Annotated in this window: 56 protein-coding genes, 1 tRNA gene and 1 pseudogene (1 of these 58 cut by a window edge); 28 read left to right on the forward strand and 30 right to left on the reverse strand. The window is 53.1% G+C overall.

Annotated features, from left to right (window positions below):
* The first annotated feature begins 880 nt into the window (after window positions 1-880).
* Window positions 881-2,212, forward strand: coding sequence for an SLC5/6 family protein (locus tag ACERJC_RS23500; RefSeq protein WP_152406097.1), 1,332 nt, complete (start codon window positions 881-883; stop codon window positions 2,210-2,212).
* Window positions 2,213-2,233: 21 nt separating this feature from the next.
* Window positions 2,234-3,547 carry an L-cysteine desulfidase family protein gene (locus tag ACERJC_RS23505; protein WP_373672588.1) on the forward strand — a complete coding sequence of 438 codons (1,314 nt, stop codon included), beginning with the start codon at window positions 2,234-2,236 and terminating at the stop codon, window positions 3,545-3,547.
* A gap of 101 nt (window positions 3,548-3,648) precedes the next feature.
* Here the strand turns inward: ACERJC_RS23505 and ACERJC_RS23510 are convergent, their stop codons facing one another.
* Both ACERJC_RS23510 and ACERJC_RS23515 read right to left on the reverse strand, forming a co-directional pair.
* Window positions 3,649-3,810 carry a protein YhaL gene (locus tag ACERJC_RS23510; protein WP_042325225.1) on the reverse strand — a complete coding sequence of 54 codons (162 nt, stop codon included), beginning with the start codon at window positions 3,808-3,810 and terminating at the stop codon, window positions 3,649-3,651.
* An 18-nt stretch (window positions 3,811-3,828) separates the two neighbouring features.
* On the reverse strand, window positions 3,829-4,530 hold the full coding sequence (locus ACERJC_RS23515; RefSeq protein ID WP_373672589.1) for a pirin family protein: 702 nt from the start codon (window positions 4,528-4,530) through the stop codon (window positions 3,829-3,831).
* A gap of 104 nt (window positions 4,531-4,634) precedes the next feature.
* On the opposite strand from ACERJC_RS23515, the gene yhaJ reads away from it, so the two are divergent.
* Window positions 4,635-5,531 carry a DNA-binding transcriptional regulator YhaJ gene (gene yhaJ, locus ACERJC_RS23520; RefSeq protein WP_373672590.1) on the forward strand — a complete coding sequence of 299 codons (897 nt, stop codon included), beginning with the start codon at window positions 4,635-4,637 and terminating at the stop codon, window positions 5,529-5,531.
* Between the two features lie 57 nt (window positions 5,532-5,588).
* Here yhaJ and ACERJC_RS23525 read toward each other — a convergent pair whose 3' ends face one another.
* From ACERJC_RS23525 to exuT, 11 genes are all read right to left on the reverse strand, one after another.
* A complete protein-coding gene (locus ACERJC_RS23525) occupies window positions 5,589-5,960 on the reverse strand; it encodes a DUF805 domain-containing protein (protein ID WP_286631641.1) in 372 nt (123 codons plus the stop codon).
* A 123-nt stretch (window positions 5,961-6,083) separates the two neighbouring features.
* Window positions 6,084-7,073 (reverse strand): glutathione S-transferase family protein, encoded by a 990-nt coding sequence (locus tag ACERJC_RS23530; RefSeq protein WP_373672591.1) that lies wholly within the window; start codon window positions 7,071-7,073, stop codon window positions 6,084-6,086.
* Window positions 7,074-7,142: 69 nt separating this feature from the next.
* A complete protein-coding gene (locus ACERJC_RS23535) occupies window positions 7,143-7,535 on the reverse strand; it encodes a DoxX family protein (protein ID WP_040073926.1) in 393 nt (130 codons plus the stop codon).
* Between the two features lie 594 nt (window positions 7,536-8,129).
* Window positions 8,130-8,423: a YqjK-like family protein gene (locus tag ACERJC_RS23540; RefSeq protein ID WP_152406092.1), complete on the reverse strand. Its 294-nt coding sequence runs from the start codon at window positions 8,421-8,423 to the stop codon at window positions 8,130-8,132.
* Entirely contained in the window at window positions 8,413-8,817 is a 405-nt protein-coding gene (locus tag ACERJC_RS23545) for a phage holin family protein (RefSeq protein WP_042325334.1), read from the reverse strand. Before ACERJC_RS23545 ends, ACERJC_RS23540 begins: the two co-directional genes overlap by 11 nt.
* Window positions 8,818-8,819: 2 nt before the next feature.
* Window positions 8,820-9,125 (reverse strand): ElaB/YgaM/YqjD family protein, encoded by a 306-nt coding sequence (locus ACERJC_RS23550; RefSeq protein WP_042325238.1) that lies wholly within the window; start codon window positions 9,123-9,125, stop codon window positions 8,820-8,822.
* Between the two features lie 32 nt (window positions 9,126-9,157).
* Window positions 9,158-9,526: a DUF1090 domain-containing protein gene (locus ACERJC_RS23555; protein ID WP_152406091.1), complete on the reverse strand. Its 369-nt coding sequence runs from the start codon at window positions 9,524-9,526 to the stop codon at window positions 9,158-9,160.
* A 148-nt stretch (window positions 9,527-9,674) separates the two neighbouring features.
* A complete protein-coding gene (mzrA, locus tag ACERJC_RS23560) occupies window positions 9,675-10,058 on the reverse strand; it encodes an EnvZ/OmpR regulon moderator MzrA (RefSeq protein ID WP_152406090.1) in 384 nt (127 codons plus the stop codon).
* 3 nt (window positions 10,059-10,061) lie between these two features.
* On the reverse strand, window positions 10,062-10,724 hold the full coding sequence (yqjA, locus tag ACERJC_RS23565; protein ID WP_042998225.1) for a DedA family general envelope maintenance protein YqjA: 663 nt from the start codon (window positions 10,722-10,724) through the stop codon (window positions 10,062-10,064).
* A 338-nt stretch (window positions 10,725-11,062) separates the two neighbouring features.
* Window positions 11,063-11,839, reverse strand: coding sequence for a transcriptional regulator ExuR (gene exuR / locus ACERJC_RS23570; RefSeq protein ID WP_061076235.1), 777 nt, complete (start codon window positions 11,837-11,839; stop codon window positions 11,063-11,065).
* A gap of 137 nt (window positions 11,840-11,976) precedes the next feature.
* On the reverse strand, window positions 11,977-13,278 hold the full coding sequence (exuT, locus tag ACERJC_RS23575; protein WP_373672593.1) for a hexuronate transporter ExuT: 1,302 nt from the start codon (window positions 13,276-13,278) through the stop codon (window positions 11,977-11,979).
* Window positions 13,279-13,748: 470 nt separating this feature from the next.
* On the opposite strand from exuT, the gene uxaC reads away from it, so the two are divergent.
* The 3 genes from uxaC to ACERJC_RS23590 all read left to right on the forward strand — a co-directional run bounded on the left by uxaC (window position 13,749) and on the right by ACERJC_RS23590 (window position 17,380).
* Window positions 13,749-15,161, forward strand: a complete 1,413-nt coding sequence (gene uxaC / locus ACERJC_RS23580) for a glucuronate isomerase (protein WP_178827502.1) — start codon at window positions 13,749-13,751, stop codon at window positions 15,159-15,161.
* 14 nt (window positions 15,162-15,175) lie between these two features.
* Window positions 15,176-16,663, forward strand: a complete 1,488-nt coding sequence (locus tag ACERJC_RS23585; RefSeq protein WP_373672594.1) for a UxaA family hydrolase — start codon at window positions 15,176-15,178, stop codon at window positions 16,661-16,663.
* Between the two features lie 162 nt (window positions 16,664-16,825).
* A complete protein-coding gene (locus ACERJC_RS23590; protein ID WP_061076238.1) occupies window positions 16,826-17,380 on the forward strand; it encodes a YgjV family protein in 555 nt (184 codons plus the stop codon).
* 16 nt (window positions 17,381-17,396) lie between these two features.
* On the opposite strand, the gene sstT is transcribed toward ACERJC_RS23590, so the two are convergent.
* The 4 genes from sstT to ACERJC_RS23610 all read right to left on the reverse strand — a co-directional run bounded on the left by sstT (window position 17,397) and on the right by ACERJC_RS23610 (window position 21,700).
* A complete protein-coding gene (sstT, locus tag ACERJC_RS23595) occupies window positions 17,397-18,641 on the reverse strand; it encodes a serine/threonine transporter SstT (protein WP_286631638.1) in 1,245 nt (414 codons plus the stop codon).
* A gap of 252 nt (window positions 18,642-18,893) precedes the next feature.
* The gene (locus tag ACERJC_RS23600) at window positions 18,894-19,859 is read right to left on the reverse strand and encodes a TerC family protein (protein WP_152406085.1); all 966 of its coding nucleotides are present in this window, start codon (window positions 19,857-19,859) and stop codon (window positions 18,894-18,896) included.
* Window positions 19,860-20,128: 269 nt separating this feature from the next.
* A complete protein-coding gene (locus ACERJC_RS23605) occupies window positions 20,129-21,127 on the reverse strand; it encodes a Gfo/Idh/MocA family protein (protein WP_373672595.1) in 999 nt (332 codons plus the stop codon).
* Window positions 21,128-21,196: 69 nt separating this feature from the next.
* On the reverse strand, window positions 21,197-21,700 hold the full coding sequence (locus ACERJC_RS23610; protein WP_152406083.1) for a M48 metallopeptidase family protein: 504 nt from the start codon (window positions 21,698-21,700) through the stop codon (window positions 21,197-21,199).
* Window positions 21,701-21,786: 86 nt separating this feature from the next.
* Between ACERJC_RS23610 and rlmG the strand changes: the two genes are divergently transcribed.
* Window positions 21,787-22,923, forward strand: coding sequence for a 23S rRNA (guanine(1835)-N(2))-methyltransferase RlmG (gene rlmG, locus ACERJC_RS23615; RefSeq protein WP_152406082.1), 1,137 nt, complete (start codon window positions 21,787-21,789; stop codon window positions 22,921-22,923).
* Between the two features lie 87 nt (window positions 22,924-23,010).
* Here the strand turns inward: rlmG and ACERJC_RS23620 are convergent, their stop codons facing one another.
* The 4 genes and pseudogenes from ACERJC_RS23620 to ACERJC_RS23635 form a co-directional block, all read right to left on the reverse strand.
* The gene (locus ACERJC_RS23620) at window positions 23,011-25,029 is read right to left on the reverse strand and encodes an oxidoreductase (protein WP_373672596.1); all 2,019 of its coding nucleotides are present in this window, start codon (window positions 25,027-25,029) and stop codon (window positions 23,011-23,013) included.
* 138 nt (window positions 25,030-25,167) lie between these two features.
* Entirely contained in the window at window positions 25,168-26,238 is a 1,071-nt protein-coding gene (locus tag ACERJC_RS23625) for an ABC transporter ATP-binding protein (RefSeq protein ID WP_373672597.1), read from the reverse strand.
* Window positions 26,235-27,622, reverse strand: a pseudogene (locus tag ACERJC_RS23630) (phosphohexomutase domain-containing protein). Before ACERJC_RS23630 ends, ACERJC_RS23625 begins: the two are co-directional and overlap by 4 nt.
* A 29-nt stretch (window positions 27,623-27,651) precedes the next feature.
* Entirely contained in the window at window positions 27,652-28,641 is a 990-nt protein-coding gene (locus tag ACERJC_RS23635; protein WP_373672598.1) for a LacI family DNA-binding transcriptional regulator, read from the reverse strand.
* 286 nt (window positions 28,642-28,927) lie between these two features.
* On the opposite strand from ACERJC_RS23635, the gene ACERJC_RS23640 reads away from it, so the two are divergent.
* The 6 genes from ACERJC_RS23640 to ACERJC_RS23665 are packed head-to-tail and all read left to right on the forward strand — an operon-like array spanning window position 28,928 to window position 35,451.
* Window positions 28,928-30,190, forward strand: coding sequence for an ABC transporter substrate-binding protein (locus ACERJC_RS23640; protein ID WP_373672649.1), 1,263 nt, complete (start codon window positions 28,928-28,930; stop codon window positions 30,188-30,190).
* Window positions 30,191-30,199: 9 nt separating this feature from the next.
* The gene (locus tag ACERJC_RS23645) at window positions 30,200-31,066 is read left to right on the forward strand and encodes a carbohydrate ABC transporter permease (protein ID WP_178823252.1); all 867 of its coding nucleotides are present in this window, start codon (window positions 30,200-30,202) and stop codon (window positions 31,064-31,066) included.
* Window positions 31,067-31,894, forward strand: a complete 828-nt coding sequence (locus ACERJC_RS23650) for a carbohydrate ABC transporter permease (RefSeq protein ID WP_371895809.1) — start codon at window positions 31,067-31,069, stop codon at window positions 31,892-31,894.
* An 11-nt stretch (window positions 31,895-31,905) separates the two neighbouring features.
* Complete coding sequence (locus ACERJC_RS23655) at window positions 31,906-33,492, forward strand: alpha-glucosidase (RefSeq protein WP_373672599.1); 1,587 nt, start codon at window positions 31,906-31,908, stop codon at window positions 33,490-33,492.
* Complete coding sequence (locus ACERJC_RS23660) at window positions 33,473-34,531, forward strand: glycoside hydrolase family 130 protein (RefSeq protein ID WP_373672600.1); 1,059 nt, start codon at window positions 33,473-33,475, stop codon at window positions 34,529-34,531. Before ACERJC_RS23655 ends, ACERJC_RS23660 begins: the two co-directional genes overlap by 20 nt.
* Window positions 34,531-35,451: a DUF1861 family protein gene (locus ACERJC_RS23665; RefSeq protein ID WP_373672601.1), complete on the forward strand. Its 921-nt coding sequence runs from the start codon at window positions 34,531-34,533 to the stop codon at window positions 35,449-35,451. Before ACERJC_RS23660 ends, ACERJC_RS23665 begins: the two co-directional genes overlap by 1 nt.
* A gap of 37 nt (window positions 35,452-35,488) precedes the next feature.
* Here ACERJC_RS23665 and ygjG read toward each other — a convergent pair whose 3' ends face one another.
* Entirely contained in the window at window positions 35,489-36,880 is a 1,392-nt protein-coding gene (gene ygjG, locus ACERJC_RS23670; protein WP_373672602.1) for a putrescine aminotransferase, read from the reverse strand.
* A gap of 431 nt (window positions 36,881-37,311) precedes the next feature.
* Between ygjG and ACERJC_RS23675 the strand changes: the two genes are divergently transcribed.
* Window positions 37,312-38,832, forward strand: coding sequence for a methyl-accepting chemotaxis protein (locus tag ACERJC_RS23675; RefSeq protein ID WP_373672603.1), 1,521 nt, complete (start codon window positions 37,312-37,314; stop codon window positions 38,830-38,832).
* Window positions 38,833-39,142: 310 nt separating this feature from the next.
* Complete coding sequence (locus tag ACERJC_RS23680; RefSeq protein ID WP_152406079.1) at window positions 39,143-40,708, forward strand: methyl-accepting chemotaxis protein; 1,566 nt, start codon at window positions 39,143-39,145, stop codon at window positions 40,706-40,708.
* On the opposite strand, the gene ACERJC_RS23685 is transcribed toward ACERJC_RS23680, so the two are convergent.
* A complete protein-coding gene (locus tag ACERJC_RS23685) occupies window positions 40,705-41,265 on the reverse strand; it encodes a PadR family transcriptional regulator (protein ID WP_162200270.1) in 561 nt (186 codons plus the stop codon). The genes ACERJC_RS23680 and ACERJC_RS23685 overlap by 4 nt on opposite strands.
* A 227-nt stretch (window positions 41,266-41,492) precedes the next feature.
* Here ACERJC_RS23685 and ACERJC_RS23690 point away from each other — a divergent pair, with 227 nt between their 5' ends.
* Both ACERJC_RS23690 and ACERJC_RS23695 read left to right on the forward strand, forming a co-directional pair.
* Window positions 41,493-42,257: a siderophore-interacting protein gene (locus ACERJC_RS23690; RefSeq protein WP_373672650.1), complete on the forward strand. Its 765-nt coding sequence runs from the start codon at window positions 41,493-41,495 to the stop codon at window positions 42,255-42,257.
* 85 nt (window positions 42,258-42,342) lie between these two features.
* Complete coding sequence (locus ACERJC_RS23695) at window positions 42,343-42,681, forward strand: DUF1889 family protein (RefSeq protein ID WP_152406402.1); 339 nt, start codon at window positions 42,343-42,345, stop codon at window positions 42,679-42,681.
* 85 nt (window positions 42,682-42,766) lie between these two features.
* Here ACERJC_RS23695 and ACERJC_RS23700 read toward each other — a convergent pair.
* The 4 genes from ACERJC_RS23700 to ACERJC_RS23715 form a co-directional block, all read right to left on the reverse strand.
* Window positions 42,767-42,890: transfer RNA gene (locus ACERJC_RS23700), tRNA-OTHER, on the reverse strand.
* A gap of 37 nt (window positions 42,891-42,927) precedes the next feature.
* A complete protein-coding gene (locus ACERJC_RS23705) occupies window positions 42,928-43,725 on the reverse strand; it encodes a hypothetical protein (protein WP_373672604.1) in 798 nt (265 codons plus the stop codon).
* Window positions 43,722-44,741, reverse strand: coding sequence for a phage integrase (locus tag ACERJC_RS23710; RefSeq protein WP_373672605.1), 1,020 nt, complete (start codon window positions 44,739-44,741; stop codon window positions 43,722-43,724). Before ACERJC_RS23710 ends, ACERJC_RS23705 begins: the two co-directional genes overlap by 4 nt.
* Window position 44,742: 1 nt before the next feature.
* Entirely contained in the window at window positions 44,743-45,324 is a 582-nt protein-coding gene (locus ACERJC_RS23715; protein ID WP_373672606.1) for a phage repressor protein CI, read from the reverse strand.
* Window positions 45,325-45,464: 140 nt separating this feature from the next.
* Between ACERJC_RS23715 and ACERJC_RS23720 the strand changes: the two genes are divergently transcribed.
* The 9 genes from ACERJC_RS23720 (at window position 45,465) to ACERJC_RS23760 (ending at window position 50,737) form a co-directional block, all read left to right on the forward strand.
* Complete coding sequence (locus ACERJC_RS23720; RefSeq protein WP_373672608.1) at window positions 45,465-45,686, forward strand: helix-turn-helix transcriptional regulator; 222 nt, start codon at window positions 45,465-45,467, stop codon at window positions 45,684-45,686.
* Window positions 45,687-45,716: 30 nt separating this feature from the next.
* Window positions 45,717-46,220: a phage regulatory CII family protein gene (locus ACERJC_RS23725; RefSeq protein ID WP_373672609.1), complete on the forward strand. Its 504-nt coding sequence runs from the start codon at window positions 45,717-45,719 to the stop codon at window positions 46,218-46,220.
* Between the two features lie 9 nt (window positions 46,221-46,229).
* On the forward strand, window positions 46,230-46,403 hold the full coding sequence (locus ACERJC_RS23730; protein ID WP_373672610.1) for a phage filamentation protein Fil family protein: 174 nt from the start codon (window positions 46,230-46,232) through the stop codon (window positions 46,401-46,403).
* Between the two features lie 8 nt (window positions 46,404-46,411).
* Window positions 46,412-46,840 (forward strand): hypothetical protein, encoded by a 429-nt coding sequence (locus ACERJC_RS23735; RefSeq protein ID WP_373672612.1) that lies wholly within the window; start codon window positions 46,412-46,414, stop codon window positions 46,838-46,840.
* Window positions 46,840-47,241: a hypothetical protein gene (locus ACERJC_RS23740; RefSeq protein ID WP_373672613.1), complete on the forward strand. Its 402-nt coding sequence runs from the start codon at window positions 46,840-46,842 to the stop codon at window positions 47,239-47,241. Before ACERJC_RS23735 ends, ACERJC_RS23740 begins: the two co-directional genes overlap by 1 nt.
* A 67-nt stretch (window positions 47,242-47,308) precedes the next feature.
* Complete coding sequence (locus ACERJC_RS23745; protein WP_373672614.1) at window positions 47,309-47,542, forward strand: DUF2732 family protein; 234 nt, start codon at window positions 47,309-47,311, stop codon at window positions 47,540-47,542.
* Complete coding sequence (locus tag ACERJC_RS23750) at window positions 47,533-48,393, forward strand: DNA adenine methylase (protein WP_373672615.1); 861 nt, start codon at window positions 47,533-47,535, stop codon at window positions 48,391-48,393. The genes ACERJC_RS23745 and ACERJC_RS23750 overlap by 10 nt, the downstream gene beginning before the upstream one ends.
* Window positions 48,390-50,411 (forward strand): replication endonuclease, encoded by a 2,022-nt coding sequence (locus tag ACERJC_RS23755; RefSeq protein WP_373672616.1) that lies wholly within the window; start codon window positions 48,390-48,392, stop codon window positions 50,409-50,411. The genes ACERJC_RS23750 and ACERJC_RS23755 overlap by 4 nt, the downstream gene beginning before the upstream one ends.
* A gap of 119 nt (window positions 50,412-50,530) precedes the next feature.
* Complete coding sequence (locus ACERJC_RS23760; RefSeq protein ID WP_000364824.1) at window positions 50,531-50,737, forward strand: hypothetical protein; 207 nt, start codon at window positions 50,531-50,533, stop codon at window positions 50,735-50,737.
* Here the strand turns inward: ACERJC_RS23760 and ACERJC_RS23765 are convergent.
* Genes ACERJC_RS23765 through ACERJC_RS23775 form a run of 3 tightly spaced genes read right to left on the reverse strand, consistent with a single transcriptional unit; the run spans window position 50,711 to window position 53,864 of the window.
* A complete protein-coding gene (locus ACERJC_RS23765; RefSeq protein ID WP_032084290.1) occupies window positions 50,711-51,034 on the reverse strand; it encodes an Ogr/Delta-like zinc finger protein in 324 nt (107 codons plus the stop codon). The genes ACERJC_RS23760 and ACERJC_RS23765 overlap by 27 nt on opposite strands.
* Entirely contained in the window at window positions 51,031-52,092 is a 1,062-nt protein-coding gene (locus ACERJC_RS23770; RefSeq protein ID WP_000038357.1) for a phage portal protein, read from the reverse strand. The genes ACERJC_RS23765 and ACERJC_RS23770 overlap by 4 nt, the downstream gene beginning before the upstream one ends.
* Window positions 52,089-53,864, reverse strand: a complete 1,776-nt coding sequence (locus ACERJC_RS23775) for a terminase large subunit domain-containing protein (RefSeq protein ID WP_200118530.1) — start codon at window positions 53,862-53,864, stop codon at window positions 52,089-52,091. The genes ACERJC_RS23770 and ACERJC_RS23775 overlap by 4 nt, the downstream gene beginning before the upstream one ends.
* 161 nt (window positions 53,865-54,025) lie before the next feature.
* On the opposite strand from ACERJC_RS23775, the gene ACERJC_RS23780 reads away from it, so the two are divergent.
* Both ACERJC_RS23780 and ACERJC_RS23785 read left to right on the forward strand, forming a co-directional pair.
* Window positions 54,026-54,829, forward strand: a complete 804-nt coding sequence (locus ACERJC_RS23780; protein ID WP_137595086.1) for a GPO family capsid scaffolding protein — start codon at window positions 54,026-54,028, stop codon at window positions 54,827-54,829.
* A gap of 62 nt (window positions 54,830-54,891) precedes the next feature.
* Window positions 54,892-55,261 carry the 5' portion of a phage major capsid protein, P2 family gene (locus tag ACERJC_RS23785; protein WP_373672617.1) on the forward strand. 653 nt of this gene lie beyond the right edge of the window, so the window shows 370 of its 1,023 coding nt (coding positions 1-370); the start codon lies at window positions 54,892-54,894; its stop codon lies off the right edge, out of view.

Below are 55,261 nucleotides of genomic sequence, written 5' to 3' on the forward strand. Positions count from 1 at the left end.
GACGGCTGTCGCCTTATCCGGCCTACACGTTCACCGTTTGTAGGCCGGATAAGCCTGCGCCATCGGGCATTTAGTTGTTTTTGCCGGATGACGGCTGTCGCCTTATCGGGCCTACACGTTCATCGTTCGTAGGCCCGATAAGCTTGCGCCATCGGGCATTTAGTTGTTTTTGCCGGATGACGGCTGTCGCCTTATCCGGCCTACACGTTCACCGTTTGTAGGCCGGATAAGCCTGCGCCATCGGGCATTTAGTTGTTTTTGCCGGATGACGGCTGTCGCCTTATCGGGCCTACACGTTCATCGTTTGTAGGCCCGATAAGCTTGCGCCATCGGGTATTTAGTTGTTTTTGCCGGATGATGGCTGTCGCCTTATCGGGCCTACACGTTCACCGTTTGTAGGCCCGATAAGCTTGCGCCATCGGGCATTTAGTTGTTTTTGCCGGATGACGGCTGTCGCCTTATCGGGCCTACAGGTTCATCGTTCGTAGGCCCGATAAGCCTGCGCCATCGGGCATTTAGTTGTTTTTGCCGGATGATGGCTGTCGCCTTATCCGGCCTACAGGTTCATCGTTCGTAGGCCCGATAAGCTTGCGCCATCGGGCATTTCATCCATTGTCAGTCATCTAAAAGCACACTTTGTTGTGCTTTTTTGTTGTAATCTTCTTCAATATTAGAAAAAAATAACATAGTGGTGCCTTTTAAGAGAAAATATTTCTTAACTTATCGAAAATATCAGGGTTATTTTGTGACGTTTTTCTCTGAATCTGAGCGTATGCTTTTTTCCATTCTAATGACTCGCCTGCATATCCCGTACCGCGTATCGCCTTGATGCGGCACGACAAAAAATAAAAATGTACCCTACATAATGAGCGAGAGTTTTATGGAAACGGCAACGAACAGTAGTGTCATTCTCGACGCCAGCGCCCCAGCGCGCCGGGCTGGCATGACAGAGAGTGAGTGGCGGGAAGCGATTAAATTCGACAGCACCGACACCGGTTGGGTAATTATGAGTATCGGGATGGCGATTGGCGCGGGGATTGTTTTTCTCCCGGTTCAGGTCGGTTTGATGGGACTGTGGGTCTTCTTGCTCTCATCGATTATTGGTTATCCCGCCATGTATCTGTTTCAGCGTTTGTTTATCAATACGCTGGCGGAATCCCCGGAATGTAAAGACTATCCCAGCGTCATCAGCGGGTATCTGGGGAAAAACTGGGGCATCCTGTTAGGCGCGCTGTACTTCGTGATGCTGGTCATCTGGATGTTCGTCTATTCCACGGCCATCACCAACGACAGCGCTTCCTATCTGCATACCTTTGGCGTGACAGAAGGGCTTCTGTCCGATAATCCCTTCTATGGCCTGGTGCTGATCTGCATTCTCGTTGCTATCTCCTCGCGCGGTGAGAAACTGCTGTTCAAAATCTCTACCGGTATGGTGCTGACCAAACTGCTGGTCGTGGCGGCACTGGGTGTGTCGATGGTTGGCATGTGGCATCTGTACAATATTGGCGCATTGCCACCGATGGGATTGCTGGTGAAGAACGCGATTATCACGCTGCCGTTTACCCTGACGTCGATCCTGTTTATCCAGACCCTGAGCCCGATGGTGATCTCCTACCGCTCCCGTGAGAAATCCGTCGAGGTAGCACGTCATAAAGCGCTACGTGCCATGAACATTGCCTTCGGCATTTTGTTTGTCACCGTCTTCTTCTACGCCGTCTCCTTTACGCTGGCAATGGGACACGATGAAGCGGTTAAAGCCTATGAGCAGAATATTTCCGCTCTGGCGATTGCCGCACAGTTCATCAGCGGCGCAGGCGCCGGTTGGGTGAAAGTCGTGAGTGTCATCCTGAACATTTTCGCCGTGATGACTGCGTTCTTTGGCGTCTACTTAGGTTTCCGCGAAGCCACGCAGGGGATTGCGATGAACATCCTGCGCCGCAAACTGCCCGCTGAGAAGATTAATGAAACGCTGGTGCAGCGCGGCATCATGCTGTTTGCCATTTTACTGGCCTGGAGCGCTATTGTGCTTAACGCGCCGGTTCTGAGTTTTACGTCGATTTGTAGCCCTATTTTCGGCATGGTGGGATGTTTGATCCCCGCCTGGCTGGTCTACAAAGTGCCTGCATTGCACAAATACAAAGGGGCGTCGCTGTATCTGATTATCGTCACCGGTTTGCTGCTGTGCGTATCTCCGTTCCTGGCTTTTTCCTGATTTATCCTGAAGGTTGTTGTTATGTCTGAGACGATAAAAAATCCGTTGTGGTCGCGTTTCATCCGCGCAGTACAGGAGGAGGTGAAACCGGCGCTGGGCTGTACGGAACCCGTTTCCCTTGCGCTGGCTGCGGCGGTGGCGGCCTCTGAACTGAATGGTGCGGTGGAGCGAATCGATGCCTGGGTCTCGCCCAATCTGATGAAAAACGGATTGGGGGTGACGGTGCCGGGAACCGGCATGGTTGGGCTGCCCATTGCCGCTGCGCTGGGGGCGCTGGGGGGAGACCCCAGCGCCGGACTGGAGGTGTTGAAAGATGCCTCTGCACAGGCGATTGACGATGCGAAGGCGATGCTGAAAGCCGGCAAGGTATCGGTGATGTTGCAGCAGCCCTGTGACGACATCCTGTTTTCCCGGGCGAAGGTCTATAGCCAGGACGGCTGGGCGTGCGTCACTATTGTTGGCGGTCATACCCATATTGTGCGTATCGAAACCCACACCGGCGTGAAGTTTTCTCAACAAGCGAATGCCAACAGCGAGGCGCAGGAATCACCGTTAGCGGTGCTTTCTGAGACCTCGCTGGAAGAGATTCTGGCGTTTGTGAATACAGTGCCGTTTGACGCCATCCGTTTTATTCTCGACGCCGCCAGACTCAACGGCGCGTTGTCGCAGGAAGGGCTGCGGGGAAACTGGGGACTGCACATTGGCGCGACGATGGAAAAGCAGTGCGCGCGCGGTCTGTTGGCAAACGATCTCTCGACGGCGATCCTCATTCGAACCAGCGCGGCGTCAGATGCGCGCATGGGCGGGGCGACGCTGCCTGCCATGAGCAACTCCGGCTCAGGCAATCAGGGGATCACCGCCACGGTACCGGTGATGGTTGTCGCCGAGCACTTTGGCGCGGACGACGAGAAACTGGCGCGTGCGCTGATGCTTTCTCATCTGAGTGCTATCTATATACACCATCAGCTCCCGCGTCTGTCGGCGCTGTGTGCGGCAACAACCGCCGCGATGGGCGCTGCGGCAGGGATGGCCTGGCTGGTCGATGAAGGACGCTACAGCACGATTTCGATGGCGATCAGCAGCATGATTGGCGATGTAAGTGGAATGATTTGCGATGGGGCATCCAACAGTTGCGCGATGAAAGTCTCTACCAGTGCCTCTGCGGCGTGGAAGGCGGTGCTGATGGCGCTGGACAATACGGCGGTCACGGGTAACGAGGGGATTGTGGCGCACAACGTGGAACAGTCTATTGCTAACCTGTGCGCGCTGGCATGTCATTCAATGCAGCAGACGGACAAACAGATTATCGAGATCATGGCGCGTAAAGCGCATTAACCGGATGTTTGAGTGCCCGATGGCGCTTCGCTTATCGGGCCTACGGTAAAACACGTTTGTAGGCCGGATAAGGCGCTTGCGCCGTCATCCGGCAACGGGCCTCAGGCGATTTCGTCCTCTTCAGCTAACCGAACTTCGGCATCGGAAACAATCGCTTCCAGCTCGGTCAACATTTCCTCGTAGCCAAAAGCACGAGGGGCGGGAGGCGTCTGTGCAACGTCGGATTTGACGGTCGGGGCCTGTTTTTTCGCTTTCTTACTCATACGTAACTCCATTACCCATTACACCGGCAAATCTATCAGCAAAGCCCGCAACGGCGTATCGGCAACGAGCGTTATGTTATCTTCATCACGAATAAAGGCGCCGTCGCCACAGGTCAGCGCTTCGCGCACTTCATCGTGAGTAACGGCGTGAAAGGTGCCGTGAATCGACTGCAGGTAGGCGCGCGGGCCGTGGAGCTGAAAACTCAGCGACTCGCCCTGATTCAGCTCGATCTGGTGTACCCACGCCTGCTGGCGCAGCTGCAGGCTACCGTTCTCGCCGTCGGGTGACGCGATCAACTGCTGTTTAGCCTTTGTCAGTTTCATCTTTTGCACTAGGGCATTCTCGCGCTCAGGACAGGCGTCGAGCCACAGCTGCATACGCGTAAGCGGCTTGTCTTTGCTGACATTATGCTCGCTGTAGCTGATGCCTGGCTGGGCCGCGAGCAGTAATGCTTCACCCGCCTGGGCCTGCACATGGTTGCCTTCACTGTCACGGTACTCAGCAACGCCCTCGAGAATCAGATTGAGCACGTCCACCTTTGGCCAGGTGCGCGGCTGGAAAGACGCGCCGGGCGCCAGCACTTCCTGATTGAGCACGCGCAGCGACGCGTAGCCCAGCAATTTCGGGTCGAAATAGTGTCCAAAGGAGAAGGTGTAACGGGCCTGCAGCCATCCGTAGTCTGCTTGTCCGCATTGTTTGGCTGTTCGGGTAGTAATCATAGTTCTTGACCTCTCTTTACTTCCTTTTATGTTAAGGGGCTGGACGCTGCATTGTTAGCCAGATATTCTGCCCGGTATGTTCAAATTTCCTGAATGAGAACGATATGGCCAAAGAAAGGGCATTAACGCTTGAGGCATTACGCGTAATGGACGCGATAGATCGCCGCGGTAGCTTTGCTGCAGCGGCAGATGAACTGGGACGCGTGCCGTCTGCGCTCAGCTACACCATGCAGAAGCTGGAAGACGAGTTGGATGTCGTGCTGTTTGACCGCTCCGGACATCGTACAAAATTTACTAACGTTGGGCGCATGCTGCTGGAAAGAGGGCGCGTGCTGCTGGAGGCGGCTGATAAGCTCACCACGGACGCTGAGGCGCTGGCGCGAGGGTGGGAGACGCATCTGACGATTGTGACCGAGGCGCTGGTGCCAACCCCGGCCTTTTTCCCGCTCATCGATAAACTGGCCCTCAAAGCCAATACGCAGCTTTCGGTGATCACCGAAGTGCTGGCAGGGGCATGGGAGCGGCTGGAACAGGGCAGGGCGGATATCGTGGTGGCTCCGGACATGCACTTTCGCTCGTCGTCTGAAATTAACTCCCGCAAGCTTTATACCCTGATGAACGTCTATGTTGCCGCACCGGATCACCCGATTCATCAGGAGCCGGAACCGCTGTCGGAAGTAACGCGCGTGAAGTATCGCGGCGTCGCGGTCGCGGATACCGCGCGTGAACGTCCGGTATTAACGGTACAACTGTTGGATAAACAAGCGCGTCTCACCGTCAGTACCATCGAAGATAAGCGTCAGGCGTTGCTGGCAGGATTAGGGGTGGCGACGATGCCTTATCCGCTGGTGGAACAGGATATTGCCGAAGGGCGACTGCGCGTGGTCAGTCCGGAATCGACCAGCGAGATTGACATCATTATGGCCTGGCGGCGAGACAGTATGGGTGAAGCTAAAGCCTGGTGTCTGCGTGAAATTCCAAAACTGTTTGCCAGGAAATAAACGACGCTTTTCTTCAGGATTATCATATTCGGGGCAAACCGATTGCCCCGAAGCCACTCAACGCATGTCGTTTTGTTTAGGGTCAGGTCCGAAGCGGTTTTCGCCGGGCGTGCCGTCCTGACAGCTAAAGATGATGATCACCAGCCAGCCGATGACAGGAATCACTAACAATAACAGCCACCAGGCGGTTCGATCGGTATCGTGCAGACGCCGGAACTGAACGGCCCAACTGGGTAAAAAGACGAGGATCGCGTAAATCGTCGTCAGTACCCCTTCTCCTCCGGCTCGCTGCCAGCCAAACATCTTATCCAGAACGCCCAGTACGAACGCGAAGATGATGTTGACCAGAATAAACATCCAGAACTCTTTGCGGCGGGCCCGACCGCCGAAACCGACATAATTGCGTAAAACGTTTATATACCAGTCCATTTTCGCCTCAACTTTATGACAATCACTTGTTTTAAAAGCAATCAAAATAAGAGTAGTTGCGAATGATTAGATGGTAAATATTTGAATAATGAATTAATAAGGCACCCTGAAGGGTACCTGGATTCACTCAGCGAAACGGCCGTCACGCCCGTGTGGTTCGTTGAGATCCTGCCACGGGCCAATGGAAATAATGCCCGTCGGATTAATGGTCTTATGGCTGCGGAAATAGTGGTTGCGAATATGGTCAAAATTGACCGTTTCCGCGATGCCCGGCAACTGGTAAATATCGCGCAGGAAACCGTACAGGTTGAGATAGTCGCTAATGCGATGCTTGTCGCATTTGAAATGCGTGACGTAAACCGGATCAAAGCGGACGAGCGTTGTCCACAAGCGAATATCCGCCTCTGTGAGCCGATTGCCCGTCAGATAGCGATGCTGACCGAGGATCTGCTCCAGTCGCGCCAGCGCGGTAAAGACGTTTTCTACGGCATCGTCATAGGCTTGCTGGCTGGTGGCAAAACCCGCTTTATAGACGCCATTGTTAACGTTGTCATAAATCCAGCTGTTCAGTTCGTCGATTTTATTGCGCAGTTCAGGGGGATAGTAGTCCCCGGCTTTTGCGCCCAGCGCATCAAACGCCGTATTGAACATGCGAATAATTTCAGCGGATTCATTGCTGACAATTGTATGGTTCTTTTTATCCCACAGCACTGGCACGGTCACGCGACCGCTGTAATGGGGATCGGCGTGCAGGTAAAGCTGATACAGAAATTCGTGCTGATATAAGGTATCACCCGTGGCCGCCGGGAAATCATCGTCAAAAGTCCAGCCGTTTTCCAGCATCAATGGATTCACCACCGAGACCGAGATAAACGGCTCCAGTCCCTTGAGCTTACGCAGGATTAACGTACGGTGCGCCCATGGACAGGCGAGTGAAACATACAGGTGATAGCGATCTTTTTCCGCAGCAAAACCGCCTTCGCCGGAAGGACCAGGCGCGCCATCCGCGGTGAGCCAGTTACGGAATGCCGATACAGAACGTTGAAATTTTCCCCCGGTGGATTTGGTATCATACCAGGTGTCATGCCAGACGCCGTCGATCAGTTGTCCCATGATTTCTTTCCCTCAGATAGCAAAAACGAGGAGAAAATCCCCTCGTTCTTTTCATTCATTATAGAGCGTTTACCACTTTTTGTTCAGTACGCGGTCGATACTGAATGCGCCCGGACCGGTAATACCCAGCAGCAGGAAACCGCCAGCGATGGTCAGGTTTTTCATGAACATCAGCGAGTTAACGCCTTCAGCAAAGTTACTGTGGAAGATAAACGCGGTCAGCAGCGTGAAGCCTGCGGTAAACAGCGCGGTGGTACGGGTCAGGAAACCGAACAGAATCGCCAGACCGCCGCCAAACTCGAGCAAAATGGTCAGTGGCAGCAGGAATCCCGGAACGCCCATCGCTTCCATATACTGTTGAGTACCGGCGTAACCGGTGATTTTTCCCCAACCTGCGGTAATAAACAGGATTGGCATCAGAATACGCGCTACCAGTACACCAACATCTTCTAATTTTTTCATTCTTCTCTCCAGGAAACCACACAACTGCTGATTTTGTTTTTTAGTGCAATTTCGCGGTGTTCCGCGTCATTGCTGTCGATGGAGAGAATCATAAGCGTGAAGAATGAGAATTGTTAGCAAGGAAAACTGTCAGTAATCTTCAAAAATTTTGATTTTGTAGTGGCGCGATATTGCAGTTGCCGGATGGCGGCTACGCCTTATCCGGCCTACATATTGAGTGCGAGAGTCGGATAAGAGAAGCGCCATCAGGCGAAGTAGGGAGAGGTCGAGTGCGTAGGCCAGATGGCGGCTACGCCTTATCTGGCCTACATATTGAGTGCGAGAGTCGGATAAGAGAAGCGCCATCAGGCGAAGTAGGGAGAGGTCGAGTGCGTAGGCCAGATGGCGGCTACGCCTTATCTGGCCTACATATTGAGTGCGAGAGTCGGATAAGAGAAGCGCCATCAGGCGAAGTAGGGAGAGGTCGAGTGCGTAAGCCGGATGGCGGCTACGCCTTATCCGGCCTACATATTGAGTGCGAGAGTCGGGTAAGAGAAGCGCCATCAGGCGAAGTAGGGAGAGGTCGAGTGCGTAGGCCTGATAAGCGAAGCGCCATCAGGCGACAGGCGAGCGCAGCGTCTTTTTGACCAGCCGCCATGCGCTCCAGAGGCCGACCCCACGCCTTGCCCAACGCACGAGCAGGTTAGGGTGGCGAATCGTCCAGACCGCCATCACGCTGCTGCCAACCAGCGCCCACGAGCGCAGACTCAGCAGCGTGTTCCAGCCGCGATCGTAAGCGCCCGTGGCTTCCAGCCAGTCACGACGACTGGCTGAAAGATCCAGCCGTTGCTGTTGGATCTCACGAAGCAGCCGGGCCTTACGTTGTGCACGTTCACCTTTACCGCTCACGACTCTCCTCCTCGAGCAATTGCCGGTCATTCGCCAGTTCATGGCGGGTATGACGTAACAAGGTGGAGCGCCGCGCTTTGCGCAGCGTCCATATTCCGCCAATCAGCGCCAGAGCCAGCAGAACGACCGTGGTGGCGATCATCGCATTGAGCCGATACTGCGGGTCGACAGCCCAGATGATTAACACCATCAGGCTCATCAAACCAAATGCAGCGAAGAGCATGGTGAGTCCCAGCATCAGCAGGAGCTGAAAGAGGTTAGCCTTTTCTTCTTCCAGCTCGACCACTGCCAGACGCAACCGGGTTTCCACCATCTCAACGAGGATAGTGACAATCCGCTGCCCGATACCCAGAACGCTTTTCCCGGGCCCTTGTGCGTGATGAGGATCCGCCATCATTAACGACGCGACAGCAGAACGCCCAGCACGACGCCCACTGCCGCGCCAATCCCGACGCCGGTCCACGGATTTTCGCGCACATAGTCGTCAGCACGCGCAGCGGCTTCACGGGTCTGTTTGGCAATGGCATCGCCCGTTTCACCGAGGCGATAGCGGCTCTCTTTCAGCGCGCGCTCGGCTTTGCTGCGGATCTTACTCAACTCTTCTTTCGATTTATCCCCAGAGGAGTTCAGCACCTCTTCCAGCGTATCGGCCAGGGATTTCAACTCAGCGCGCAGATGTTCCGATGTGTTTTCTTTCGACATAGTATTCTCCAGGTGAGTAAGTGGTCTGATGCTTAGTAGTCGCGAGCCTCAAGCTCTTTGAGTTCAGCCCGGGCTTCCGCCAGCTTGCGCTCGCGTTTGGCAATTTTGTCCGCATCGCCTTTTTGCTTCGCTTCAGCGAGATCGCGCTGACGTTCGGCAATCTCTTCTTTCTGTTCGGCAATTTTTTCCTGATGATCGGCACGCAGCTTGCTGTCAGTACAGTTGGCCCTGACTTCGCTGAGCGCTTTTTTCAACCCATTGATACGGTTTTGGTTATTGTGCTTTTCGGCGTAGCTGATTTCCCGTTGAATATCCTGCTCTTTCTCCTGACAGAGGGTGTTGGCATAGCTGCCGGCACTGAGAGCGAAAAGGGAAATTGCGAAAGCGATGCGGTATTTCATTCTTGAACCTTCCATTGTGACTCGTCCCCATGAATTCAGAAACGATGATCCAGTGATAAAGCGACAGGGTGACCCCATCGCCTCATTAATCATAGACATTAATCGCTGAAATCACCAAAGTGGGTGATATGATTCGGATTCCTGGAGATTACCCTACCCGATGCGGGGGCTCTCGTAAACGTGACAACCACTGGACGGCCTGATTGTTATCATCCTGTTGGGCAATGATGTAGCCGTTGGGCAGCGTTTTGTCGAGAACCGCTTTGGCTGCGGCACTCTGGGCGCTGGAATCGAAAGTGATGAGCAGAGTGTCATTCTTCGGTGTAATACTTTTGAAACGAATACCGTTAGCGTCGAGGTGATGCCAGATCGAGAAACCGTCCGGCATGCTGGCTCCCTGGTGAACGGCACGGATCGCAAGCGTTGATTCTTGCTGACGAATCGCAGACCAGACCAACAGCGTGGCGCTTATCGCCAGCAGAAAGGCGGTACTCCAGGCCAGTTGTTTAAGCGTTATGCGCGGTTTCAGCATCCCTTACCCTCGATTCCCGTATTTCTTTTTCCACAGGACGACCAGCGAACCACCCAGGCCAAAAACCAGCAGCACCACGGGTAACAGCATCAGGCAAGACATTAACTGATCTTCATACTTCAGGAATACCGGCGTTTTACCCAACAGATAACCCAGACTGGTTAAAATCAGCACCCACAGCAACCCGCTCATCCAGTTGAAAAATTGAAAACGGGCATTATTCAGGCCGGACAAACCCGCGATGGTAGGCAACAAGGTACGAACAAACGCGATAAAACGACCAATAAGCAGGGCGGAAAGACCATGCTTATGGAATAAATGGTGGGCGCGTTGGTGATAGTGGGCGGGCAGGTGCGATAACCAGTTTTGTACGATGCGGGTATTGCCCAGCCATCGGCCCTGAATATAGCTCAGCCAGCAACCGAGGCTTGCCGCTGCGGTCAGCAACAAAATGGTTTGCGGAAAGCCCATTGCGCCTTTAGCAATCAAAACGCCCACTAAAACCAGCAGGCTGTCGCCGGGCAAAAAGGCGGCTGGCAGCAACCCGTTCTCCAGAAACAGAATCATAAATAAAACAAAATACAGCATGCCAATCATGGAAGGATTGGCCAGTGTTTCAAAATCCTGCGCCCACAGGGCATGCAGTAATTGAGTCAAAAGTTCCATTCAGTATTCCAGGTCGAATTGGTTAACGTCACGCCGGGTTCAGAAGTTTGCTACGCCGCATCATTGTTAATGTTTTGCATGGTGTGCGGACGGCGCAAAGCCGCGGCCTGAACTATTCCCTGTTAAAAGTTGTGAATTAAGCAAGCACTAACAAACATAAATTCGAATTGCATCTAATTGTAACAAAGGTCAACGTAGTCCGTTATAGAAATTACACGTCCGTGAAGTGTGATTCTGCTGATCGCAGGAGAGGGTGGCGAGAGGATTTACACAGGCTGACACTTTATACCTTTCGCTTACTGACAGGCGCAGCGGCGCGCCTGTCGAATCAAGAAATTTTATTTTGTTGCGTTAGCCGCCGTATCGAGATGAACCACCGGATTTTCGGCAAACAGGTAACGGTCGGCATTAAATTCAAAATCGTCGCTGGTTTCATTAAACAGCATGATTTTTGTGTTTTCGAGATGCTGCCACATCGCCAGTTTTGCCGCATGCGGGTCTTTACGGATCAACGCTTTAAGGATTTGATCGTGGTCGTCACACCAGTTATCCACGGTACGTGCATCAATGTGTTCGTGCAGTTTCTTCCAGTACGGGTTGTGACTGCGCTGAGTCCACATTTTTTCCACGATAGCGGCCAGCGCTGAGTTCTGCGTGGCTAACGCCACCTGAATGTGGAATTGCAGATCCCATTCGGAGTCGCGGAAACATTTCTCGTTGCGCGCCTGTTCCTGGATTGCCATCAGTTTCATGATGTCCTGCTTGGTGACCTGCGTGGCAGCAAACTCCGCAATGTTGCTTTCGATAAGCTGGCGCGCCTGTAGCAATTCAAAAGGACCGTAGTTGGCAAACTCCAGCGACTCGTCAGTGGCCTGCTGGTGGCGCGGCTGATTAGAAATCACGTGAATCCCGGAACCTTTACGGACTTCAACAAATCCTTCGACTTCCAGCATGATGATGGCTTCACGAACCACGGTACGGCTGACGTTTTTTTCATCGGCAATAAAACGCTCTGCAGGCAATTTATCACCCACCAGGTAAACGCCCTGTTCGATGCGCTCTTTTAAATCAGCAGCAAGTTGTTGATACAAACGTCGTGGTTCGGTGATTTCCATATGCACTCCAGGCATGATACGGCAGACTGTATTTGTTATACCACTTTCGCGAGGTTGGCTCCACACGCAGAAACGAAAAAGCCGCCTGCGAGTGCCAGCAGGCGGCCTGGTTTGCTTACGTGTTATCCGTCGGCAGGCTAACTCTGCGCCGCCGGTTTATCGAACTGCGTGTCGGAATCTACGTCACTGGCCGGTTTATTTTGCAGCACGGTCCAGATAACCAGCGCACCGAGCAGGTCGAACACGGCCAGGACCGCAAACAGCGGGCTGAAGCCGATGGTGTCCGCCAGCGCGCCGACCACCAGGGCAAACAGCGTGCTTGCCAGCCAGGCAGACATCCCGGTCAGACCGTTCGCCGTTGCCACTTCGTTACGACCAAAGACGTCAGATGAGAGTGTAATCAGCGCCCCGGACAGTGCCTGGTGAGCAAAACCACCAATACACAGCAGCATGATGGCAATGTATGGGCTGGTGAAAAGACCGATCATCCCTGGGCCAATCATCAGCACGGCGCCCAATGTAACGACCATTTTACGTGAGACAATCAGGTTGACGCCAAACCAGCGCTGGAACAGCGGCGGCAGGTAACCGCCCACGATGCAACCCAGGTCGGCAAACAGCATCGGCATCCAGGCGAACATCGCAATTTCTTTCAGGTTAAAGCCATAGACTTTAAACATGAACAGCGGGATCCAGGCGTTAAATGTCCCCCAGGCTGGCTCAGCAAGGAAACGCGGCAGGGCGATACCCCAGAACTGGCGGTTACGCAGGATCTGCACGAGCGACATTTTCTTTTGGGTGCTGTTTTTGTGCTGCGCTTCCTGACCATTAATAATGTAGTCGCGCTCTTCGTCCGTTAGTTTTTTCTGGTCACGCGGGTGCTTATAGAAGATAAGCCAGGACATTGCCCAGATGAAGCTCAGGACGCCAGAGATGATGAAAGCCATCTGCCAGCTGTGCATCACAATCGCCCAGACAACCAGCGGTGGAGCAATCATCGCGCCGATAGAGGAGCCGACGTTAAAGTAGCCGACCGCAATGGAGCGCTCTTTCGCCGGGAACCATTCGGAACTGGCTTTCAGACCCGCCGGGATCATCGCGGCTTCTGCCGCACCGACCGCGCCACGCGCCAGCGCCAGGCCACCCCAGCTTCCTGCCAGCGCGGTTGCGCCACAGAAAACGGCCCATAGCACGGCAAACATCGCATAGCCTATTTTGGTGCCCAGTATGTCCAGCACATAGCCGGCAACAGGTTGCATGACAGTGTAAGCAGCAGAATAGGCTGCGATGATATAGGAGTACTGTTGGGTGGAGATGTGCAACTCTTCCATCAGAGTTGGCGCAGCTGCCGCCACAGTGTTACGCGTCAGGTAACCCAGCACGGTGCCAAGCGTCACCAGTGCAATCATGTACCAACGTAACCCTTTAATTTTACGCATGTAAAACCTCATCGTTTTGTTATTTCCGCAAGGAGCGCGGTCATCTTCCTGCCTGGGGCAGAGGATGCTGTTTACGACGGGGTAACCCAAAAAAGCCGGTACGCCCGAACGTTGCCATAAATAAATTTTGCTAATTCGGTTTCCGTACCGGTGAATCCGATGATGAATCATCGGTAATTTTGCATTCCGTCTGCTTATGTATCGCGACGGCAGAAAGATAACTTGTCATACAACTTTAAAAGGTGAGTGCCATCACAAAAGTGTGAATCTTAGCATGGTTATTATTTCGATTAGGCGACACCAGAGCTGGCGCGGCCTGGAACGGTGTTTACCTCTTTGAGGGTAAATAATTTGTCAGCATTTATTGATCTATCTCACGAAAATATCTACAGGCTATGGAAATTGGTGTGATAACTTTGTCAGCATCGCGCTATAAGCAATCAGACGCACTCGTTGAGAGGAAGACGAAAATGACCCCGTTTATGACAGAAGATTTTCTACTTGATACTGAATTTGCCCGCCGTCTGTATCATGATTACGCCAAAGACCAGCCTATCTTCGATTACCATTGCCATCTGCCGCCGCAGCAAATCGCCGAAGACTACCGATTCAATAACCTGTATGACATCTGGCTGAAAGGTGACCATTACAAATGGCGAGCCATGCGCACCAACGGTGTCGCTGAGCGCCTGTGTACCGGCGACGCCTCGGATCGCGAGAAGTTTGACGCGTGGGCGGCGACGGTTCCGCATACTATCGGCAACCCGTTATACCACTGGACACACCTTGAACTGCGTCGTCCGTTTGGCGTGACCGGCAAATTGCTCTCTCCATCAACGGCGGACGAGATCTGGAATCAGTGCAATGAACTGCTGGCGCAGGATGCGTTCTCCGCCCGCGGTATCATGCAGCAGATGAACGTGAAAATGGTTGGTACCACTGACGATCCAATTGATTCGCTGGAGCATCATGCAACGGTCGCAAAAGACAGCAGTTTCTCGGTGAAAGTCTTGCCGAGCTGGCGTCCGGATAAAGCCTTCAATATTGAACAGGCGACCTTCAACGATTACATGGCAAAACTGGGTGAAGTTTCTGACACCGACATCCGTCGCTTTACCGATCTGCAAAGCGCGCTGACCAAACGTCTTGACCACTTCGCTGCGCACGGTTGTAAAGTCTCCGACCATGCGCTGGACGTGGTGCTGTTCGCCGAGTCCAGCGAAGCGGAACTGGATAGTATTCTGGCACGCCGTCTGGCGGGCGAGACGCTGAGCGAGCATGAAGTGGCACAGTTCAAAACCGCAGTGCTGGTGTTCCTGGGCGCGGAATATGCACGTCGTGGTTGGGTACAGCAGTACCACATCGGTGCTCTGCGCAATAACAACCTGCGTCAGTTCAAACTGCTGGGGCCGGATGTGGGTTTTGACTCTATCAACGACCGTCCGATGGCTGAAGAGCTGTCAAAACTGCTCAGCAAGCAGAATGAAGAGAACCTGTTGCCGAAAACCATCCTTTACTGCCTGAACCCACGCGATAACGAAGTGTTGGGCACGATGATCGGCAACTTCCAGGGGGAAGGGATGCCAGGAAAAATGCAGTTCGGTTCCGGCTGGTGGTTCAACGATCAGAAAGACGGTATGGAACGTCAGATGACGCAACTGGCGCAACTGGGTCTGTTGAGCCGCTTTGTCGGCATGTTAACCGACAGTCGCAGCTTCCTCTCGTACACCCGTCATGAGTACTTCCGCCGCATTCTGTGCCAGATGATTGGTCGCTGGGTGCAGGCCGGTGAAGCCCCGGCGGATAGTCAACTGCTGGGTGAGATGGTGAAAAATATTTGCTTTAACAATGCGCGTGATTACTTCGCCATTGAACTGAACTAAGGTCCGGGGTTGATATGCAATACATCAAAATCCATGTGCAGGATAACGTTGCGGTCGCGCTGGCTGATTTGGCGCAGGGAACTGAAGTCACTGTGGATAACCACACCGTAACGCTTCGCCAGGATGTCACTCGCGGACATAAATTTGCCTTGAGTGACATCAAGAAAGGAACGTACGTGATTAAGTATGGCCAGCCTATCGGCCATGCTCTGGCGGACATTGCGGCGGGTGAACATATTCACGCCCACAATACTCGCACCAATCTGAGCGATTTGGATGAGTATAGCTATCAACCTGATTTTCAGGATCTTCCTGCCCAACCTGCGGATCGCGACGTGCAGATTTATCGTCGCGCCAGTGGGGAGGTCGGGGTACGAAACGAACTCTGGATCCTGCCTACCGTTGGCTGCGTCAACGGGATTGCACGCCAGATCCAGAACCGTTTCCTGAAAGAGACCAACGATGCCGAGGGTACCGACGGTGTCTTCCTGTTCAGCCACACCTACGGCTGCTCGCAACTTGGCGACGATCACATCAATACCCGTACCATGCTGCAAAACATGGTCCGTCACCCGAATGCGGGCGCAGTGCTGGTGATTGGCCTGGGGTGTGAAAATAACCAGGTGGATGCCTTCCGCGAAACGCTCGGCGAGTTCGATCCTGAGCGCGTGCACTTTATGATTTGTCAGCATCAGGACGATGAAGTGGAGGCCGGGCTTGAACACCTCCATCAGCTTTACGAAGTGATGCGTCACGACAGGCGCGAGCCAGGGAAACTGAGCGAGCTGAAGTTTGGTCTGGAGTGTGGCGGTTCTGACGGGCTTTCCGGGATCACCGCAAACCCGATGCTTGGCCGTTTCTCTGACTATATGATCGCCAACGGCGGTACCACCGTTCTGACCGAAGTGCCGGAGATGTTCGGAGCGGAGCAACTGCTGATGAGTCACTGTCGTGACGAAGAGACGTTCGGCAAACTGGTCACCATGGTCAATGACTTCAAGCAGTATTTTATTGCCCATAACCAGCCGATTTACGAGAACCCCTCGCCGGGTAACAAAGCCGGTGGGATCACCACGCTGGAAGATAAGTCGCTGGGCTGCACGCAGAAAGCGGGCTCCAGTCAGGTGGTTGACGTACTACGCTACGGCGAGCGTCTGAAAACTCACGGACTGAATCTGCTGAGCGCGCCGGGTAATGATGCGGTTGCTACCAGTGTGCTGGCGGGTGCCGGTTGCCATATGGTGTTATTCAGCACCGGTCGCGGTACTCCTTACGGCGGGTTTGTGCCGACGGTGAAAATCGCCACCAACAGCGAACTGGCCGCGAAGAAAAAGCACTGGATCGACTTTGATGCTGGCCAACTGATCCACGGCAAAGCGATGCCGCAACTGCTGAATGAGTTCGTTGATACCATCGTCGATTTTGCCAACGGCAAGCAGACCTGCAACGAACGCAATGATTTCCGCGAACTGGCTATCTTTAAAAGCGGCGTAACATTGTAATTACCCAGTATCTTTCGCCTCGCAGCGGGAATGACCGAACTGGCCGTCTTGCCTTGCTGTGGCACGGAATCTTTCGGGTAATCACGTGAGTCTGGATTTTAAAAACGACGTTTCATATGATGAAGCGTCGTTTGTTTTTGTATTTCCTGACAAGGATCCCCCATGACCGCGTATTGGCTGGCTCAGGGCGTAGGTGTACTCGCGTTTCTGATTGGCATTACCACGTTTTTCAACCGCGATGAGCGCCGTTTCCGACTCCAGCTTGCCGTCTATAGCGCCACAATAGGCGTACACTTCTTTCTGATGGGCGCCTGGCCCGCCGGGATGAGCGCAGAACTCAACACCGTGCGTACCCTGGTGTCCATGCGCACCCGTAAACTGTGGGTGATGGCGCTGTTTATTATCCTCACACTGGTGCTTGGGCTGGCGAAGCTACAGCACGCGATGGAAATTCTGCCCATCATCGGTACGCTCGCCAGTACCTGGGCGCTGTTCCGCTGTAAGGGATTAACGGTGCGCTGCGTGATGTGGTGTGCGACAGCCTGCTGGGTGGTGCATAACTTCTGGCTGGGATCGATTGGCGGTACGCTGATTGAAGGCAGTTTTCTGGTGATGAACGGGCTGAACATTATCCGCTTCTGGCGCATGAAACGCCGGGGAATCGATCCGTTCAAAATTGAGAAAAGCGTGCAGGAAGAGAACCCTTCCGCCAGATGACGGAAGGGGCAGGCGCTTAGCTGCGCAGAGGATTATTTGCCAGACGTTCGTCTTCAGCCTGACAGGCCGCAGCGGTAAACAGGACGTCAGTTGACGAGTTCAGCGCGGTTTCACAGGAATCCTGCAACACGCCGATGATAAAGCCAACGGCAACAACCTGCATGGCGATATCGTTAGGGATACCAAACATATTACACGCCAGCGGTATCAGCAGCAGCGAACCGCCCGCGACGCCCGATGCGCCACAGGCACATAGAGAGGCGACGACGCTCAGCAGCAGCGCGGTGGGCAGATCCACCGGGATCCCCAACGTATTCACCGCCGCCAGCGTTAACACCGTAATGGTGATCGCCGCGCCCGCCATATTGATGGTTGCGCCCAGTGGGATAGAAACGGAATAGGTATCGCGATCCAGATTCAGTTTTTCACACAGCGCCATATTCACCGGAATATTCGCCGCAGAACTGCGGGTGAAGAAGGCGTAGACACCGCTTTCACGCAGGCAGGCAAAGACCAGCGGATACGGGTTGCGACGAATTTTCCAGAACACCAGCAGCGGGTTGATGACCAGCGCAACCAGCGCCATACAGCCTACCAGCACGACCAGCAGTTGCGCGTAGCCCCACAGCGTAGCGAAACCGGTGGTTGCCAGCGTGGAAGAGACCAGGCCAAAAATACCGATCGGTGCAAAACGGATCACCAGTTTCACCATAAAGGTGACGGCATCCGACATGTCATTGACCAGATTTTTGGTGGTGTCGTTGCCGTGACGCAGGGCAAAACCGAGGCCGACCGCCCACACCAGGATGCCGATATAGTTGGCATTCAGCAGTGCATCAATAGGGTTGGAGACCATGCTCATCAGCAGACCGCGCAGGACTTCCACGATGCCCGACGGCGGCACAATATCATTTGCGCTGGTGGTCAGATGCAGCGTTGAAGGGAAGGCAAAACTGAAGACCACCGCGGCAAGCGCGGCAGAAAATGTCCCCAGCAGATAGAGAAACAGAATCGGGCGAATGCTGGTTTTTTGCCCGTGCTGATGGTTAGCGATAGACGCCATCACCAGCATCAGAACCAGCACCGGGGCAACGGCTTTTAACGCGCCGACGAACAGTGTGCCGAGCAAACCCACGGCAATAGCCGCCGGTTTTGAAATCCATGCCAGTAGGATCCCCAGTACGAGACCGACCAAAATTTGTTTTACCAGGCTTCCTTGAGCCAAACGCTGCAGCAGCCCCGGAGAACGTTGCGTAGTCATTTCATCATCCTTTCATTGTGTTGTTGCTCATCCTTTGCGCGTTCTATGGACGCCTCTTTCCGGATGTAACAAAGTGTTTGCCTGGTTGAGTATAAGGAAAGATAAAGCTTCTGGAAGCGAAATATGCTGGATTTTATGCTGTGATCATATTTTATAACTTAACATTAACAATGATGTGACATGTTCTGCAAAATGTAGACAGCGGATTGTCTATTGGCCGGGGACGCGCTAGCGCCGCCCGGCTCGACAGAATTACGCCTGCTGTTTCTTATCATGCTGATAGTTGACCCAGGCATTGATCAGTAACGTCACGACCAGGATGCCAAATACCACGCCCAGCGAAATCGCAATCGGGATATGGTAGAAGTCGACGATCAGCATCTTAATGCCGATAAATACCAGGATCACCGCCAGACCGTATTTCAGCATTGAGAACCGCTCTGCAACCCCTGACAGCAGGAAGTACATTGCACGCAGACCGAGGATCGCGAACAGGTTTGAGGTCAGCACGATGAACGGGTCGGTGGTGACGGCGAAGATGGCGGGAATACTGTCGACCGCAAAAATAACGTCGCTCAGTTCCACCAGAATCAGCACCAGCATCAGCGGCGTGACATACAGCAGACCATTTTTACGCACGAAGAAATGTTCGTTTTCGATGGTATCGGTCATACGCAGATGTCCGCGCAGCCAGCGTACCAGCGGTTTGTCGCCGATTCCGGAATCGTCCTCTTTCGCCAGCGCCATCTTCACCCCGGTAAACAGGAGGAACGCGCCAAACAGGTACAGGATCCAGTCGAACTGGGTGATAAGCCATGTACCCGCAAAAATCATGACCGTACGCAGGATGATTGCGCCCAACACGCCATACACCAGTACCCGACGCTGCAGTGCAGGCGGCACCGAGAAGTAGCTGAACAGCATCAGCCAGACAAAGACGTTATCGACGGCGAGAGATTTTTCAATCAGATAACCGGTGAGGAACGCCAGCGCCTGCGGATCGGCGACGGCGCGGCCTTCGGTTTGTACCAGGTACCACCAGAACGCCGCGTTGAACAACAGCGAGAGCGTAACCCAGACCAGGGACCAGGCGGCCGCTTGTTTCATGGTCATCGTATGTACGCCACGACGCCCCTGCAAAAAGAGGTCGATAGCCAGCATAATCACCACAACAACAGCGAATCCGCCCCATAACAACGGTGTGCCGACAGTATTCATAAATATTCCTTACGCATAAAAAAGGCCAACGTCGGAAGACGTCAGCCGCTGCTTTTTTATGCATAGACCTCGCCTTCCGGCAAGGTCTCACTTACAACAAAAAAAGAATGCGTTAACGCATTCCTTTTTCGTTGCCCGGTGACCGGATGTGGTTTCTCACACATCGTAATGACGATCGACCGACAATGAAGTTACTCCCCTTTGCAGGTAACAAAATATGACAGGCCACGCATTCCGTCAATGGCCTGTAACATCTGTTTTACAATGTTTTACGCAGTGGCCGCACGGCTGACGTCATCTGCCGGGAAGATGACGTCGGTCTGGCGACGAATCTCGGTCAGCAGTTTTGCCGTGATGCGACTGTTCGACAATCCAGGATGATTCACTTCATTGGCGTCCACCAGTTCTGCAAACGCCTGTGCCTCATACAGCATAGTATTGATGTGCTGTGGTTGGGTAAGGTCCTGGGTTTTCCCGCCGCGTGGAACAAAGCAGACCTTCTGGCATTCGGAGATTTTTTCGATCACCAGCGATCCGGCTTCGCCCTGGATTTCGCTGTCGATAATGGAGTCGCTCACTTTGGAATGCTGGAGAGTGACGCTGAAATCACCGTAGTCCATCACCACGACGCCATGGGCATCGACGCCGCTTTCCAACAAACTGGCGCAGGCCTGTACGCTGTGTGGTTCTCCCCACAGCGCCACGGCGGAGGCCAGACAGTAGAAACCGATGTCCATGATCGATCCGTTGGAGAAGGCAGGGTTAAAGGTGTTCGGGTTTTCGCCGTCGAGATAGCGCTGATAGCGCGAAGAGTACTGGCAGTAATTGAGGAACGCTTTGCGCACCTTACCGACTTTCGGCAGCGACTGCTGTAGTAGCAGGAAATTAGGCAGACTGGCGGTTTTAAAGGCTTCATAGAGCACCACCTGATTTTCCCGCGCACAGGCGATAGCGGCTTCCGCTTCGGTCAGATTCGACGCCAGCGGTTTTTCGCAGATCACATGCTTTTTATGGCTCAGAAACAGTTGGGTCTGGGGAAAGTGCAGCGAGTTCGGACTGGCAATGTACACCGCATCAATCGCATCGCTCTGCGCCATTGCATCCAGCGAGGTAAACAGATGCTCGACGAGGTAATCATTAGCGAAAGTTTGCGCCTGTTCGAGGCTGCGGGAATAAACTGCGGTTAATTTATATTTGCCGGTCTCATGGGCGGCATCCACAAACTGACGGGTGATCCAGTTTGTGCCAATCACTGCGAAACGTATCATAAATGCCTTCAGGCTCCATAAAGGGATTCTTTCGTCAATTTAGCACGCCTTTATGACAAAGCCAGTGCGCTACTGCGCAGTTTCCTTTAACGACAACTGCGTCAACCAGAGGCGCGTATCAAATTCCAACTGGTGATACTGTGGTTCCATGTGGCAGCAAAGCTGATAAAACGCTTTGTTGTGCTCTTTTTCCTTCAGATGCGCCAGTTCGTGTACGACGATCATCCGTAAAAAGGGTTCTGGCGCGTTGCGAAACACGGTGGCGACGCGGATCTCGGCTTTCGCTTTTAGCTTGCCGCCCTGCACGCGAGAGACTGCCGTGTGCAGCCCAAGCGCATTTTTCAGTACGTGGATCTTATTGTCATACATCACTTTGTTGATCGGCGGGGCATTACGCAGAAACTGACTTTTCAGATCCTGGGTGTATTGCCACAGCGCTTTATCCGTCGCGAAATCATGCGTTCCCGGATAGCGCTTTTCCAGCACCGTGCCCAGCCGCTGTTCGGCAATCAGCGTGCGCACCTGTGAAAGCAGGTTCTCCGGGTAGCCCTGGAGGTAGTTCAGTTCGTTCATCTCAGTCCACGCCAATTAACAAAATTGTTGTATACTCACGCACCCTTTTAAGGGATACGCCGAAATTTTACCATTCAGGAGGGCCGATGAGCCACACAGACAACGGTTTCCGTTCACTGACACTAAAACGTTTCCCGGAAACGGACGACGTTAACCCACTGCTGGCGTGGGAAGCGGCGGATGAGTATCTGCTGCAACAGTTGGACGATACGGAGATTCGCGGCCCGGTGCTGATCCTGAATGATACCTTTGGTGCGCTGAGCTGTGCGCTGGCGGAGCAGTCGCCGTACAGCATTGGTGATTCTTATTTAAGCGAACTGGCAACGCGGGAAAATTTGCGCCATAACGATATCGCGGAGTCCAGCGTCAAGTTTCTCGACAGCACGGCGGAGTATCCGCAGGCGCCGGGCGTGGTACTCATCAAAGTGCCAAAAACGCTGGCGCTGCTTGAGCAACAGCTGCGTGCGCTGCGAAAAGTGGTGACCCCGCAAACCCGCATCATTGCTGGCGCGAAGGCGCGTGACATCCATAACTCCACGCTGGAGCTGTTTGAGAAAGTGCTGGGGCCAACGACCACCACGCTGGCGTGGAAAAAGGCGCGTCTCATCAACTGCACTTTCAACGAACCGGCGCTGGCCGAAGCGCCGGAGACGCTGAGCTGGAAACTGGAAGGCACCGACTGGACCATCCACAACCATGCCAACGTTTTCTCCCGCACCGGGCTGGATATTGGTGCGCGCTTCTTTATGCAGAACCTGCCAGAGAATCTGGAAGGGGAGATTGTCGATCTCGGCTGCGGCAACGGGGTGATTGGCCTGACGCTGCTGGAAAAAAATCCACAGGCTAACGTGGTCTTTGTTGATGAATCTCCGATGGCGGTCGCTTCCAGCCGTCTGAATGTGGAAACCAACCTCCCTGAGGCCATCGATCGCTGCGAGTTTATGATTAACAACGCGCTGTCCGGGGTTGAGCCTTTCCGCTTTAATGCCGTACTGTGCAATCCGCCGTTCCATCAGAAGCATGCGCTGACGGATAACATTGCCTGGGAAATGTTCCACCACGCCCGTCGTTGCCTGAAGATCAATGGCGAGCTGTATATCGTCGCCAACCGCCATCTCGACTACTTCCACAAGCTGAAGAAGATCTTCGGCAACTGCACCACCGTCGCCACCAACAATAAGTTTGTGGTGCTCAAAGCGGTGAAAGTCGGCCGCCGTCGCTAACGTATTGCCGGATGGCGGCTGTGCCTTATCCGGCCTACAACATATTACTATTGCGTAGGCCTGATAAGCGTAGCGCCATCAGGCACATTAAATTCCCAGCGCCAGACGGGTGCCCTGGGCAATGGCCCGACGAGCATCCAGTTCCATCGCCACATCACAGCCGCCGATGACGTGCACGGTTTTTCCCGCCGCATGCAACGGTTCGGCCAGTTCGCGGCGTGGCTCCTGACCGGCACAAATAATGACATTATCGACCTCCAGCGTTCGTGCTTCGTTACCGATCAACACGTGCAGACCGGCGTCGTCGATCTTCTGATAGCTGACTGCCGGGATCATCTTCACGCCGCGTGAAAGCAGCGTAGTGCGATGGATCCAGCCGGTGGTTTTCCCCAGTCCCTCTCCGGGTTTGCTGGCCTTACGCTGGAGCATCACTATCTGACGCGGGCTGCGAGCCAGATGCGGGCCTTCCGGACGTAATCCACCGGCCTGTTGCAGGCTGGTGTCGATGCCCCATTCCACACAGAAATCGGCAATGCTCTGACTGGTCGGTTCACCGGGCTGGCTCAGGTACATTGCGGTATCAAAGCCGATCCCTCCGCAGCCAACGATGGCTACCCGACTCCCCACCGGGGGTTTGTCGCGCAACACGTCGAGATAGGTTAAGACTTTCGGATGATCAATGCCGTCTATCGGTGGCCTGCGTGGCTCGATCCCGCTGGCGAGGATCACCTCATCGAATGCCAGCAGATCGTCTGCCACCGCATAATGATTCAGTTTCAGGGTGACGCCAGTGACGTCGATCATCCGGCGATAATAGCGGAGCGTTTCATAAAACTCCTCTTTACCGGGGATCTGTTTGGCGATATTGAACTGTCCGCCGATTTCGCCCTGCGCATCAAAGAGGGTGACGTGATGGCCACGTGCCGCCGCATTGATGGCAAAGGCGAGGCCCGCCGGACCCGCACCGACGACGGCCAGATTTTTAAGCGCGGTGGCTGCAACAATGGGCATTTTGGTTTCGTGACAGGCGCGTGGATTCACCAGGCATGAGGTCACTTTACCGACGAAGATCTGATCCAGACACGCCTGATTACAGCCGATGCAGGTGTTAATCTCATCGGCACGCCCCGATTGGGCTTTCGATAACAGCTCGGCATCCGCGAGGAACGGGCGCGCCATCGACACCATGTCGGCATCACCGCGCGCCAGAATCTCATCGGCAACCTGCGGATCGTTAATGCGATTGGTGGTGACCAGCGGCAGCGAAACGTGGCCTTTCAGTTTACGCGTGACCCAGCTAAAGGCACCGCGCGGCACCGGCGTAGCGATGGTGGGAATGCGCGCTTCATGCCAGCCAATTCCGGTGTTGATAAGGGTCGCGCCTGCGGTTTCGACGGCCTGCGCCAGTTGCACGGTTTCTGCAAAGGTGCCGCCGTTTTCCACCAGGTCGAGCATCGACAGGCGGTAGATAATAATAAAGTCATTCCCCACCCGCTGGCGGACTGCGCGTACCACCTCAACGGCAAAGCGCATGCGGTTGGTGTAATCGCCACCCCAATCGTCGTCGCGCTGATTGGTGCGCAGGGTGAGAAACTCGTTAATCAAATAGCCTTCTGAACCCATGATTTCGACGCCGTCGTAACCGGCTTCCCGCGCCAGTTGAGCGCAGTGGGCGAAGTCCTCAATCAGTTGCAGAATTTCTTCGTGGCTCAGGGCGTGCGGAGTAAACCGGTTGATGGGGGCCTGAATCGCTGAAGGCGCCACCAGTTGTGGCTGATAGCTGTAGCGCCCGGTGTGCAGGATCTGTAACGCGATTTTCCCGCCTTCGTTATGAACGGCATCGGTAATGATGCGGTGATGTGGCACCTGCCGGGCATCGTTGAGCGTAGCGCCGCCCTCCATCGTGACGCCAGACGGCGCAGGCGCAATACCGCCGGTGACAATCAGCGCGACGCCATGCCGGGCGCGTTCGGCATAGAAGGCCGCCAGTCGTTCAGCACCATCAGGATACTCTTCCAGCCCGGTGTGCATTGAGCCCATCAGTACGCGGTTTTTAAGCTGAGTAAAGCCGAGATCAAGCGGGGCGAACAGCGACGGATAGCTCATAAGATTGTCCAGTATGTAAAATTATTGTTATGTGGTCGGATGAGTTACTAATTTAGCCGTCGACGGGTAAAAGGGAAAAGGGGAATGCAATGATTGTGATGGGATTCAAAAAAAGCCCCCGGTTGCCGGGGGCGCTCATCAGACGAAAGCCACGCGTTTACCAATCGAATCAAAAAGATGAAGATGTTGCTCCTGCATGGTCAGGGTTAATGCGGTTTGCGCCGGGAAACTCAACTGCTGGAAGGATTTCAGACATAGCGATTGCCCTGCCACCTCCAGCCATACCAGCGTAGAGTCACCCTGCAGTTCGCAAAGACGGGTTCGCCCGTTAAGGCTAAAGTCGCCCGGTTGTTGGTACTGCAGATGCTCCGGGCGGATAGCCACGAACATCTTGTCGCCGTCGCGTGCACCTACCGGCTGGCGCGAAAGCAGAAAGCGAAGATCATCGGCAAGATGCAGCGCGCCCTGTCGCCAGACGGCGGGCAGGATATTGATTTTAGGCGTGCCGATAAATTCGGCGACAAAGAGATTCGCCGGCGTGTTATACAGTTCGAGCGGCGTCCCTACCTGCTCAATTTTTCCCTTATAGAGCACTACGATGCGGTCCGCAAGCGTCATTGCCTCCACCTGATCGTGGGTGACGTAGATCATGGTGTTTTTCAGCGTGTGGTGGAGCTGCAGGATCTCCTGGCGCATTTCCACGCGCAGCGCGGCGTCCAGGTTCGACAGTGGTTCGTCGAACAGAAACAGCTCCGGCTGCTGAACGATAGTGCGCCCAATCGCCACGCGCTGGCGCTGGCCGCCGGAGAGATTCTGCGGAAGCCGGTCCAGCATCTCGTCTAGCCTGAGCATCGCGGCGGCATGCTCTATCCGTCGGGCGATTTCATCCGCCGGTGTGCGGATATTTCGCAGGCCAAAGGAGAGATTTTCCCGCACCGTCATGTGCGGATAAAGAGCGTAAGACTGAAACACCATTGAGAGGTTGCGTTTACCTGCCGCCAGGTGGGTGACGTCGATATCACCCATCATCAGCGTGCCGCCGTCGGGGGTTTCTAGCCCGGCAATCATGCGCAGCAGCGTGGATTTACCGCAGCCTGACGGTCCGACCAGAACGATAAATTCCCCGGAGGCGATCTCCAGCGAGAGATTTTCAATGATGGTGGTCTTGTCATATTTTTTATGAATATTCCTGAGGGAAAGGGCGGTCATAGCGTCTCCTTAGCGCCGGATTGGGCGGCAATCAACGTCAATACTTCATCGGTTTTTTGCGCGAGCAGGGCGGTATCGCCCCGAGTCTCCACGTTGAGCCGCAGCAGGGGTTCTGTATTGGAGGCGCGTAAATTGAAGCGCCAGTCGGCGAAGGCGAGGCTTATGCCATCGCAGTCGTCGCGTTCAGGGGCGGCGGATTGATAGTGTGCAATAACCGCTTTCTGGATCGCCGCCGGATCGCCAACGGTCAGATTGATCTCGCCAGAGACCGGGAAGTGCGACCGGGCGTCGGCAATCCACCGGGAAAGCGGTTGACTGCTGTTACCGATAATTTGCAGCATCAGCACCAGCGGGATCATTCCGCTATCGCAGTAGCCGAACTCGCGAAAGTAGTGGTGCCCGCTCATTTCTCCGCCGTAGATGGCGTCCTCTTCGCGCATCCGCGCTTTGATAAAGGCATGGCCGGTTTTACTGATGATGGGATGTCCGCCGCAGCGGGTCACCATTTCCAGTGTGTTCCACGTCAGTCGCGGGTCGAGGATCACCGGACTGGTGGGAAAACGCTGCAGGAAGTGGTGCGCGAACAGCCCGACCAGATAGTAGCTCTCGATAAATGTCCCCTGTTCATCAAAGAAAAAGCAGCGGTCGAAATCACCTCCCAGGCGATCCCGAAATCGGCCTGATGCGCAATCACCGCCTGGCGTGTCGCCTGCCGATTTTCGGGCAGCATCGGGTTCGGCACGCCAGCCGGGAAATGACCGTCCGGCTGATGGTGCAGACGAATAAAATCTGCCTGCACGCCTGCCTGCGCCAGACCTTCCGCCAGCGCATCCAGCGCCGGGCCCGCGGTACCGTGCCCGGCATTGGTCACGATCCGCAGCGGGCGAGCTGGAGGGCGATGAAGGAAGCGCGTCAGGCAGTGAACCCAGGCGGGACGATTGTCGTAACGGATCACCACACCGCGATGCACGACAGGGGGAAAAATATTTTGTTCAGCCAGCGCTTTGATTGCCAGCAACCCGTTGTCGTTGCTGACAGGGCGCGCCTCTTCGCGCACCAGTTTCATGCCGTTGTATTGCGCGGGGTTATGACTGGCGGTGACCTGGATACCGCCATCAGCCCGTAGCTCGCGGGTGGCGAAGTAGACCTCCTCAGTACCCGACAGCCCAATGTCGATAACGTCGACGCCGCTGGCGGTTAGCCCTTCGGCCAACGCCACCTTCAACGTTTCGGAGCTCAGGCGGATATCACCGCCGACCACCACGCGTCTGGGATGCAGCCAGGCGGCGTAGGCGCGGCCAATGCGAAAGGTGATATCCGGCGTGAGAGAGACGCCCACTTCACCACGAATGTCATAAGCTTTAAAACAGGTCAGTTCATCCATAATCCACTCTTCTGTTAAGCAAAATGCACTCAGGCCGTCTCTCGCACGATCAACTGGTATTCCAGTGCGTGATGGATGACGGGCCCGCGGTTGAGGAGTAATTCCACGGCGATTTCGCCTTTACGTTCCGCGTTCTGATCAATGGTGGTGAGGCCAATACCGTTGGCGTCGGGAATGATGTTGTCGAAACCGCTGATCGCCACCTGCTGTGGAATAGCGAGACGCTGGCGCTGGCAGTAGTTAACGGCGCCCAGCGCGAAGCGATCGGATAAGCAAATGAGCGCGCTGATATCGGGATGGGCGCTCAGCAGCGCCTCGGCGGCCAGTTCGCCGTGCTGTTCATCATGCTGCGTTTCATACAGCCAGCAGGTAGAAAGCGGAATGCCCTGCTCACGAAAGACGGCGCGGCAGGCGTTGACGCGCGTTAGCATCAGCGTGTTATCACCAGTAACCGCGCGTGCCAGATGGCGCATACCTTGCGCGCCGGGACGCGAGGAGAAGGCGATAATGCCGAAATGGCGGTGTCCTTTGTCGAGCAAATAGCGGGTGATATCCCGCATCGCGCTGGCGTTATCAATCGATACGCTGCTGTATTCTGGTAATTCGAAATCGAGGGTGACCACCGGAAGATGGCGAGCCAGCGTCTGCTGAATAATGGCGGCGCTATTGTGGGTGGCATTCAGAATATAACCATCGACCAGCGTAGTAAGCGACGGCGTTGCGTTAGCGGCCCCTTTTTGCAACGGGACCAGCACGAGATTAATATTTTGCTCTTCACAGCGAACGGCAATGCCGCGCATCAGTTTGATATCGTGCGGGTCGATAAACACGTAACTCATCGAATCGTTGAAGATGACGCCAATGGTGTCTGACTTGCCGGTACGCAGCGCGCGGGCCAACCGGTCCGGCCCCTGAAAGCCCACTTCCCGGGCATAACATAAAATGCGTTCACGCAGTTCGACGGAGAGTTTTTCTGGGTTATTCCATGCGTTTGAGATTGTGGTATGGGATATTCCCATTTCCTTCGCTAATGATTTAATGGTTATTTTTGCTGTTTGCCTTTTATTATATTTGTCTGATGGTGTGTTTTTATTTTTAATATTCATGATGTTTATATTTATTCTTTCCTGATATTGGTGGCTGAGTTTATCGTTAAACAAAAATAGTTTTGTGATTTGTTTAACGTTAAACATAAATAAGGGGTGTTAGCGTACGCAATATTCAAAAGCAGGGTAGCGGTAAGCCAATAACACTTATTGAGAGTTAGGGAGATATATCGTGAAAGTTGCAGCGGTTGCTAAATTGATGGCATCAATATTACTTAGTCTATATATTTCTGGTTGTGGACCGGATGAGAAAAAAGATGAACAGGCCGGGGCGAAAACAGCGATAAAAATGTGGGTGGCACCTAACGAAAATGAAGAAGCCTTCTGGAATAAAATGGTAACGGAGTGGAATAAAGACCCTGCCCATACCCCCGTACAATTTACTACTATTCCTGCCGCCAACAGTTCGGAAGAAGCGATTATGAACGCGTTGGCTTCGGGTACCGAACCAGATATTTCCAGCAATATTTTTATTGGCTTCGCAAGCCAACTGGTGGATGTCGGGCAAATTGAGGACCTGTCCAAAATGCCAGGCTTTGATGACCTGGTGAAAACGCGCCAGATGGCATCGCTTCTCCCGGCGTGGAAGCTCAACGGCCAGCAGAACGTCCTGCCGATATACGTTAATCCTATCGTCTGGTGGTGGCGCGGCGACCTGCTGAAAAAGTACGGTTTCGACCATGCACCGACCCGCTATGACGAGCTTTATCAACTGGCAGAACGCCGGGCGGCGGACAACCACGGCTACGTGATGCAGCTTACTGCCGGTAAGAACTGGTGGGAACGCTGGTTCGACTTTATTCCCCTGTATTACGCGCAGAGCGGTGGGAAAACCTATATTGCTGATAAAAAAGCGGCCTTTAATAACCCGGACGGTCAGTCGGTGCTGACATTTATGGGGAAAGTGTTTAACAGCAAGTGGAGCAGCTACGACTTCACCTCCGCTGACGATCCGCTGGCGACCGGCCAGGTTCTGGCCTCTGCCCGCGGCCCGTGGGATCTTGCCCGCTACCGGAAACAGTACCCGGAGGTGCTGAAAACCATTCAGATTGGCCCGATGCTGACCGAAAACGGCGCCGCCCATCCGCACACCTTCGGCGACAGCAAGGGCATGGTGATGTTCAGCTCCAGCACGCACAAAACCGAGGCCTGGGCGTTTATGCAATGGGTCTTTGGCAACGCCGGGCATGATCGCACCTGGCTTGAACTGACCGGTATGCCGCCTGCACGCGCCGACTTGATGAGTAATCCGCTGTTTACTGACTATTTTGCGAAAAATCCGCTGGAGAAAGATATTGCCTCTTACGTTGACGTGGCCCTGCCTCCGGTGGCGACCACGCAAACCACAGAAATTCAACGCAGTATGACGCAGATGCTTGAACGGGTGATTTTCAACAACGAAGCCCCGGAAAAAGCGCTGGACCAGTCACAGCAGGAAGTTAACGCTCTGCTGGCGCAATAAGGGGGCGTGATGGCTGGATATGATTCCCGTACCGGAGGCCTGCTGGCCTCCACCTGGATAGGTTATTCATTGCTGTTCTGGTTTTATCCGCTGGCCTGGCTGGCGGTGCTGAGCGTCACCCAGTGGCAGTTTATTGGAACGCCCCGGTTCTCGGGGCTGCAAAACCTGACTGGCGTCGTGAACGATAAACTATTCTGGACGTCGATGTGGAATATTTGTCGCTTTTTAATGTGGTACGTACCGATTGTTTTTGCTGCTTCACTCTTATTTGCGGCGGGATTACGACGCATTAACTATGGCAAGGGATTTATTGCGCTGAGTTTTTTACTCGCCAATATCTCTTCCGGGGTGGCCTATTCCATCGTCTTTTCTAAATTGTTTAGCGAATATGGCCCAGTGAACCAATTTTTACGCGCGCATTTCGGTATTTCCGTTCCGTGGTTTACTAATCCGGATTGTGCGATGCTTTCCATCGCGTTGATTGTGACCTGGAAATTTGTCGGCTATTACGGATTAATTCTTTATTCAGGGATGCAGGCGATTCCTGGCGATATTTACAGCGCGGCAATGCTCGATAAAACCGGGCGTTTTAAACTGGGTTGGGCAATAACGCTGCCGATGATGAATCCGCAAATTGTCATGGTCATGGTGCTGGCGATTACCGTGGCTTTCAGTATCTTCACCGAGCCCTATTTAATTACCGGCGGCGGCCCGCTGAATAGCACCACCAGCCCGATGGTGGTGATGTATGAAGCCGCTTTCCAGAATATGAAGCCGACGTGGGCGGCGACCATGTCCATTATTGTCGCGGGCTGCAGTTTCGTAGCGATTTGGCTGTTCCGTAAACTGTTTGAAAAAAATATCGAGATTGTGTGAATGAAAAAACTCACTCCCCTGAGCCTGGTGATTCACGCGGTAATGTTTATTCTGGCGTTAAGCTGGCTCTATCCGTTTATCTGGATGACCGTTTCGTCGTTGAAACCGACGGCGGAGATCTACACTACCGGTCTGTTCTCCGGTCATCTGACGCTGGAAAACTACATCTTCCTGTTTGATAACAGCAACCGGGCCGACAAGCCTTTCTTACGCACGCTGTTTAACTCGCTGTTTGTCTCTTTCGCCATAACCTTCTGCGTCACCGTCACCTCCATGCTGGTGGGCTACGCGCTGGCGAAAACCGAGTTCCGCGGCAAAAATGCGTTTCGTAACCTGCTGATCGTCCAGATGGTTTTCCCGGTCTTTATGTTCATCATTCCGCAGTTTGTGCTGATGCGTGAACTGGGGATGGTGAACCGCTACAGCGCGATGATCCTGCCATACGCCATGAGCGCATGGGGGATCTTTATGGTCTCGCAGAGCTTTAAAGGCACGCCAAACGACTATCTGTATGCCGCGCGCCTCGACCACGCCAGCCTGTGGGGCATTTTGCGCCACGTGATGATGCCGTTGAACAAATCCATTCTGGCAATCGTCGCGCTGTTTACCTTCTCAAGCTCGTGGGACAACTTCCTCTGGCCGCTGATCGTCATGCGCGACGTTGAAAAGATGCCGTTCTCGGTGCTGCTGGCAACCTTCAGCAAATCTTACGGCGTCTATCTTGGCCCGGTAATGGCCGGGGCAGTGGTGCAGATGCTGCCGGTGGTGGTGCTGTTTGTCCTCTTTCGCAAATACTTCCTGCAGGGCATGTCGTTATCACTGAAATAAGGAATGAACCGGTGAACAAGCAACCCTGGTGGCTGGCGTGTACCTGCTACCAAATCTATCTGCCCTCGTTCTGCGATGGTAACGGTGACGGCATGGGTGATTTTCCTGGCCTGCTGTCGAAGGTGGACTACCTGTACGAACTGGGCGTCGGCGCCATCTGGATCACGCCGTTTTATCCCTCGCCGCTGGTGGACAACGGCTACGACATCAGCGATTACTGCGCGGTCGACGCGCGTTTTGGCACGCTTGAGGATTTTCGTAAGGTGGTGGCGCGTTGCCATGCCTGCGGAATTCGCGTGATTATCGATCTGGTGGTTAACCACGTTTCGTCGGCGCATCCGTGGTTTCGCGACGCGTGGAACAACCCGGCCAGCCGCTATCGCGACTACTTCCTGTTCAGCAGGCAGCCGAATAACTGGCAGTCATTTTTCTCCGGCAGCGCCTGGACCGCCGAGCCGGATACCGGGGAGTTCTACTATCACAAGTTTGCCCCCGAGCAGGTCGATCTCAACTGGGCGAACCCTGACGTGGAGCGTGAAATTTACCGGGTTGTTGATTTCTGGAAAGCGCAGGGCGTCGACGGTTTCCGTTTTGACGTTATCAACTTCCTGACCACCGACGGCATTGGCCCGGATAACCCGCAGGAGAATGGCGAGCAGCAGCACCATTTCGATATCAACCAGCCGGGCATTCTCGAGACGTTGCGTCGGCTATGTCGTTATGTGCGCCAGCAGGGGGAGACATTTTTAATTGGCGAAATTGGCAGCGAGGCGCTGGATGTTCTGGCGCGTTATCAAAGCCCTGAGCTGATGAACGTGGTGTTTAACTTCAATATCGGCAGCCAAAAAACCTTTGATATCGCTCGATTGTGCGAAGCGATTAACGCCACGCAGGCGCAGCAGTCCGGGCCGCCTACGCTGTTTTTCTCCAGCCACGATATGCCGCGCATGATCGGTCGCTTTGGCGAAGGCCCGCGTGATACCGCGCGCGCGTTGGCAGTGCTGGCATTACAGCTTACCGCGCGCGGAGTGCCGTTTATTTATCAGGGCGAAGAGCTGGGCATGCCGAATTATTCTTCTCTCTCCGTAGAGCAACTCTTCGATATTCAGGGCAAAACCCATTACCAAACCGCGTTACAGCAGGGGGCGAATGAGGCTCAGGCGCTGGCGCTGGCGGTGAAACACTCCCGCGACGGTTCGCGTGCGCCGCTGCTGTGGTCCGACGCACCGTTTGCCGGTTTTTCTACCGTCGCCCCGTGGATGCCCGTTTGCGAGGACTACCCACTCATCAACGCTGAGCGTCAGCGGCAGACGCCAGCGTCGCTATGGCGACAATATCAGGCGCTGATTGCGCTGCGGGCGGCCACGCCGGCCCTCTGTGAAGGGGCGTCCAGTGAACTTGGGTTGACGGAGAGTTGCGTATGGTTCACCCGCGAAACGGAGCAGGAGTGCGTGTGGGTAGCAATCAACTTTGGCGCGCCGGTACGGAATCCCTGGCGGGATATTCCTGCCGGAGTGCTGTACGGCATCGACGGCCAGTGGCTGGACAAAAATCAAATTGTGATGAAAAGGAGCGTTCATGAACAGACACAGCAGTAATCCGCTTATTACCCCGAAAGACGTGGTGCCTTCACTGCCGGGGCGCAAGGTTGAATGTGTCTTTAATACCGGGGTCACCGAATGTAACGGCGAAATTATTCTGCTGCTGCGCGTCGCGGAAAGCGTGATTAACGATAATCCGCAGCAGATTGTGGTTCCGCTGCTGAAGCCGCAGGCAGAAGGCTGGCGGCAAACCACCAAAACCTTCGATCGCGGCGACGATCGCTTCGATTTTAGCGATCCGCGCACCATCGTGCTCAAAAGCGATCCGGCGCAGGTCTGGTTAACCTCAATGTCCCATTTGCGCCTGGCGCGCAGCGTCGACGGCATGCATTACACCATTGATTCGCAGCCGTTTATTATTGCCGACAGCCGCTACGAGGAGTTTGGCTGCGAGGATGCGCGTATTACGCGGATAGATGACCTTTGGTATATCAACTATTCGGCGGTTTCTTCGTTGGGGATCACCACCGCGCTGGCGACCACCCGTGATTTCATCACTGTGGAAAAACGGGGGCTAATTCTCTGCCCGGATAACCGCGATGTCTGTTTCTTTCCGGAAAAGATCGGCGGACGCTATATGGCGCTGACGCGTCCCGCACCGTGTCACTTTGGTCATCCGGAGATCTGGATCTGCGAGTCGCCGGATATGCTGCACTGGGGCAATCACCGACATCTGCTGGGGCGTTCCGGGGACGAATGGGATTCACGCAAGTCCGGCGGCGGCGCGCCGCTGATCAAAACCGATCGCGGCTGGCTGGAGATCTATCATGGGGTGGATGCCGCGCAGCGGTACTGCCTGGGGGCGTTGCTTCTCGATCTCGACGATCCTATGAAGATTCTCGCCAAATCGCCGGTGCCGCTGCTGGAGCCGACGGCGATTTATGAGCGGGAAGGCTTTTTCGGCAATGTGGTCTTTACCTGTGGGGCGTTGATTCGTAATAACACGCTGCACGTCTGGTACGGCGCGGCGGACGAGTGTACCGCGTTGGCGACCCTGCCGATGGACGCGCTCTGGCAACATCTTGGGCTGGCATAATGCGCGACGATGTTGAGGCGCTCTATCAGCGTTATCGGCCGCAGCCGCAGAGCGGAAGGCGTGGAAAAATTGTCTTCCACGGCGTAGCGGGTCTGGATGCCTATAACCCCACAGCCCCCTTTCTTGATGAAGGACGATGGTGCATAGCCGCGCGCGTCGAGGCGCGCGATAGCGAAGATGCGCAGGTGCGTTTTTTCGCCTGGGATGGCGGCAACCATGCCACGTTGCTGGATGAGATGCCGACGTTCCGGCTCCAGGATCCTTTCGTCAGCCGCATTGGCGGCGAGTTGCTGTTGGGCGGCGTGGAAGTGGTACCCGCGAAGGAGGGCAAAGGGATGCGCTGGCGAACGCGGTTCTTTGTCGGCCCGTCGGTTCGCGCACTGCGGCCCCTGACCGTCGGACCATGGGGGATGAAGGATATCCGACTGGTTGAACTGCCCGACGGCCGAATTCTGGTATTTACCCGTCCGCAGGGCGATCCCGGTGGACGGGGCACCATTGGCTGGATGATTCTCTCCACGTTAAGTGAACTTGGTACGCAGACCATTGCGCGGGCTACGCTAATTCCGCATGTTGATACGTTCTGCTGGTGCGGCGTTAACGAAGCCCATTTGTTACCCTCGGGTCACATTGGCGCGCTGGCGCACGTGGCTCGTTTCGATGAGCAGGGTAACCGACACTACTATGCTGCATGTTTTACCTTTGACTATCAGCGTGGCGTTAGCAGCGCGATGAACATCGTGGCCTGTCGCGATGATTTTCTGCCCGGAGAGAGTAAACGTGACGATTTACAGGACGTGGTCTTTCCCGCCGGTTTGCTGGAAACGCAAGAGCAAGGGCAAGGTAGGCGGCTGTTTTGCGGTACCAGCGATTGCGAAGTGCAGTGGCGGGATATTCCCTCGCCGTTTGCGGGAGGATAAAAATAACGCCCCCTACGCAGTCGCAGGGGGCGTGGGTTTACTGCTCTGTCGCCAGTTGATTCTGGTTCACTCGCAGTGCCGCCAGCGCTTTACGTGCGGCTTTTAGTACCTGTTCGCACTGCTCGATCGTCAGCGTTAACGGCGGTTCGATGCGGATCGTTTTCGAGTTGTTTAGCGTCCCGGCAACCAGTACCCGCTGGCGGAACATCTCGCTGGCGAAACGGTAGCCCGTTTCATTGTCGACAAACTCGATTGCCATCAGCATCCCTTTCCCGCGCGCGTCCTGCACCAGATCGGGGTACTCCCGCGCCAGTTGGCGGAAACCGTCCAGCAGGATATCGCCTTTCTGTTCCGCTTGTGCCGGCAGGTTTTGTTCCAGCAGGACATTGATGGTCGCCAGCGCGGCCGCACAGGCCAGCGGGTTACCGCCAAAGGTCGTGGTGTGCAGGAACGGGTTATCGAACAGTACTGAAAAAACCTCTTCGGTGGCGATCGTTGCGCCAATCGGCATCACGCCGCCTCCCAGCGCTTTTGCGAGGCAGAGAATGTCAGGCTGCACGTTCTCATGTTCACAGGCAAACATCTTGCCGGTTCGCCCCATGCCGGTCTGGACCTCATCGAGGATCATCAGCGCGCCAAACTCGTCACAGAGTTTACGCACGGCGGTGAGATAACCCTGTGGTGGCAGGATCACGCCGCCTTCACCCTGGATAGGTTCCAGAATCACCGCCGCCACATCATCTCCGGTTTTTTGGCACTCGCTGAGCGTGGTACGCATAGCCTCAATATTACCGAACGGCACATGACGGAAACCCGGTAATAGCGGCATAAACGGCTTGCGGAAAGTGGATTTGGCGGTGGCGGACAGCGCGCCCAGTGATTTACCGTGGAATGCGCCGCTGGTGGCGATGAAGGTAAATTTGCCGCGTGGTGACTGGTAGGCCTTCGCCAGTTTCAGCGCCGCTTCGACCGATTCCGTGCCACTGTTGCAAAAGAAGCTGTATTTCAGTTTTCCGGGTGCCAGGGCAGCAAGGGTTTTTGCCAGCATGGCCCGCAGCGGGTCAAGCAGCTCCTGACTATGCAGAGGTTGTTTCGCGAGTTGATTCTGTACGGCGGAAACCACAACTGGATTACGGTGCCCCACGTTGAAAATTCCAAAACCTCCCAGGCAGTCGACAAACTCCTGTCCCTGGGTGTCGACAAGCGTATTCAGACCTCCCGCTTGCCACTCTACGGCTCCGTAATCCCCGCCGGCGGTAACAGATTTGCGATACTCTAAAAATCCCGGATTGACATGCTCTTTGAAGTAATCAATCACCTCTCGGTTAAGTGCTTTCATCTCCTCATGATCAAGCGTTCGCTTCTCAATGAGATTCAGTGCGTGTGCGCTGCAGGCCAAAGCCGATGCGCTGGAAGGTAACCTGTTCAAAATATGCTCCCGGGGCTTGCGTATCACATGATACCGATTTAAGTATTGCAGGGATTGCGCCATCCCGGCGGCGCTGACGAAAATCGGGATAAACACCAGGGAGAAGAGTTGTTGCGCAACATTTAATCTCATTTGTTAACAGTTGCTGAGTTTTTGCGCAGAATGAAGACCGTACGAGAGTGGCTTCAGAAGGGGCGACTGCGCGGAAATAGTGCAAAAATTGTGCAGTAACAGTGCGTATCCCTCAGGGGGATTTTATAGTTTCAATCTGAAAGTATTTTAAATCAATCAATTAGAATTCATACAAATCGTGAGGTTTAATCGCAAATTGCGATCTAAATCAAATTTAACATCTAAAGATAAATCTGTTAGCGCCGAAATAACATCTGACAAAAAAGTTAACAGCCAGATAACTAGCACAGGACGCGACTATGTCTTCTCATCTCTACGTCACCCAGCAAAATACACCGCTGGATGACGATACGACCCTCATGTCGACTACCGATCTCCACAGTTACATCACTCACGCCAACGATACCTTCGTCAATATCAGCGGTTATTCGATCAATGAATTGTTGGCGCAACCTCATAACCTGGTGCGTCACCCGGATATGCCGAAAGCGGCCTTTGCCGACATGTGGTACACCCTGCAGCAGGGCGAGCCGTGGAGCGGCATCGTCAAGAACCGCCGTAAAAATGGCGATCATTACTGGGTAAGGGCGAACGCGGTACCGATGGTACGCGAGGGGAACGTGACGGGATACATGTCGATCCGTACCCGCGCGACCGACGCGGAGATCGCCGCCGTTGAGCCTTTATATCAGGCGCTCAATGAAGGCCGTTGTTCGCGCCGGATCCACAAGGGGTTGGTGGTGCGTAAAGGATGGCTCGGGAAACTGCCGGCAATGCCGGTGCGTTGGCGGGTTCGTAGCGTGATGGTGCTCATTTATGGCGTGCTGGCGGCGACGCTGCAACTGTCCGGTGCGTTATGGCCCGCACAACTGATGTGCGCGCTGGTGATGCTGCTGGGTACGGCTGCATTTGAGTGGCAGATTGTTCGCCCGATTGAGAATGTAGCGAAACAGGCGCTGAAGGTGGCGACCGGTGAGCGGAACAGCGTGGCGCATCTGAACCGCAGCGACGAACTGGGATTGATGCTACGCGCTGTCGGACAGCTTGGTCTGATGTGTCGCTGGCTAATCAACGATGTTTCAAGCCAGGTGTCGAGCGTCAGAAACGGCAGCGAAACGCTGGCGAAAGGTAATGACGATCTGAATAAGCACACCCGTCAGACGGTCGATAACGTGCAGCAGACGGTGACCACCATGAATCAAATGGCGGCGTCGGTTAAACAAAACTCAGAAACCGCGTCCGCAGCCGATAAGCTGTCGATTGCTGCCAGTAACGCGGCGACGCAGGGCGGCGAGGCGATGGACACCGTGATTAAAACCATGGATGACATCGCCAACAGCACGCAGCGCATCGGTACCATCACTACGCTTATCAACGACATCGCTTTCCAGACGAATATCCTTGCGCTAAACGCCGCGGTTGAAGCGGCCAGGGCGGGTGAGCAGGGGAAAGGGTTTGCCGTTGTGGCGGGTGAAGTGCGCCATCTGGCCAGTCGCAGCGCCAGCGCGGCGAATGATATTCGCAAGCTGATCGATGCCAGTGCGGATAAAGTGCAGTCTGGCTCCCAGCAGGTCCATGCGGCGGGGCGCACGATGGATGATATTGTCTCTCAGGTTCAGAACGTCACCCAGTTGATTGCACAGATTAGCCATTCCACACTGGAACAGTCCGATGGCTTGACCAGCCTGACGCGTGCGGTGGATGAACTTAACCACATTACACAAAAGAACGCCGAACTGGTTGAAGAGAGCGCCCAGGTGTCCGCTATGGTGAAACACCGCGCCAGCCGTCTGGAAGATGCCGTGACGGTGCTGCACTAATCCTTTCCTTTATCCTCATCAACGCTTGCCTGTAACGGCAAGCGTTATTGTAATAATAATGTTAACAGCATATTAAATATTACCACCTACGGGTTATTTCTCTATTTTATTAACCGCTTTCAGTTTCCCTATTTTGGCTATTTAGACATTATAAAAAATCGTTTATATAACGATCGGTCTGCCTCTATTCATCGTTAAAAACTATTTACCAGCAATTATTGATAATAAAAAGCGATCAAATTCATAAAGTTAGTGAAATTGTTACCGATAAAGGAATCTGTCTGAAGAAAACTATCTCCAGGGAGAATATATGTTTTTGCGTAACATGAAAATTCGCTCAAAATTATTTATCGCGTTTGGATTGTTTATTGTACTGATGATGGTGAGTTCGGGCCTTTCCTTATTTAGCCTGGACCGCGCCAACAGTGGTATGCAAAACATCATTACCAATGATTATCCCATCACGGTAAAAGCCAACAAGCTTGTCGATCATTTCCAGGATTTTGTCAGCACGCAGCAACTGATGCTGATGGACGAAGAGGGGCGGTGGGCCCAGACGTCACAGAAAAAACTCGACGCCATAAGCGAGCAAATCACGGTGCTGCTGGATGAACTGAACGCCGCGCCGTTGAATGCCGAATCGAAGAATGTCATCGCAGGGATCCGCGATGTGCGTGAGCAGTATCTCGCCTCCCGATTTCGCATTCTGCAGGAACTGCAAAACCATAACCGACAGGCGGCGATGCAGGAGATGATGACCACGACGGTTAATGTACAGCAGGACTATAAAGCTAAAGTTCAGGCATTGATCGCCATTGAAGACAGGCAGATGCTGCGCGCTGGCGCACAGGTGGAAAGCGACTTTAACACGAACCGGGCGCTGCTTAGCGCACTGGCGCTCATCGGCATTGCCGCGGGCTGTATCATGGGCTGGTATATCGTGCGTTCCATCACCCGGCCGTTGAATGAAGCGGTGCAGTTTGCCGAAGCGATTGCCGAGGGTGACCTGACCCGCAATATTATTACCACGCAGAAAGATGAGACCGGCGAACTGCTGCATGCGCTGATGGTAATGAAAACTCGTCTGCTGGAGATAGTCCAGGAGGTTCAGAACGGCTCAGAGAATATCTCCAGCGCGGCAGCGCAGATTGTCGCCGGAAACCAGGATCTGGCTGCGCGTACCGAAGAACAGGCGAGCTCTGTCGAGCAGACCGCAGCGTCGATGGAGCAGATCACTGCCACGGTCAAAAATACCGCCGAACATACCGGAGAAGCGACGAAACTCTCAGCGGGGGCGGCGACCGTCGTGAAGAACAATGGCGAGATGATGAATCAGGTGACGCAGAAAATGCGCGTGATTAATGAAACGACTAACCGGATGTCAGACATCATCAACCTGATTGACTCTATTGCCTTTCAGACTAATATTCTGGCGCTGAATGCGGCGGTTGAAGCGGCGCGAGCCGGTGAGCATGGCCGCGGATTTGCCGTGGTAGCGGGAGAGGTACGCCAACTGGCGCAGAAGAGCGCGTCTTCTGCCAGCGAGATTCGCCATCTGATTGAGGATTCCACCGGTCAGACCCAGGAAGGGATGCAACTGGTCGAGAAGGCTAATGCCCTGATTAACGGCATGGTAAACAACGTTGAAGAGATGGATGTGATCCTACGGGAGATCGGCCAGGCCAGTCGTGAGCAGACCGAGGGTATCTCGCAGATCAACAGCGCGATTGGCCTGATTGACGCCACCACGCAACAGAACTCCTGTCTGGTTGAGGAGTCCGTTGCGGCAGCGGCGTCACTGAACGAGCAGGCGTTACACTTAAAAGAGATGGTGAAAGTGTTCCGCGTTCGCGAAGGCGATGCCTTGCCTGCTTAATCAAGCTGAGTGATTTCCAGCGCCGCGCGGTCGATCACGCCAATGATCTTTTTAAGCTGCGCGTCGCTGATGTCACCCTGATTTACCCTCAGATCAAGCACCGCCTTGAAGTTTTCCAGCGCTCGCTTCATCTGCGGGTTCTTACGCAACTCAAAGCCGACATTGCGCGCATTAACGCGTTCCTGGATGTGGTCGAGATGTTCACGATTCTCTTCCAGCCACTGTGCGCCAGTGTCGGTGAGGGTGATTTTTTTACGCCCGCCATCCTCTTCGCTTATCGTAATAAAGGCCTGATCCTGGAGGAAATCCAGCGTTGGATAGATAACCCCAGGGCTCGGCGTATAGTTGCCCTGCGTCAGATTTTCGATGGCCTTGATCAGCTCATAGCCGTGACTGGCCTCACGGGAAAGAATGTCCAGAATCACCAGACGCAGCTCCCCATGACCAAAAAAGCGCTGACGTCGTCCACCTCCACCGCCTCTGCCGTGACGATGTTCGCAACCGTCGTGATGATGCCCTTCGCCTTTACAGCAACCTTCATGATGATGTCGCATGATAATCTCCTGATGTTATTTAGATATATCTAATTTATATCTAAATCATAAATTATGACAAGTTCAATGTTGATATTTTTATTAATTATATGAATTTTAAAGATAAATATTTTGCGGTGCAATCTTCCAGAAACTATCAAAAAATGACTTGCAATCCTGGTGATTAACAATCATTATCATTTGAAAATTTATTTCGATATATCTGATTATTACACTAAGGTCAAAAGATGATGGATAAAACTTCACGTTACCCTCAGCGCGTGCGCAATGAACTGCGCTTTCGCGAACTTAGCGTTTTGCGCGTAGAACGTATTGGCACGGGTTTTCAGCGTATTGTCCTCGGCGGCGATGCACTGGAAGGTTTTAGCTCGCGCGGTTTTGACGATCACAGCAAGGTGTTTTTCCCGCAACCCGGCAGCCATTTTGTTCCGCCAACCGTGACGGAAGAGGGCATTGTCTGGGGAGAGGGCGTACGTCCTGTTTCTCGCGACTATACGCCGCTGTACGATGAAGCCCGTCATGAACTGGCGCTGGATTTCTTTATCCACGACGGCGGCGTGGCAAGTTCCTGGGCGTTACAGGCGCGCGCAGGCGATACGTTAACGATCGGTGGGCCACGCGGTTCACTGGTGGTGCCGGAAGATTACGCATATCAGGTTTATGTTTGCGATGAGTCAGGCATGCCGGCGCTGCGTCGTCGTCTTGAGGCGTTGAGTCGCTTACCGGTAAAACCGACGGTGACCGCGCTGGTGAGCGTCGCCGATCCGGCATATCAGGATTATCTCGCGCATCTGGACGGGTTTGCCATTGAATGGCTGGGACACGATGAGCAGGCGGTTGCCGCGCGACTGGCGCAGATTGAGGTGCCGGAAGAAGATTACTTCATCTGGATCACCGGGGAAGGGAAAGTGGTGAAAAAACTCAGCCAGCGCTTTGAGCAGGAACCGTTTGATCAGCAGTTAGTCCGTGCAGCGGCTTACTGGCACAACAAGTAAAGTGAGCGCCGTCGGGACAATGAAATTTAATGATTTCTTTGACGCTGAAATCGGTTTAAGGTCATAGGGTAGTCTTGTGTTTTACATGGTAAATTTTAAGGATAAAAGTATGCCTGCAGTCATTGATAAAGCATTAGATTTCATTAACGGTATGAACACTTCGGCCTCTTCACCTGAACCTATGGATGAAAGCACGGCGAAAGGAATTTTGAAGTATCTGAAAGAACTGGGATTCCCGGCTAGCGCAGCAGACGTCACGGCCCGGGGGGAACAGGAGGGGTGGAACCCCGGTTTTACGCAGAAATTAGCCGGATGGGCTGAAAAGTTTGAGTCCGGAGAGCGGGTATTGATTAAAAACCCTGAGTATTTTTCACTGTATATGCGTGAGCAGCTTCAGGAACTGGTCGAAGTTGAGCGCGCGTGAAGTCAACAACCTGTCTTGATGCTCTTGCCTGTAGGGGAAGAGCATCCCTTTCTCTTACTTCCGCGCTGTTGTAACTCATTGAATTTGGTGGCCCCTGCTGGACTTGAACCAGCGACCAAGCGATTATGAGAAGCATAGGAGAGAAAGTAAAAACAATAACTTAGATAAAAATCAATGAATTACAAAACCAATATCCACCAATAAGAGCCAATAATCTAAAGTTTGTGCGACACTTTTGCGACATTTTCAAGGCTTTTGTTTAGGGTTTCTCTTCTTGCGTAGGGGGTATTTTTTTTCAATGAATGTTATGTTTTCCTCAGAGAGGAGTCTGTCCAGTTCTTTATGTAATTGACTGTTGATCTTTTGTGCGTGTTCCGCTGCGAATTTATATAATTTAACCAATTCTGGATTATGTTTATAAATAAGTGGCTTGTAGAAAAGGGCTGTGGCCGCACAGAGCCAAAATACAAGGGAAAGACATTGTACTAATGTCTCCGCTACGTGATATACGCTCGGGGTTGGGTAGCCTCCTAATGAAAACTCTACACCTTCTCCAAGAAATCTATCCATAATTGCAACTCTGCTCGGGTGGGATAAGTCAGATAGTAATCCGTATAGATATCTGGTTGATTCAATATCAGCACCTAGTTCTGATTTATCAAGCTCTTCCCTTACTTCTTGATTCTTTATCTCTTCACCTGAATGCCAGCGATCATGTAACACGGGATTTAGCATGAAAGCATTGGCTAAGGAAATATCTTCATATAAACGCCTAGTAAGCGTTGAAGCAACGTTGTACTTGCCCTCTTTCAAGCTTGATGCTATCGGATCAAGCATGTCATTACAGTCTGCAAGTAAGTTTCTGATAGTTCGGTCTCTGTCATCAACAGGTTTATGCTTACCAAGCAAGATTACTAGATGCATAATGAATACTTGATAATTACTTAGTGAGCTAAAATGAGGTGAGAACATTTTACTTAGTTCTTTAATTCTTAATTCTTTTGCCTCATCCATATCGCTGAGTCGTTCAGGTATTTTTTTCATCTTCCCACCAATGGATTAAACTTTAATGCATCTTCTAAATGGCTGGGCGCAAAATGGGCGTACCGCATAGTCATTTTAATATCTGTGTGACCGAGGATTTTTTGCAGTACCAGTATGTTGCCGCCGTTCATCATAAAATGAGATGCAAAAGTGTGCCTTAGAACGTGAGTCAGTTGCCCGGCAGGTAGGTTTATCCCCGCCCGCTCAAGTGCTGATCTAAAAGCGTAATAACATGGTTCAAACAGTTCGCCATTCTTTTTTGATAGTTCGGATAGAATTTCGGGGGCAAGTGGTATTGTACGATTGCGCTTCCCTTTCGTTTTTATGAATGTCACCTTTCCCGCTGTGATCTGACTGCGTTTCAGTTTTTCTGCCTCTCCCCAGCGAGCGCCAGTAGACAGGCAGATTTTTACTATCATCTCTAAGTCTTTGGCAGAACTGTTGCGACATTCCTCTAAAAGCCTGTCAATCTGCTCTCCGGTCAGATAGGCCATCTCACTTTCTTCAGTTCTGAACTGTCGAACATTTTCTAACGGGTTTGGAGGTTCCCATTCCCCGAGTCGTTTTAATTCGTTAAAAACGGCCAAGAAATACGCGTGTTCCAGGTTCATGGTGCGCGGCGAAACCTGAGTGACACGCTTTGTCCGGGCAAAATGGCCATCCAACCTTTTAGCTCTATAAGCGGTGAACAACTGTGCGGTGAACTCAGTAGCCATAGGAGAACCCATACACTCATCAGCCCATAGCATGGCGCTTTTACGCTTTTCACCATCTCGCAGGGTTATCCCGTGGCGCTCAAACCAAAGATGTATCAGGTCTGAAAGGCGACGTTTATCTTTTCCTTGTCCAAGCCAGGGCGTGTCCTCAACTTTTTGAAGGGTGTAGTTTTCGAATGCTAACGCCTCGCCTTTAGTCGCGAACTTCTTGCGAACTCTCTTCCCTTGCTTGCCATCGCTGCGGTTGACGGTATAGAAGTCTGCAACCCATTGGCCATCACTTAGTTTTCTTACGGCCATATCAATGAATCGTCAGGACTACACGCCCAATTACGGTGATATCGTCAATGCCACAATCAAAGGCCATACCAACGCCGCTTACTCTTACTTTCTTGATCGGAATGCGCGTAAGGGTGCGAATACTCGTTTTACCCTCAATCTCTACCAGCCACTGATCGTCATAAACCTCTGTGAATGAGGTATCAACGATAAACTGGTTGTTACCTTCCAGTATACACATGGGGGAGGTAGGCAAAGGAACTCCAGGTAAGAAAGTGACCTTATCCAGCATGTACATCCCTGCTTCATAAATCAGGCCGTCAACGATTTTGCGACGAGGCATTTTCAAAATATCCAGCTCTTCATCGTCAAACTTTCTACCTTGACCAGTGGCGAGCCACTCCAGTGATGCCCCAGTTTCAGCAACGCATCTGACAACCATATCAGCCGGAAATATCCCCCTTTTAAACCTCGCAGACAGGCTGCTGGAAGCCATATCGAAATGATCAGCTAGTTGTAGTTTTGAGGTAAATCCGTAGGCATCCACAACCCGATCCAAGACATCGCTACTGTGGCCTATCTGTTCAAAGGAAAATTTGCTCATTAGCTCACTCTTTCGATTAAGTCGAAATTGATGTTGATTTCTCGACTAAGTCGAAGTAGAGTCTCCGCGTTGTAGGTTAAGTCGAATATTGGTTAATAACAGTGGATATTGGCGTATCCCTAATCGGAGAAGTTTGCATTATGCGTCCCAACATTACAATCGTGATCCCCGATCCTTACATCCCGCTTGATGAGTATTGTCGTCGTACTGGCATGTCTCGGAGTACAGCGGAGAACCTGATTTCATACGGAAAATTGCCAATTAAACCAAAGGGAGCACAGAAAAGAGGGTTGGTTGAAGTGAACATGGCCGCCTTAACCGTGATGGCATTAAGCGAATGCAATATTTCGCTTAATGCGTAATCCATCCTACGGATTAGGGAGAGGCAAACAATGTTTGATTACCAGACATCTAAACATGCGCACTTTGATGCGGCTTGCCGAGCATTTGCAATTGAGCACAATCTGGAAGATGTGGCCGCTGCCGTTGGTATGAGACCGCAGATCCTGCGCAACAAATTGAACCCGGCGCAACCGCACCGCCTGACCTGCGATGAGCTTTTGGCTATTACGGATTACACCGAAGATGCACGTTTACTTGATGGGATGTTAGGCCAAATTAACTGCCTTCCATCCGTGCCTGTGAACAATGCCACTGAAGCCAACATGCAACTGTGTGCGCTTAGCGCCACTGCGTGTGTTGGCGCGATTGCTGGGGAAGCCGTATCAACTGGCCATATGACCGCCGCCCGCCGTACTCAAATTCTGGATCGCGCCCGCGATGCAATCCGTAGCTTATCCGTGCTGGCTTATACCGTTGAAAGCCGTATTCACTCTGCGCCGGTTCTGGCCGCTGCGGTGGATCTGGTCACAACCAACGTCACCGGCCTGATGTGAGGGAACACCATGAAAGCGTTTGTGACTTACCTGAAAAAAGAATCACCAGCCATGCAGTTGCCGAGTGGTTCAACGGGCTGGATAGAACTGCCGAACGGTCAGCGCTGGAACCCTGGGCACATGTACAAATTCAATGGCCAGCAGCAGCGTCGCCCGTGGTGGCGTCGTCTGATGGGGCTATAGGGGGCGTTATGGCGATTAGCCAGGAACAGCAAAAGCGCGGGCTGGAGCATTTAAAACAGATCCGCCGCAAATACTTCAGCGAAAGCAGCGAGGCCGCTGAATGGTGGGACAACTTAACACCGGAATGGCGCGGCGTAGTGCTTCATGCTGCTGCGGTTACATCTGGTACCGGGGCATTTAAAGCCCATTTAAGCAAGTGCTGCTGGCGGGAGCTTTATGAGCGCCTGGGCTATCGGGACATGATTCAACTGCGCCAGGGCATTTCACGGGCACGGTTAACGTTTGAAGGTTTCGGCAGTTTACGTGACAGCGATTTTTCAAAGCGCACCGCGAACCGCCCGATCAAAAAGGCACATCCAATTTATAGCAGTAGTGGGGTGCAGATGGTGGTCGCGCCTCATATCGTCCATAAGTTCCAGCAACAGGGGAATCACTAATGACCATTATTTCCGTTGAGGGTAAATCGTTGGGGGCTGAACTGGCTGTGTGGGGTGTCCCGCATAACTACGCTGTAGCGTTTGCAGCGAAAAGTACCAGTAAAAATGGCCGCATCGCTTTGCATCCGTTCTTCTTCAATGACACTGAACACATGACAAATCCGCGTCACTGGCTGGCGATCAATGCCGCTTTCTGGTGCTGCGTGTATCGCGAAGCGGAAAGCAAAGAAGCCCAGATAGAAGCGTTGGCGGGGATTCGTGCAATTTTCTATACAGCCGGAGCGTTGGGAGTTGGCGAGATAAAAACGCTGATCCAGGAGTGGTGGCGGACAACCTATGAGCTGCACCTGATTCCGGCACCGAACTACTCAGCCGCCACAGTACAACCCACTTTTCATTAATTAACCGCCTGAATTTTTTGGCCACGGTTCAAGTGGCTGGGGATTCTTTTGTCTTAAGGAAACCAAAATGCACATGACACGTCAGGATTTACCCGCAACAAAATCAGGCACTGACCTGCTGGCCATGCTCACCAAAGCCACGCAGGAAGGTAAAGCCGCAGCTGCTGATCTGTGTTCCACCCGTCTGGAAAAGCTGGCCACTCATGCGGCCAATGAAGGTTTAAGCGCAGCGGAAATCGTTGAGTTAATCCGCGAAGAAGCCGCGGCTATTTGCAGCAAAGGCGGTGCGGCATGGCAATAAAAACTCCGCTTAAATGGGTGGGCAGCAAAGCCCGCCTTATGCCTAAGCTGCGTCAGCACCTTCCAGAAGGTAAACGCCTGGTTGAACCGTTCGCAGGTTCCTGCGCCGTCATGATGAATACGGATTATGACGAGTATCTGATCGCAGATGTGAATCCTGACCTGGTTAATCTTTATAAGGCGATGGCGTATCACACTGATGCGCTGCTGAATGAGCTGGAGATCCTGTTTTCTGCCGGTTCGTTGGGTGATGTAGAAAGCCGTGCCGTTTTCTATTACGCAGTGCGTGATGCTTTCAATCTTTCTGGTGGTAAGGCCGGTTCTGAATCTGTTGAAAATGCTGCGCGTTTCCTGTACCTGAACCGGCACTGCTTCAATGGTCTGTGCCGGTATAACCGTCGAGGCCAATTCAACGTCCCGTTCGGTAAGTACAAAAAGCCTTATTTCCCCGCTGATGAAATCCGCGCCTTTGCTGAAAAAGCAAAACGCGCAACGTTTATTACTGCCCACTATTCAGAAACGCTTGATTTGGTTCGGGGCGGGAGTGACGTTGTTTACTGCGATCCGCCTTATCTGACTGATGCCGACAATTTCACCGCTTACTATGAGCGCGGTTTTTCGCATATGGATCAGGGGCGGCTGGCGCGTAAACTGCGCCATCTGGCGGAACGTGGGATTCCCGTTGTCGCGTCAAACAGCGATCTGGAAATGGTGCATTACCTGTATGCAGGATTTGACGCCGTAAAGGTTAATGCGCCGCGTAGTGTCGGTGCGGCAGCTGCAAGCCCGAAAACGGCGGCAGAGCTGATTCTTAAATGGCCTTTACCGGCGACTTCTGAGGCCAGCGCATGACGCTGGCAATAAACGAACAATGCTATGCCGTTGATGCCTGGAGGCGGGAAACTTTCGCACCAGGCACACCGGCAGACGCGACTATTACAGAACGCCGCCTGTGGGCTGTCAACCCACAGGATTATGAATGGCGATCCCGGTATCTGCATGAGATACCCGACTGGTTAGCCGGGTATTTTGGCCGTCGCTATGAAAAGCTTTTTGCTGGTCGTGACGGGCGTCGCCGTGCCAATACATTCCTGCGCCAGACTATCGGCGAGAGTGTATTGCCACGTCTGCGCAAAGTGGCTGCGCGTTACTCGCTGGCCGCTGATGCTGCTGATCTTCCTTTCGGTAAGTCGCTGGAGCGCTTGCCGTCACTAGACCGTCCAGATCTTAAAAAACTGGCCGGCCAGGTATCTGGCTGGATTTCCCAGTCACTTTATGACTTCACCGAACAGTTTGACTCCGGCACTGACGACGCCAGAGAGCTGCATCGCCGCACCCTGGAATCTTACCGCCATCTTTGTGCCTGTTGCCTGATGCTGAATAACCAGCCGCCGTACTGGGCTGAACATGCGGCCAATGAAGGTCAACTAGAAATGCGTAAGGCGGAATCCGGGATACTGCGCATGATGGCGCCGGAATGGTGGTACCTGCGTCTTAAACGTGCGCGTGATACGCAGCGCGAGCACATGGCCATTGCGGTGGGACAGGTGCAAAAAGCGGCCAGCGCTTATGTATCCCGCAAAACACTGGGCGAATGGATAGACCAGAAAAAGCGGAATCTGGAGTTCTTTAAAAAGTTTGATCTGCTGAATGATGAGGGGCTACGCATTGCACTGGACAGCATGGTGCACCGCAGCGTTGCAAATCCGGCGATCCGTCGATGTGAACTAATGGTAAGAATGCGGGGATTTGAAGATATGGCCAATGAAGAAGGGCTGGCCGGTGAGTTTTACACTATCACCGCGCCATCACGTTTCCATGCGGTTCACAGCAAAGGGGGCTTTGTATCGCAATGGGATGGAAGTACGCCGCAGGATACCCAGCGCTATTTATGCGGCGTATGGGCAAAAGCACGCGCAGCGATCTCGCGTGCGGGTATTCATGTATTTGGGTTTCGGGTTGTTGAGCCTCACCATGACGGGACACCGCACTGGCATATGTTGCTTTTTATGCGTCCGCAGGACGTGGACACGGTACGCGATATTCTTTGCTATCACGCCAGAATTACCGATTCTGAAGAGCTGCAATCTGAAAAGGCGCTGAAGGCGCGTTTTCATGTTGAAGCTATCGATCCCGCCAAAGGTTCGGCCACGGGCTATATCGCGAAATACATTTCAAAAAATATTGATGGTTTTGCGCTGGATGGTGAGCAGGACGAAGAAACCGGCGAAAACCTGCGTGATATGGCTAAGTCCGTTTCCGCGTGGGCTTCACGCTGGCGTATTCGCCAGTTTCAGCAGATTGGTGGTGCGCCGGTAACCGTCTGGCGTGAGCTGCGCCGTTTGCGGGATCAGGTACTGACCGATCGCAGAATGGATGCGGTTCTGGCCGCTGCTGATGTCGGGGACTGGGCTGCATATACCCAGGCGCAGGGCGGTGCACTGGTTGCCCGCCGTGATCTGGTTGTCCGTCTGGCCTATGAAATTACGGAACAAGGCAACGAATACGCGGAGGACGTGCAGCGCGTACAGGGTGTTTATTCTCCTTTGGTTCCTGATTCAGAAGTTTGCACACGTCTTGTTAAGTGGCAAAAGGTTGCGAAGTTGGCCGAAGCGCCAGCGGAGGCGGGTTTTTCTGGCGGCAACGCCGCCCCTTGGAGTTCTGTCAATAACTGTACGGAGGGGGGAACCCGCAGACGGTTAAAACTGGAATTACGCAGTCGGGGTTTTGAGGGGTCCGATGAAGAAATAGCCATTCTCCTGCGGGGTAGTGGTTTGATATTTGGTCAGGGGGCACTGATTTACCGCAATGGGCGGTTGAAGGAAACACGAAACGAACCATTGCAGGAGCTTTGGCCGGGGTGGTTATAGGTGTGCATGTGTGTGTAACACATTCATTTGTCAGTAGATGGCAGGAAATTAAATTTCACAATTCGTGCTTTAAGGTGTACTGTATGTATATCCAGTCATTTATTGCTTGTGGGGGCTAAATGGATCTTTTGGAGGCGTCGGCACAGCTGGAACGCATTGAGTTATTGGCCAAAATTGCCCATGTTTACGAAAGTAACCAGAGAGAAAAAACAATCGCTTTGGCCTGGATTGGAGAGCTTGCGGGAGAGGTTCGCGAAATGGTTAAAAAGGAAGGGCAACGCCCCCAGAATGGGGGCATTTCAGGCGGCGGGAGTCGCTTTCAGTAGGTCTAATGCCATCTGGCGCTGATCGGGTGAAAGTGCATTCAGTATTTTTTGCACCATCGCATCACCCGTTTTAGCGCTGGGGCTGAGAGTGTGGGAGAACGTCAGATTCATAACAAACGTGTGGCCACACTCAACATCTGAACAGGCGCAGTAAATATCCGCAATTTGCCGGTGCTTCCTGTTCGTTTTACGAATAACAGCCTTTGAGCCGCATTCCGGGCATTCGATTTTCAGAACTCGCATATTCCATGCTCCAGCTGTTAAATGATGCCTGGATTTTAGCCTGTTTCGCCTCATGCCGCACCCTTATCCGTTGATTCTGTGTAACTTAAATCAAAGTTAAGGTGTAGCCTTTCCGGTATTTCGGGATCATTGTTAACGGCCAGCATAAAACGGCGCTGGATGGGGGCAATTTCGCTTTTCTTGTAAATGCGTTCAGCCTTTTCAACATCCCCCAGTCCGGCAGTGTTCTGCGGGACAATACCTGCGAGGCCAGCAGGGAAACGGTGAGCGTTCAGAATGTCCTGGGCGCTGATGTTCTTGATGTTGGCAAATTCATCCTTTGCGGAAATATCCCCCATTTCAATGAATTTGATGGCGTCACCGTCTCCACCGGGAATGTTTACAAGGATGGTGGAGAAGTTACCGATCCCTTTGCTGTCACGCAGTTGCTGTTCAATTTCTTCCTCCATTTCGTCCGTCATGCTGGGATCGCGGGTATAAAGAATACCGCCTGTGTGCGCACCGTTGTGGTAATAACGGCGTCGGAAAATGACCGCTTCACTGTTAAGTAACGCGGAATGCACACCGCCGATGTAGTCCGGCAGTCCGTAGATATGCTGTTGCGGGTCATACATTTTGATGAAGATAATATCTTCTTCTGGCCATACCTGCGGTTCCCCTTCCTGTAACACCACGTAGTCACCAGGCTTATCCAGCGCGTTATCTCTGACTTTGCGGCGGCGAATATACAGACCGGGCAAGGGTTCAAGTGCGATCACGTCACCCCAGCCGTTACGAATTTTGGCAATCGCAATATCCCCAAAGGTTATATAGTCAAACGCTGCCGCTTCCAGCTGGTCGTGAATAAGCCCGCCCCCCTGGTAGTCTGAAACAATCATGTTTTTACGGGCGTGAATGATGCCGCCGTGCTGACCGTTAAGATTAATCAGTTGCGCGAGTGCCAGCCGGTCAATCGGCTGGGTGAAGTGATCGGCGGCATTGTCGTACCAGATATCACGGTAATCTGTGCCGGTAGTCAGAACCGGTTCAGGTTTGCCGAATGTGATAATGCTCATCTTTTTTGATTTGTCGCCGCGCTGGTCGCGCTTAACAAAGCGTTTCTTTTTACTCATGCTGCCTCTTTCCTTACACCCCAGCGGGATTTAGGTTTGTTTTCATAGTTAAGGGGTTCGTTATGCAGACCGTGGGTAATCGCCCAGAACGCCTCCGCGTGGCCGGTATCCTGGCTGCGGTCAGCGACAAACGTCATGGCGTTGCCGCTTTGTGTAGTGGTTCGGCGCACAGACATAAAGCTGGCGGCGATCTCTTTCAGGTTTTTATCCCACTCAATACGCTGGCTTTCCACCACGTCCACCGCTTTCAGTACCAGCTTATTTTTGGTGTTCAGGTCGTAACGAATAGGGACGGCCACGCGCATGGCAAAATGCTGAATGTTGTCAAAAACACCCTGGCCAATGCCGGTAACGTCCACACCCAGATAAGTGAAGTTGTATTTTTTGAACAACTGCTCGATCTGTTTTGCTTGGTACCGGAAGTTCATGCCTTTCCAGTAAATCACCTTCAGAACGCGGAACTTCTCCACGGCGAGCATCGGTGGGGCGATGATGACAAAACAGGACAAATCCCCGCTGCGAGCCGGGTCAAAGCCGCCCCACACTGGCCTGTCACCGAATGGCCGCGCTGCATCTGGGTTGTGATCCTGCCAGGTGTCGATTTCAACGCCGCAGGCTTCCAGGTCGGAAAAGCTGAAAACGGAATCTTTACTGTCAACGAACACGCACATATAGAGCATGTTAAAAGTGGCGTCGTTGTAGCGGTTGCGCAGTTTCTCGATGTTCGCCAGGTTGAAACCGCCCGCAATGGCATCTTCCATCGTAATGACGTAGCGCCATTGCCCATCCGGGCAGAGTCGCCCGCCGTCACGCATTTCGTTAAAGGACGGAAACTTAATGGTCGCACGTTTTTTACTGCCCTGTTTCCACTCATCGCCCGTCCAGAACGGGTACGCCTGGTGCGTTTTTGCTGATGGCGTTGAAAAATAGGTGGTACGCCACTTGTCATGTGTGGCCATTGCACTGGCCACTTCGTTAAGTTTTGCAAAGTTTGGCACCCAGAAATATTCGTCACAGTACAGGTGGCCACTGTAGGACTGGGCGGTGTTTTTGTTGGTGGAGAGAAAACGCAGTTCTGCGCCGTTGCTTAAGCGGATCGGGTTGCCGGTCAGCGTAATACCGAAATACTGCTCTGCAATATTCACGATGTAAGACCGGAATACTTCAGCCTGAGCCTTTGACGCTGACAGAAAGATTTGCGGATCGCCGGTCATCACCGCGTTTTCAAACGCTTCAAACGCGAAATACCAGGTCGCACCGATCTGGCGGCTTTTCAGGATGTTCCTGACAAGCTGGCCAATGTTATTGCGCAGGTGTTTCTGATATTCAAAAAGATGTTCCTCAGCCCATGCGTCAAAGTCCTCCTGCGTCAGCAAGGTAATATCGTTTTTCTTGTACTTCCGTTTGCTGCGCGGTTCGTCGTCATTGTTGTCCCGCGCAGCTGCTTGCCCGGAACTCTGACCGCTGGCCATTTTCTCTTTGTGTTTATTACTCTGCGCACGCAGTTTCGTGGCATGAGCAATGAGCATGTCCATTTCTTTCAGGTCGAGATCGGTTTTGTTATCGCGGCTGGCCAGTAGCTGGTAACGGCGTTCAATCGCTTCCTCTGTGCTTTCAAAACTGAGCAAATCCGCCCAGCTGTATTTCTCCGCCCAGTAGTAAACGATCCGCGCATTCGGCAGATTTAATTCAGATGCGATTTCCTTTGGCGTATAGCGGCGCAGATAAAGTGCGCGAACAACACCTTTTAATTCTTCAGAGTATTTAGCCATGCGGATAATTATGCCGTGGCTGTGATGAAAAAACGGTGGTGTTAATTCGTGTCTGTTCGGTAAAGCGTTATAACCGAACTGTTCAGAATAAAGCGTAATGCGGTGGCGGTTTTATTTGGCAATAATTGATATGCAGCGTCAGGGAGTGGAACAGGGGGGATATGTCACATTTAAAAACTGACTGGCTGTGTGTTGCTACTGAAGGGGATACCGTTGACGGCAGGGTAATTAAACGGCAGTGGATCATTGATATGGGGGAAACCTATGACTATAGCCACTATGTCGCTTTAATCTGGCCAGAACATGAGGATGATTGCGGGAATTTTGGTGAAGTGCTGGAAGCCACCTGGAATGATGGTGAAGATGGACTGGCACGGTTATATGTCAGCCTTTGCCCGAATATGCGTCTGATTTTCGCAAATCATGAAGATCAGCTTTTGTTCTTCTCCATTGAGCCGGAAGAAAACTGGCGCGGTAGCGGGCGTACTTACCTGAAAGGGCTGGCGGTAACAGATACACCTGCCAGCGTTGGCACCACACGGCTGCGCTTTAGTAGTCGGCGCAATAAATTAACAAAGCAGGGATATTACAGTTGTGTAATTTCCCGTGACGGAAAAATTAAACAGGAAGCAAGAATGAAGAACTGGCAGAAACTGTTTGGTATTAAGCCAAAGTTTGAAGATGAAACGCCGCAGGATAATCCTGCCCCGGATGAAGATAAATTACAGGCGCTTGCCAATGTGGTGAACGATCTGGAAGCGCGAGTGGCGAAAATTGAAACTCAACTGAATGACGTTCAGGGGGATGTTGACACAATCGCTGAAGTGGTGGATACGCAGGAATTCGCGGCAATTCGCGATAATGCAAAAGAAATCGTAACCCGCTTTAACGATCTGGGTAATAAAAACACCCGTACACCGGGGCGTACTATTAAAGATAAAGCTGGGAAATTTAATTTCCTGTAATTCGCTTTATTGCTGATTAGTCCAGAACATATTTTTAAATCGCTTAATTGCGAGGGAGTTTTATGCACCTTAATAATCGTGCGCGGGATTTACTGGATAAATATTCGGCGGGGATGGCGCAGCAGTTTGGTGCGCGTGATACCAGTCGATATTTTTCCCTGAATGACCCGCAGGAAAATGCGCTGCGTCTTGCGCTGCTGGAGTCCGTCGAGTTCCTGAACATGATCACCTGTCTGGATGTTGACCAGCTGAGTGGCCAGGTGATCTCTGTCGGTTCCTCTGTGCTGCATACCGGCCGCAGCGAAAATGGCCGTTTCATTCGTCAGGTAGGCGTTGATGGTAATGACTATTCCCTGGTTGAAACAGACAGTTGTGCCGCGTTGCGCTGGGATCTGCTTTCTGTCTGGGCAAACGCCGGTAAGGACGAAAACG

The sequence above is a fragment of the Citrobacter telavivensis genome (assembly GCF_041807075.1).
Lineage (GTDB): Bacteria > Pseudomonadota > Gammaproteobacteria > Enterobacterales > Enterobacteriaceae > Citrobacter_A > Citrobacter_A telavivensis.

What these genes read in the sequence shown, in the direction of transcription:
- ACERJC_RS23500 (WP_152406097.1), top strand. Translation starts at nt 881, where the DNA reads ATGGAAACGGCAACGAACAGTAGTGTCATTCTCGACGCCAGCGCCCCA.
- ACERJC_RS23505 (WP_373672588.1), top strand. Translation starts at nt 2,234, where the DNA reads ATGTCTGAGACGATAAAAAATCCGTTGTGGTCGCGTTTCATCCGCGCA.
- ACERJC_RS23510 (WP_042325225.1), bottom strand. Translation starts at nt 3,810, where the DNA reads ATGAGTAAGAAAGCGAAAAAACAGGCCCCGACCGTCAAATCCGACGTT.
- ACERJC_RS23515 (WP_373672589.1), bottom strand. Translation starts at nt 4,530, where the DNA reads ATGATTACTACCCGAACAGCCAAACAATGCGGACAAGCAGACTACGGA.
- yhaJ (WP_373672590.1), top strand. Translation starts at nt 4,635, where the DNA reads ATGGCCAAAGAAAGGGCATTAACGCTTGAGGCATTACGCGTAATGGAC.
- ACERJC_RS23525 (WP_286631641.1), bottom strand. Translation starts at nt 5,960, where the DNA reads ATGGACTGGTATATAAACGTTTTACGCAATTATGTCGGTTTCGGCGGT.
- ACERJC_RS23530 (WP_373672591.1), bottom strand. Translation starts at nt 7,073, where the DNA reads ATGGGACAACTGATCGACGGCGTCTGGCATGACACCTGGTATGATACC.
- ACERJC_RS23535 (WP_040073926.1), bottom strand. Translation starts at nt 7,535, where the DNA reads ATGAAAAAATTAGAAGATGTTGGTGTACTGGTAGCGCGTATTCTGATG.
- ACERJC_RS23545 (WP_042325334.1), bottom strand. Translation starts at nt 8,817, where the DNA reads ATGGCGGATCCTCATCACGCACAAGGGCCCGGGAAAAGCGTTCTGGGT.
- ACERJC_RS23550 (WP_042325238.1), bottom strand. Translation starts at nt 9,125, where the DNA reads ATGTCGAAAGAAAACACATCGGAACATCTGCGCGCTGAGTTGAAATCC.
- ACERJC_RS23555 (WP_152406091.1), bottom strand. Translation starts at nt 9,526, where the DNA reads ATGAAATACCGCATCGCTTTCGCAATTTCCCTTTTCGCTCTCAGTGCC.
- mzrA (WP_152406090.1), bottom strand. Translation starts at nt 10,058, where the DNA reads ATGCTGAAACCGCGCATAACGCTTAAACAACTGGCCTGGAGTACCGCC.
- yqjA (WP_042998225.1), bottom strand. Translation starts at nt 10,724, where the DNA reads ATGGAACTTTTGACTCAATTACTGCATGCCCTGTGGGCGCAGGATTTT.
- exuR (WP_061076235.1), bottom strand. Translation starts at nt 11,839, where the DNA reads ATGGAAATCACCGAACCACGACGTTTGTATCAACAACTTGCTGCTGAT.
- exuT (WP_373672593.1), bottom strand. Translation starts at nt 13,278, where the DNA reads ATGCGTAAAATTAAAGGGTTACGTTGGTACATGATTGCACTGGTGACG.
- uxaC (WP_178827502.1), top strand. Translation starts at nt 13,749, where the DNA reads ATGACCCCGTTTATGACAGAAGATTTTCTACTTGATACTGAATTTGCC.
- ACERJC_RS23585 (WP_373672594.1), top strand. Translation starts at nt 15,176, where the DNA reads ATGCAATACATCAAAATCCATGTGCAGGATAACGTTGCGGTCGCGCTG.
- ACERJC_RS23590 (WP_061076238.1), top strand. Translation starts at nt 16,826, where the DNA reads ATGACCGCGTATTGGCTGGCTCAGGGCGTAGGTGTACTCGCGTTTCTG.
- sstT (WP_286631638.1), bottom strand. Translation starts at nt 18,641, where the DNA reads ATGACTACGCAACGTTCTCCGGGGCTGCTGCAGCGTTTGGCTCAAGGA.
- ACERJC_RS23600 (WP_152406085.1), bottom strand. Translation starts at nt 19,859, where the DNA reads ATGAATACTGTCGGCACACCGTTGTTATGGGGCGGATTCGCTGTTGTT.
- ACERJC_RS23605 (WP_373672595.1), bottom strand. Translation starts at nt 21,127, where the DNA reads ATGATACGTTTCGCAGTGATTGGCACAAACTGGATCACCCGTCAGTTT.
- ACERJC_RS23610 (WP_152406083.1), bottom strand. Translation starts at nt 21,700, where the DNA reads ATGAACGAACTGAACTACCTCCAGGGCTACCCGGAGAACCTGCTTTCA.
- rlmG (WP_152406082.1), top strand. Translation starts at nt 21,787, where the DNA reads ATGAGCCACACAGACAACGGTTTCCGTTCACTGACACTAAAACGTTTC.
- ACERJC_RS23620 (WP_373672596.1), bottom strand. Translation starts at nt 25,029, where the DNA reads ATGAGCTATCCGTCGCTGTTCGCCCCGCTTGATCTCGGCTTTACTCAG.
- ACERJC_RS23625 (WP_373672597.1), bottom strand. Translation starts at nt 26,238, where the DNA reads ATGACCGCCCTTTCCCTCAGGAATATTCATAAAAAATATGACAAGACC.
- ACERJC_RS23635 (WP_373672598.1), bottom strand. Translation starts at nt 28,641, where the DNA reads ATGGGAATATCCCATACCACAATCTCAAACGCATGGAATAACCCAGAA.
- ACERJC_RS23640 (WP_373672649.1), top strand. Translation starts at nt 28,928, where the DNA reads ATGGCATCAATATTACTTAGTCTATATATTTCTGGTTGTGGACCGGAT.
- ACERJC_RS23645 (WP_178823252.1), top strand. Translation starts at nt 30,200, where the DNA reads ATGGCTGGATATGATTCCCGTACCGGAGGCCTGCTGGCCTCCACCTGG.
- ACERJC_RS23650 (WP_371895809.1), top strand. Translation starts at nt 31,067, where the DNA reads ATGAAAAAACTCACTCCCCTGAGCCTGGTGATTCACGCGGTAATGTTT.
- ACERJC_RS23660 (WP_373672600.1), top strand. Translation starts at nt 33,473, where the DNA reads ATGAACAGACACAGCAGTAATCCGCTTATTACCCCGAAAGACGTGGTG.
- ACERJC_RS23665 (WP_373672601.1), top strand. Translation starts at nt 34,531, where the DNA reads ATGCGCGACGATGTTGAGGCGCTCTATCAGCGTTATCGGCCGCAGCCG.
- ACERJC_RS23675 (WP_373672603.1), top strand. Translation starts at nt 37,312, where the DNA reads ATGTCTTCTCATCTCTACGTCACCCAGCAAAATACACCGCTGGATGAC.
- ACERJC_RS23680 (WP_152406079.1), top strand. Translation starts at nt 39,143, where the DNA reads ATGTTTTTGCGTAACATGAAAATTCGCTCAAAATTATTTATCGCGTTT.
- ACERJC_RS23690 (WP_373672650.1), top strand. Translation starts at nt 41,493, where the DNA reads ATGGATAAAACTTCACGTTACCCTCAGCGCGTGCGCAATGAACTGCGC.
- ACERJC_RS23695 (WP_152406402.1), top strand. Translation starts at nt 42,343, where the DNA reads ATGGTAAATTTTAAGGATAAAAGTATGCCTGCAGTCATTGATAAAGCA.
- ACERJC_RS23705 (WP_373672604.1), bottom strand. Translation starts at nt 43,725, where the DNA reads ATGAAAAAAATACCTGAACGACTCAGCGATATGGATGAGGCAAAAGAA.
- ACERJC_RS23710 (WP_373672605.1), bottom strand. Translation starts at nt 44,741, where the DNA reads ATGGCCGTAAGAAAACTAAGTGATGGCCAATGGGTTGCAGACTTCTAT.
- ACERJC_RS23715 (WP_373672606.1), bottom strand. Translation starts at nt 45,324, where the DNA reads ATGAGCAAATTTTCCTTTGAACAGATAGGCCACAGTAGCGATGTCTTG.
- ACERJC_RS23720 (WP_373672608.1), top strand. Translation starts at nt 45,465, where the DNA reads ATGCGTCCCAACATTACAATCGTGATCCCCGATCCTTACATCCCGCTT.
- ACERJC_RS23725 (WP_373672609.1), top strand. Translation starts at nt 45,717, where the DNA reads ATGTTTGATTACCAGACATCTAAACATGCGCACTTTGATGCGGCTTGC.
- ACERJC_RS23730 (WP_373672610.1), top strand. Translation starts at nt 46,230, where the DNA reads ATGAAAGCGTTTGTGACTTACCTGAAAAAAGAATCACCAGCCATGCAG.
- ACERJC_RS23735 (WP_373672612.1), top strand. Translation starts at nt 46,412, where the DNA reads ATGGCGATTAGCCAGGAACAGCAAAAGCGCGGGCTGGAGCATTTAAAA.
- ACERJC_RS23740 (WP_373672613.1), top strand. Translation starts at nt 46,840, where the DNA reads ATGACCATTATTTCCGTTGAGGGTAAATCGTTGGGGGCTGAACTGGCT.
- ACERJC_RS23745 (WP_373672614.1), top strand. Translation starts at nt 47,309, where the DNA reads ATGCACATGACACGTCAGGATTTACCCGCAACAAAATCAGGCACTGAC.
- ACERJC_RS23750 (WP_373672615.1), top strand. Translation starts at nt 47,533, where the DNA reads ATGGCAATAAAAACTCCGCTTAAATGGGTGGGCAGCAAAGCCCGCCTT.
- ACERJC_RS23755 (WP_373672616.1), top strand. Translation starts at nt 48,390, where the DNA reads ATGACGCTGGCAATAAACGAACAATGCTATGCCGTTGATGCCTGGAGG.
- ACERJC_RS23760 (WP_000364824.1), top strand. Translation starts at nt 50,531, where the DNA reads ATGGATCTTTTGGAGGCGTCGGCACAGCTGGAACGCATTGAGTTATTG.
- ACERJC_RS23765 (WP_032084290.1), bottom strand. Translation starts at nt 51,034, where the DNA reads ATGAGGCGAAACAGGCTAAAATCCAGGCATCATTTAACAGCTGGAGCA.
- ACERJC_RS23770 (WP_000038357.1), bottom strand. Translation starts at nt 52,092, where the DNA reads ATGAGTAAAAAGAAACGCTTTGTTAAGCGCGACCAGCGCGGCGACAAA.
- ACERJC_RS23775 (WP_200118530.1), bottom strand. Translation starts at nt 53,864, where the DNA reads ATGGCTAAATACTCTGAAGAATTAAAAGGTGTTGTTCGCGCACTTTAT.
- ACERJC_RS23780 (WP_137595086.1), top strand. Translation starts at nt 54,026, where the DNA reads ATGTCACATTTAAAAACTGACTGGCTGTGTGTTGCTACTGAAGGGGAT.